Here is a 57671-nt window from a genome sequence, read left to right as displayed (position 1 = left end):
GCCGGAATGGTGCTCTCCTCGGTTTCCAGTTCGACAAAACGGTTATCCAGCTCACCCATGCGCAACAGGCGGCGTAGTTTGTCTCGGGTCGAACTGCTGCTGTCGTCTTCGCTGTCGAGGTTTTTGCGCTCCCCGGGCAGCAGCAGGTCAAGCAGCTTCTCTTCAGCGCGCTCTTCTGCTTTGAGACGGACCTTCTTGGCTTCCTGTTCGCGTACCATGATAATAGCCAGTTCCACCAGGTCGCGCACCATGCTTTCGACATCGCGGCCAACATAGCCGACTTCGGTAAATTTGCTGGCTTCGACTTTGATAAATGGTGCCTGGGCCAGTTTGGCCAGTCGCCGGGCAATTTCGGTTTTACCGACGCCGGTGGCACCGATCATAATGATATTCTTCGGCGAGATCTCGTCGCGCAACTCCGCTGGGACCTGTTGACGTCGCCAGCGGTTGCGCAGGGCGACAGCCACGGCACGCTTGGCGCCGCGCTGGCCGATGATGTAACGATCCAGCTCCGAGACAATCTCCCGCGGGGTAAAATTGGTCATGACAATGTTTCCATACTGATGTTGTCGTTGGTGTAAATGCAAATCTCTGCCGCAATGGTCAGTGCCTGCTCGGCAATTTGCTCCGGCACCATGTCGGTGTTGCGCAACAAGGCGCGTGCTGCCGCCTGGGCATATGGACCACCGGAGCCGATGGCAGCAACGCCATCGTCGCTTTCAATAACGTCGCCAACGCCGGAGATAACCAGAGTCTGGTCGCGATCGGCGACGAGTAACAGAGCTTCAAGGCGGCGTAATACACGGTCATTGCGCCAGTCTTTGGCCAGGGCTACGGCTGCGCGGGCCAGTTGGCCGCGAAACTCCTGCAGTTTGGCCTCGAACTTTTCAAACAGAGTGAACGCATCTGCTGTACTGCCGGCAAAGCCAGCGATAATCTGATCGTTGTGCATGCGCCTAATTTTACAGGCACCGTGTTTCATGACGGTATGTCCCAGCGTCACCTGACCGTCTCCGGCCAAGGTTACTTGGTCATCCCGGCGAACACAGACGATGGTGGTTCCTCGAAACATGTTGTTGTCCTATCTGCATCCGTTGACCTCCGAAGGGCAAACGGCGTGCTAACCGCCCAAAGTCAGGCGTTTTCAGGGAAAGATTCCACTTATACCATTTGCCCCCATGGTGAGGCAAAAAGAAAAAACAGCCGCCGCTGCAGGGAGGGAGGCTGTTTAAAAACGTTCTGTTGCGGCGCCCTTCGCAGGATATTGAAAAAATCCTGTTGGCGATGGATCACATCCTGTCAGGCTAAGGGCGGGGTGAAGACCACCAATAATTCCACCGGTTGGTCGCCGATGTTTTTTAAACCGCGCATGGTGTGCGGTTCGATCACCAGACAGGTGCCGGTACCGAGTTCGAATTTTTCGTCGTCCAGAGTACACTCCACGTCTCCCGAGAGAATGTACATGGTTTCGGTATGCTCCTGTCGGTGCGGAGTGATCTCCCCGCCGGGTTCAATCCGGCCGCGGTGCAGTGACAGGTGCGGGGTGTGCTCTTTCGTCACCACGTCACGAACGAAGAACAACGGATGATCGGCAAGATCGTACTCGTCCTGTTCTGCAGTACGGATGATGGTTGACGCCATGTCTTACTCCATGATGTAGGTTTTTGCAAAAAGCTGTCTCTGCTTTTTGAAAACACGCTTTTGAAAAGTGTCATTTCCAAAAGCTCACAAAATCATCGGACTAACAGGGATACTCGTTAGCGAAACCGATTATTTTGGTCGCCCATCCATGGGCTCCACGAGCCTTTTTTGCAAAAGGCTCGCGCGCTAAAGGGCTTCGCCGACAATACCGGCAGCGGCTTCCAGAGCGTTGTTGAGTTGCTCAGGCTGTGACCCGCCGGCCTGAGCCAAATCGGGACGTCCGCCACCGCGGCCACCGACCATCTCGGCCAGCGGTTTGATCAGGTTGCCTGCCTTGAGGGTATTAGTGAGATCCTTGGTGACACTGACCAGCAGAGCCACCTTGCCGTCGTTGACGCCACCGAGAACAATCACTCCGGATTGCAGTTGATCACGCAGTTTGTCTGCCTGTTCGCGCAGTTGTTTGCCGTCGAGGTTGTCGATACGCACGGCGAGCAATTTGACGTTGTCGATTGTTTGTACCTGATCCATTAGGTTGCCGGCACGATCAGCGCTGAGGCGGTCTTCAAGGGTGGACACCTGACGTTCCAGTTCTTTTTGATGTTCCATCAGTTTTTTCAGGCGCGTGGCGAGTTGGCTGGGATCGCTCTTAACCAACGCGGCGAGATCACCGATCATCTGTTCCTGTTCGCGCACGGTGCTCAGAGCACCTGAGCCAGTGACGGCTTCAATACGGCGGACACCGGCAGCAATACCCGCTTCCTGAACGATTTTAAACAGGCCGATGTTGCCGGTGGCACTGACGTGGGTACCGCCGCACAGTTCCATGCTGAAGTCACCCATGCGCACAACACGCACACTGTCACCGTATTTTTCGCCGAACAGGGCGGTGGCCCCGGCTTTAACCGCGTCATCGGTATTCATCACGTCGGTCATGACACCGGCGTTTTCTCGGATGCGCTGGTTGACCTTCTCCTCGACCTGCTGAATCTCCTCAGGTGTCAGGGCCGAGAAGTGGATAAAGTCGAAACGCAACCGATCCGGAGTGACTTGGGAACCGGCCTGCTTAACGTGGTCGCCAAGCACTTCGCACAACACCGCCTGAAGGATATGGGTGGCGCTGTGGTTGAGGGCACAGGCGGTGCGTTGCTCCACATCGACATGCAGTTCAGCGGCCTGACCGACACTCAGGGTGCCTTCATCAATGGTGGCAACATGCACGTGCAGATTCGGCAACGGTTTGAGTGTTTCGCTGATGGTGGCTTTGACCCCTTCAGCGGTCAGGGTGCCGCCGTCGCCGCTCTGACCACCGGATTCGCCGTAAAACGGGGTGATCGAAGTGATGATCTCAACGGTTTCACCGGCTGAAACCGATTCCACCTGCTGGCCGTCTTTGAGCAACGCCAGCACCGTACCGAAATCGTCACACTTGTCATAGCCGGTAAACTCACAACTCATGCCCTGTTCAGCCAGTTGTTTGTACACCGCACCGATTCCCTCTTCGCCGGAACCCTTCCAGTTTTCGCGAGCTTTCTGACGCTGCTGTTCCATGCAGGTTTCAAAACCGGCTTCGTCGAGGGTGAAGTTCTGACCTTCAACGATGTCGGCGGTCAGGTCGACCGGGAAGCCGAAGGTGTCGTAAAGCCGGAACACGGTGTCACCGGGAATAACGGTTTGCCCTTTGGATTTGAGAGTGTCGATCTCCTCGTTGAGGATCCGCAGGCCGTTGCCGAGGGTCTGGATGAAGCGTTCCTCTTCGTTCTTGACCACTTTGGCGACATAGTCAAGACGCTCTTCCAGTTCGGGGTAAGCGTCTTTCATCGATTCCATGACGAACGTGGCGGTTTTGAACAACACCGGTTCGTCGAAACCGAGCATCTTAGCGTGACGTGCAGCGCGACGCATGATGCGGCGCAACACATAGCCGCGGCCTTCGTTGCTGGGTAGCACGCCGTCAGCGATTAAGAAGGCGGTGGCGCGACTGTGGTCGGCGATGACACGCATGGAGACATCAGCGTCCTCGTTGTCACCATAGGTTTTTCCGGCCAGTTGCTCAATGTGGGCAATGATGGCGCGCAGTGAGTCGGTGTCGTAGTTGCTTTTGACGCCCTGGACCACGGCGGTGATCCGCTCCAAACCCATGCCGGTGTCGATGGATGGCTTGGGCAGTGGGCTCAAGGTGCCGTCGGCGCTGCGCTCGTATTGCATGAATACCAGGTTCCACAGTTCGAGAAAACGGTCACAGTCGCACACGCCGAGGGCACAGTCGGGTCCGCAGGTCATCTCCTCGCCCTGGTCGATATGGATTTCGCTACAGGGGCCGCAGGGGCCGGTGTCGCCCATGGCCCAGAAGTTGTCTTTTTCACCCAGGCGCAGGATCCGTTCTTCACGCACGCCGATTTCATCGCGCCAGATGTTGAAGGCTTCATCGTCATCTTCGAACACCGACACCCACAAATCCTCGACGGGCAGTTTCATCTCTTTGGTGAGAAATTCCCAGCCAAAGCGGATGGCGTCCTGTTTGAAATAATCGCCAAACGAGAAATTGCCGAGCATCTCAAAGAAGGTGTGGTGACGGGCTGTGCGACCGACATTTTCCAGATCGTTATGTTTGCCGCCGGCGCGGACACATTTTTGCGCCGAGGTAGCGCGTTTGTAGTCGCGGGTTTCCGCGCCGAGGAACAGGTCCTTGAACTGGTTCATCCCGGCATTGGTAAACAGCAGGGTCGGGTCGTTGTGAGGAATCAGAGAGGACGAGGGGACGGCACGGTGCCCGTGCTTTTCAAAATACTGGATGAAGCGGGCGCGAATTTCGTTGGCGGTTAGCATGTCAGTCGATCTGCCTTTCTTTCTCTTTGAGATGGTCCAATATCATGGCAAGGGGAAACCCCCGGCGTTGCAAATAATTGATGATACGTCGTTTGTCGCGGTCTTCCAGCGCGGTGAAATCGAGCTTGGCGTAGCGCCGTTCCACCAGATCCGCCAGCAAGTCCATTTGGTCGTAGTGCTCATGGCAGTGCTGGACGGCTTCTGTTGCCAGAGTTTCCGGCAGCCCCTCTTTTTTCAGCTCCATCAGCAGTCGTGGACCGACGGCACGCCCCTGACGCATCAGTTGTGAGGCGCGTTCCACAGCAAATCGGGGATCGTCAATATAGCCGAGTTCGCGGCAGCGTTGCAATGCCTGTTCAATATCGTTATCCACACAGCCACGTTGTTGCAGGCGGCGGCGCAGGTCTGCTTCGCAGCGGGCGCGGCGGGTCAGCCAGCGCAGGCACAGAGCATAGGCGTCGGGCGCGGTCACGAGTCGTTGTTTTCTCCTTCGTCCCCGTCATTGTCGCCACTGAACTGATCCCAGGACAGGTCGGACGATGAGGAGATCCCGGAGACTTTGAGTTTGAAATCGTCCGGGTTGGAGCTTTGCCGTAATGCTTCATCAAAGGAGATGAGCTTTTTATGCATCAGGCTCATCAGCGACTGGTCAAAGGTCTGCATGCCGTAGGAATCAAACCCTTGCTGAATGGTATCACGCAGCAGCTTGGTTTTCTCCTTGTCGTCGATCAGCTCCCGTACCCGGGCCGTCGATACCATGACCTCGACGGCCGGGACCCGGCCTTTGCCGTCGGCGCGAGGAACCAGGCGCTGGGAAACCACGCCTTTAAGAATCGCCGACAGTTGCAGGCGAATCTGGCGTTGTTGATACGGTGGAAAGGCACCGACAATCCGGTTGATACTCTCCTGGGCGTCAACCGTATGCAGGGTGGAGAGAACCAGGTGGCCGGTTTCAGCGGCGGTCAGTGCGGTTTCAATGGTTTCATAGTCACGCATCTCACCGACGAGGATGACGTCGGGGTCCTGACGCAGGGCGGCTTTGAGGGCGTTGGCAAAGGTGTCGGTATCCACACCGATCTCGCGTTGATTGATGATACTTTTTTTATCGCGATGGAGGAACTCGATCGGGTCCTCAATGGTGATAATGTGGGCGGTGTGGTTGGCGTTGATGGCGTCGATCATGCTGGCCAGAGTGGTCGATTTACCGGAACCTGTGGTGCCGGTGACCAGAATCAGACCGCGGGTTTCATTGGTCAGTTTTTTGATGACGGCCGGTAACATCAGCTCTTCAATGGTCTGAACATTGAACGGGATGGTCCGCAGTACCATGGAGATGGAGCCACGCTGGGTAAACATGTTGACACGGAAGCGGCCCATGCCCTTCACGCCGTAGGACAAGTCCACTTCGTGGCTGTCCTCAAACTTTTTGCGCTGGAGCTCGCTCATCATGGCATAGGCCATTTTGCGGATGTCTTCCGGTGACAACCTCGGTGCCTTGGGGAGCGGGCGTAACTGGCCGTCAATCCGGTAGACCGGTGGCAGGCCGGCTTTGATATGAACGTCCGAGGCGTTGGCTTTAATCGCCATGCCGAGAATGTCGTTCAGCTCCATAGATTATTCCTCCGCAGCGGGTTCGTCGATGCTGGACAGGCCGTATAGTTCAAGGATCTGTTGCTCAATCTCGCTGGCCACTTCGGCATTATCCTTGAGGTACTGTTTGGAATTCTCGCGGCCCTGACCGATCCGTTCGTCACCGTAGGAGAACCAGGCACCGCTCTTGTTGACGATATCATTTGCTACGCCCAAATCAACCAGTTCACCCACTTTTGAGATCCCTTCACCGTACATGATGTCAAATTCGGCTTCTTTAAACGGGGGGGCGGTTTTGTTTTTCACCACTTTGACGCGGGTACGGCTGCCGATCACATCCTGCCCTTGCTTGAGGGTGGCGATCTTGCGGATATCCATGCGCACCGAGGAGTAGAATTTCAGCGCGTTGCCGCCGGTGGTGGTTTCGGGGTTGCCGAACATGACGCCTATCTTCATGCGGATCTGATTGATGAAGATCACACAGCAGTTGGATTTACTGATGGTGGCGGTCAGTTTGCGCAACGCTTGTGACATGAGGCGTGCCTGCAGGCCCATGTGGGAGTCGCCCATTTCACCTTCGATCTCGGCGCGGGGGACCAGGGCGGCAACCGAGTCAACAACCAGTACGTCAATGGCACCGCTACGGACCAGCACTTCGACGATCTCCAGGGCCTGTTCGCCGGTATCGGGCTGCGACACCAGCAGGTCGTCGGCATTAACGCCGAGCTTGCGGGCGTAGGTGATGTCCAAGGCGTGCTCGGCATCGACAAATGCGGCAATGCCGCCTTTTTTCTGGGCTTCGGCGACAATGTGCAGGGCCAAAGTGGTTTTACCGGAAGATTCCGGGCCGTAGACCTCAATGATTCGGCCGCGGGGCACGCCACCGATACCCAGCGCGATATCCAGACCGATGGACCCTGTTGAGATGGTGGAGATATCGCGCATGACATTATCTTCACCCAATCGCATGATACTGCCTTTGCCGAACTGTTTCTCGATCTGGCCCATGGCCAGATCAATGGCCTGCTTACGGTTGTCAGTTGCCATGATAATGCGTTCTCCTGTGGAAAGTGTCGGGAAACGGTCTGCCCTGTTTGAAAACCGGGGAAAACCGGAAGGTTTTACGAACAATTCTGAATTGTTACGGATAGCATAGAAAAGGCTCAATTTTCAACCGTTTCTTGGGGTGGTTCTGCCACATTTATTGCTGACGGCTGCTGGTGTTTATGTCGGGCTGAGGGTGCGGCGCAGCCAGTCCAGAGCCGTGTACGCTGTTTTGACGCGCACCTGGTTGCGGTCACCGCTGAAATGGCATTCGCGCACTTCCGTGTGTTGCGGTGTTGCCAGCCCGATAAATACCGTGCCGCAGGGCTTTTCCGCTGTGCCACCACCGGGGCCGGCAATACCGGTGACGGCGATGGCGTAATCCGTGCGGGCGCGTTGGCGAATCCCGGTGACCATGCCGCGGGCGCATTCGGTGCTGACCGCACCTTTTTCCAGCAGCAATTCGTTGGAGATCCCCAGCCAATCGTGTTTGGCGGAATTGGCGTAAGTGACGGCGCCCCGTTCCAGGTAGGCTGAGCTGCCGGGCAAATCGGTAAGCAGTTTGGCGATCAGGCCGCCGGTGCAAGATTCGGCAAGTGACAGCGTGACCTCTGCATGACACAACAGGTGGTGGACCACTTCGGGCAGGGTCTGATCACCACTGGCGACCACATGATGTTTGAGCCGGTTGCGGACAATGTGTTCCGCCTCGTCCAAATCGCTCTCCTGTTTGCCGCTGGTGTTGAGTTTGATCAGGACCAGCGGGTATTCAAGGCGGAATGTCAAGGCGACCGATTGCGGGAACAGACTTGCCGGCAGCTGGCGTTCTATATCGTTTTCTGGCAGGCCGAAGACCTTTAAGACCCGCTCGCCGCAGAACAGGGTCGGAGTGACCAGACGTCGTAACGCCGGAATCACCTGCTGCTGAAGCATGGCTATCATTTCATGCGGTACGCCGGGCATGAAAAACGCCGGGCAGTTGTTGTGGGTGATGATAAAGCCCGGTGCCGTGCCGCAACAGTTTTCCATCACTTGTGCTTTGTGGGGGATCAGCGCTTGCTTTTCGTTGCCGGGAGGAAACGCGCGACCCGATTTTTTGAAAAAAGCTTCAATTTGACGCAGGGCCAGGTCGTTAAGGGCCAGAGTGAGATGAAACGCCTGGGCCGCCGCGCGGGCTGTGACATCATCGCGGGTCGGTCCGAGGCCACCGCTGACTAGGGCGATCACTTTCTGTTTGTTGAGTTGTTGTAAAGTGGCGGCGATCAATTGCGGTTGATCGGACAGGGTGACCGCCTGATCAATTTCATAGCCTTCACAGCGCAGGGCGCGGGCGATTTCAGCCGTGTTGGTGTCTACCACCTCGCCGTTGAGCAGTTCATCTCCAATGGTCACCACTGCAATTTTCATTATTTGATCCCATCAATGGCGTTAAAAGAAATCGGGGAAAAAGCTCATCAGGGCATAGAGGCTCAGCCAGGCGTAGATCCCGGCCACCACATCATCAAGGACCACACCGACACCATTTTTGACGTTGCTGTCAAACCAGTTGGCCGGCCACAGTTTGACAATGTCAAACAGGCGGAACAGTAAAAATGCGACGATGGCGGACGGCCAGCTGAACGGGACAAAGGCAATGGCCGTTAAGTAGCCGATCAACTCGTCGATGACAATACGTCCATCATCGACCACACCATAAATTTCTCCAGCGCGATGGGCGCTCCAGAACGAAAGCAACAAAATAAACACCCAGGCCAGAACAAATTCCTGTTGTTCCAGGCGTGCCAGCAACCAGTACAGAGGGATACCCATCAGGGTGCCGAAAGTGCCCGAGGCCACCGGCGCATAACCGAGACCGGCATTGGAAGAGAAAAATAAAATCACATGTTTCATAAGGGTTCAATGTCCTAGTTGTGAGAGGGGTCTGATTGGCTGGGGTGTTCGGCACCGAAAAGATACAGGCTCTCAATGGCTTCAGCAATGTGCGCCATATCGTGGTGTTCATTGAGCAGCAGTTCGCAGCGTACCAGGCGCGGGTCTGCCAGTTGCAGGCCCTCCGGCGACCGATGCTCAAAAGCCAGATTGTCGGCAAACTGACGCACCACCGTAATCGGACCATCTTCACACGGCGTCAAGCGTAATTGCAACATCTGCTTGAGGGCCGCACGTGCCGGGAGGTGCAGGGTGCAGCGGCGCGGATTGACGTTTTCACAATAGAAGGAAGCCGCCAGTTCGCCACCGATGAGTACATGATCTTCCAGGTGTTGCTCGCGGATCAGCAACGGCAGGCTGTCGAGTTTCCACGGAGCGCTCAGGTTGCAGCGATCCACCTCCAGCTTTGGACGCAGGCGGCTGGTATAGGCGGTTTCCCACAGTTGGCGCAACGCCGTCAGATCGCTGATCACGAATTTTTTATTCCCTGGATCAATGAGCAGGTTTTTCGCTTTGAGCTCATTGATCACCGGGCCGACAGCGCCCAGGGCGACACTCGCCCGTTCTGCGATAATGCGATAAGACTGCTGGCACAATTGTGGGTCGCGCAGCAGTTGAAAGAGAATTTTGGCGCCGGTGCTCTGTTGGCTGCGGTTGGGCGGAAGCTTGGGGCTTTTTTTGCGTCGACCGCTCACTTCATAAAACAGCGGTGGTGCGCAGATCGAGCCGTTGCCGATGGTATCAAGAAAATCAATATGGTGGTGCTGTAACTGACTCGACAGGCTTTCCGGAATATAGTCAGCCAGCAGGAGCGGTTGATGTTGTTTCAGCGTTTCGAGCTGAAAGGTCAGCAGTTGCCCCTGCTGCGGCGTGATGCGCCAGGCCAGACGTACCGGGCGCGTGATGCTGCCCCAGTCGCCGAATAGACGCAGTGAACCGCTGAACGGTGGCGGAGCATCGTCCGCAATAAACTCGGCATCCATTCCGGGGCGTTTGTGGAGAATGTCAATGACCGCCTGAATCAGTTTTTTTTCACGCGAAGTCGGTTGGCTCATAATAAAAAGGCTCACAGGTGAAAATAGGGCGTTGCCATGATATTTGCCCGTGAGTGTAAACTCTCCATGAGATCGTGTACAGATATAAAAAGTGAACATAGCTGGAGTTCAAAGGAACTCTCAGCAGTCACATTTTTGTCGGCCCAGGGCGCTAAAATCACTAATTTATGGCAATGCGGCGGCGAATTTCTCCCGAATAGCCTCAATACGCTTGCGATTCACGCCCAGATCGCTGTGCCCCAACCGCGACGCCGAGCGCACATCAATCCGTCCTGGTGCGGAAAAATAAAACTCCACATCATCGACAAAGCCCATCACCGCACTGGAGAATTCACAGCGGATGTAATCGTCACGTTGTTCGATCAGGGTCGCGCGCGGCCATTCTTTCAGAATGGAAAGTAGCGTATTACATGCCTGGGGTTGTGAATCTGTGTATCCCAGCGGGGCAATGGCATGCTTTTCGTCCGCCTCCGGACTCTGGCTGTTGACACAGTTGGGCGAGGAAGGGCAGGAGCGAAGTTGACCATTGTGAATGCCCAGATCGTCCGGCGGGGTTCCGGCACAGCCCCATACCATGCCGGTGAGGGTGAGCAGGGCAAGGGTGGATTTATGTTTCATGAGGTTCCTCCGAGAAAGTGGTTTCTTACAGCTTACCATACGTTTTTCTAGTTTCTGACTGCACTTTTGGATGGCTAGAGTGGGTGCTTTCTCTCTTGATGTTCTTTCAAATTAAGGTGTTGATTATTGATTCCTCTTTAAGTAGCTTGAAATTTGTTGTTTTGTAAATGATTTGAACCCTTGTCATTATACTGGCTTTTGTAGCGGTGAGAGGGTTACGATCCTGCTACCATATTTATCTATTAACGTTCTTTATGGGTGAACTCCACTTTATTGGGCGAGGCTCTCGGGCTTACTTCCTCATGCTGCCGAGAGCTTCATTGCCAGCAAAGATCTCGTCAGATATACCAATCTAAGCTTAAATATTTTTTTCAAAAGGACCTTTCGTGAATAAACAACAACTCGCCGCCAAAATTTGGGAATCCGCCAATCAGATGCGGTCAAAAATTGAGGCGAACGAATATAAAGACTACATCCTCGGCTTTATCTTTTATAAATACCTCTCAGACAAGCTGGAACAGTTCGCAAAAAGTCAGGACTTCAGTGCAGAGGACATTCGTGCACTCTCAGAAGACGACACAGAAACGGTCGATTTTATCAAACGCAACTTGGGGTACTTTATCGCCCACGAGCATCTGTTTTCGACCTGGATTGAGCAGGGTGGCGACTTCGAGGTTGCCCATGTGCGTGATGCTCTGTCTGCGTTCAGTCGCCTCATTCATACTGACCATAAAGACCTGTTTGAGGGCATCTTTAAGACTCTGGAAACCGGCCTAAGCAAACTTGGCGACACGGCGGCCAAACAGACCAAGGCCATCAGTGAACTTATTCAGCTGATTAAAGATATCCCGATGGATGGCCGCCAGGGATACGATGTCCTCGGCTTTATCTACGAGTATCTGATCAGCATGTTTGCCGCCAATGCGGGCAAAAAGGCCGGTGAGTTTTACACGCCGCACGAGGTTTCCGTGCTCATGTCTGAGATCATTGCCGATCACGTTAAGGGCAAAGAGAAAATCGATATTTACGACTCCACCAGCGGCTCCGGCTCGTTGCTGCTCAATATCGGTAAATCCATTGCCAAGCACATGGGCAATCAAGGCACGATCAAATACTTTGCTCAGGAATTGAAAGAAAACACCTACAACCTTACGCGCATGAATCTTGTAATGCGCGGTATCCTGCCGACGAATATCGTCACGCGCAACGGCGATACATTGGAGGATGACTGGCCTTTTTTTGACGACAACGATCCCGTCAACTCTTACGAACCACTCTATCTTGATGCCGTGGTATCAAATCCACCGTACTCGCAACAATGGGACCCTGACCACAAGGACAGCGACCCGCGTTACTCCCGTTTTGGCCTTGCGCCCAAATCCAAAGCCGACTATGCCTTTTTGCTGCATGATCTTTACCACCTGAAGCCTGATGGTATCATGGCCATTGTTTTGCCTCACGGTGTGCTGTTTCGCGGCGGGGAAGAAGGAGAAATCCGTAAGAACCTGATTGAGGACAATCATCTCGATACCATTATTGGTTTGCCGGCCAATATTTTCTTTGGCACCGGTATCCCCACCATCATTCTGGTACTCAAGCAAAAACGCCAAAAAAATGATGTGCTTATTGTTGATGCTTCCAAGGGCTTTGCCAAAGAGGGCAAAAACAACAAACTGCGCGCCTGCGACATCAAAAAAATCTGCGATACCGTCATTAAGCGGCAAAGCGTCCCGTGCTACAGCCGTCTAGTCAGCAAAAAAGAGATTCGGGAAAACGATTACAACCTCAATATTCCCCGCTATGTGGATTCCTCCGAACCTGCGGAAAGGTGGGATCTCTATGCCTCCATGTTCGGTGGCATTCCACAAAGCGAGCTAGACGTTTTAAACGACTATTGGCAGGCCTTTCCCGGCTTGCGTGACGTACTCTTTAGTGATGATGGCACGCCTTATGTGGCCCTCAAGGTGGATGATCTTGCTCAGGGTATTCGCGAACATGTCGAAGTGCAGAACTTTGAAGCACGGTTTGCCGAAGTTTTTGCCGATTTTCCCGGCTATTTGCGGGGTGAGCTGATCGACAGCATGTTGACGCTCCACGTCCCACGCCAGGAATCTCGCATGGGAGAGGAAATTTTCACCCGTCTTGAGCCGTTACCGCTGATTGACAAATACCAGGCGTACCAGTTGCTGGACGATCACTGGCAACAAATCGCCATCGACCTTGAAATTCTCCAGACCGAAGGTTTTGAAGCCTCTCGTGTGGTGGAGCCGAACCTGGTGATTAAAAAGAAAAACGGTAAGGACGTTGAAGTGCAAGAGGGCTGGAAAGGCCGTATTATGCCTTTTGAGCTGGTGCAAACGACTTACCTGAAACCGCAGCTGGATGCGCTGCGCGATAAAGAAAACCGACTGAGTGAAATCAGTGCATCCTTTGAGGAAACCTTGGAGAGTTTCAGCGAAGAGGAAAAGGAAAGCGCCATTGCGCAGGAATTCGTGCATGAATCCGGCGAGAAGTTTGTCAATTCCGCTGTCACCAAAGAGGCAAAACAGCTGAGAGCCGAGTCAAAAAAGTCCGGGGGATTTAATGCAGACACGTTCGAAGGCAAAATTATTCAAGTTGCCAACTGGATTGCTGAAGAGAAAACCCTTAAAGCCGCTGTCAAAAAAGACGCCGATGCTCTGCATCTGCTGACCAAGAAGACCATTGAAAGTTTAAGTGATGCACAGGTGAACGAACTGCTGGAACACAAGTGGATTACGCCACTCAATATCGTTCTTCACCAGTTACCCGGTCAGCAGGTTGATACCTTAACGACCAGACTGCAAGCGCTGGTAGAAAAGTACCAAATCACTTACTCAGACAATGCCCGTGAGATTCAGCAGACGGAAGAAGAACTCGCCGACATGATCGACGAGCTGGATGGCAATGAGTTTGATCTGAAAGGTCTCGCTGAACTGAAAATTCTTCTGAGGGGCGGATACGATGGCGAATAAAAAGGATAGTAATGTGCCAGAGATTCGGTTTCTTGGCTATGTGAATGGGTGGACCGAGAATCCTTTAGGTGAAATTTATACAAAAATAAGAAATGCATTCGTAGGTACAGCAACACCTTATTACACGAAAAATGGTTATTTTTATCTTCAATCAAATAATGTGAAAAATGGGAAAATAAATAGAAAAACAGAAATTTTTATTGATGAAGAATTTTATTTTAAACAAGAAAAAAACTGGCTAAGAACAAATGATATTGTAATGGTTCAATCTGGACATGTTGGGCACACTGCAGTCATTCCGAATGAACTTAACAACTCCGCAGCGCACGCTCTAATAATTATATCCAAACCATTAAAAAAAAGCTGCCCTTATTATTTGAATTTTTATTTTCAGACATATAGGGCTAAACAAGATATTGGAAATATAACTACTGGCAATACAATCAAACATATTCTTGCCACTGATATTAAACGATTTAACGTTTTTTTTCCTCCTTATGAAGAACAAACAAAAATTGGCACCTATTTCAAAAAGCTTGATCGAATAATTGAGCTGCATCAGCGCAAGCACGACAAATTGGTCACGCTGAAACAGGCGATGCTGCAAAAGATGTTTCCGCAAGATGGTGCTTCTACCCCAGAAATTCGCTTTAATGGTTTTGAGGGGGATTGGGAAAAGAAAAAGCTGCGTGATGTTTGTAATTCATTCGACTACGGGCTGAACGCTGCAGCAAAAAAATATGATGGTAGAAATAAATATATTCGCATTACAGATATTGATGAATTTTCTCGCTGTTTCTCCCAAACAGATCTCACTTCACCAGAGGCGGACCTCCCAAGTTCTCAGAACTATTTATTGTGCGAAGGAGATATTTTGTTCGCTCGAACTGGTGCTTCCGTAGGAAAGACCTATCTCTACAGAGAAATTGACGGGAGGGTCTTCTTTGCAGGTTTTTTAATTCGTGCCAGAGTGTCAAATACTGAATCCACTGATTTCATTTTTTATACAACATTGTCTAGCAACTATGAAAACTTTGTGACGATTACCTCTCAGAGGTCTGGACAACCCGGAATTAATGCGAAAGAGTATTCAGAATATACTTTTCTAGTGCCATCGGTTACCGAACAAAAAAAAATTGGTACTTATTTCCGCAAATTCGACGCGCTGATCTCACAACACGCCACCCAGCTGAAAAAACTAAAACAGATCAAATCAGCCTGTCTGGGGAAGATGTTTGTATAAATTGCACGCCATGAAATTAAACCAAGGACTGAACGCATGACCACGTTTTCCAAAGAGGCCGACTTTGAGCAGGCCGTTATCCATGAGTTGTCCCAGCGCGGCTGGGAGTCGCAGGTGATTAAGAATCCAAGCGAAAAAGAGCTGCTGGAAAACTGGGCTACCATCCTGTTTGAGAATAATCGCGGGGTGGACCGGCTCAATGATGTCCCACTGACGGAGAGCGAAATGCAGCAGATCATGGAGCAGGTGATTGAGCTGCGCACTCCACTGAAGTTGAACGGCTTTATCAATGGCAAGACCGTTGCCATTACCCGCGACAACCCGGATGACACCTTGCACTTCGGTAAGGAAGTCAGCCTGAAAATTTACGATCGCCACGAGATCGCTGCGGGGCAGAGTCGCTACCAGATTGTCCAACAGCCGCGTTTTGCTCGTGGTTCCAAGATTCTCAACGACCGCCGTGGTGATCTGCTGTTGTTGATCAATGGCATGCCGGTGATTCACATCGAGCTGAAAAAAAGCGGTGTGCCGGTGAGTCAGGCCTATAACCAGATTCAGAAGTATTCCCGTGAGGGGATTTTTACTGGTCTGTTTTCCCTGGTGCAGCTGTTTGTTGCCATGGAACCACAAGAGGCACTTTATTTTGCCAATCCTGGGCCGGACGGTGTTTTTAATAAAGATTACGCTTTTCACTGGGCGGACTTTAACAACGAGCCGATTAACGACTGGAAGGCGTTTACCTCCGGCTTGCTCTCCATCCCTATGGCGCACCAGTTGATTGGTTTTTACACCGTGGCGGATGAGTCCGACGGTGTGCTGAAAGTGATGCGCAGCTATCAGTATTATGCCGCCCATGCCATTTCCGATCAGGTGGCGAAGACGGACTGGAAAAATCCCAACCGCCTTGGTGGCTACATCTGGCACACCACCGGCTCGGGTAAAACCATGACCAGCTTCAAGTCCGCTCAGTTGATCGCCAACTCCAAGGATGCGGATAAGGTGGTTTTTTTGCTGGATCGCGTCGAGCTGGGCACACAGACTTTTGAAGCCTATCGGGACTTTGCCGGTGATGGCAATACGGTGCAGGCGACCGAACATACCGGCATTCTGGTGACGAAACTCAAAAGCACCGACCCGGCCGATACCCTGATTGTGACCTCCATCCAGAAAATGAGCCGACTTAAGGATGAAGAGGGTGGTTTGAACGCGCACGATCTGGAAAAAATCCGTGCTCAGCGCATTGTGTTTATCATCGATGAGTGTCACCGTTCGACCTTTGGCGACATGCTGATCGATATTAAACACAGCTTCAAAGGCGCGGTGTTCTTTGGCTTTAGCGGTACGCCCATTCACAAGGAAAATACTCGCAAAGACAACACCACCACCGATGTGTTCGGCAATGAGTTGCACCGTTACAGCATTGCCGATGGCATCCGCGATAAGAACGTGTTGGGCTTTGATCCTTACCAAGTCGCCACCTACCGCGACCGGGATGTGCGTCAGGCCGTCGCCCTGGAAAGAGCCAAAGCCGTTACACCGCAAGAAGCCTTTGCTGATCCGAAGAAAAAGAAGATCTTTAATCGCTATATGAATGATGTGCCGATGGCGGGCTACCGGGATGGTTTAGGCGTTTACCAAAAAGGAATTGAAGATTATCTGCTTAATAGCCAATACCGCCGTGATGAACATCGCGAAGCGGTGGTTCAGGATATTGCCGACAATTGGCCTACTCTGAGTCAGGGCGGAAAATTCCACGCAATTTTTGCCACCAGCAGCATTCAAGAGGCGATTGAATATTACCGACGGTTCAAAGCGAGATTCCCAGACTTAAAAATTACCGCGCTGTTTGATCCGCATATCAGTGATGAAGATGGTGGCTGTGATCCTGTTTTTAAAACTGACGGGCTTGTAGAGCTGCTGAAGGATTATAATCAGGCGTATGGGCAAAATTTTGATTTGGGCAGCCACGGGAAGTTTAAAAAAGATATCGCCAACAGGCTTGCTCACAAAGAATCCTATAAGCGTATTGCCAATGAGCCGAACAAACAGCTTAATCTGCTGATTGTCGTGGACCAGATGCTTACTGGTTTTGATTCAAAATGGGTGAACACCCTTTATCTGGATAAGGTGCTGAAATATGAGAATATCATTCAGGCCTTTTCCCGAACAAATCGTTTGTTTGGGCCGGATAAGCCGTTTGGCACCGTCCGCTATTACCGTAGACCGCACACCATGAAACGCAATGTCGATGCTGCGGTAAAACTCTATTCCGGTGATAAACCTATAGGTCTTTTTGCAAACCGTTTGCCGATAAATCTCGAACGGATGAATGGGGTTTTTGCCGAGATTGCGGCAATTTTCACTGATGCAGGTATCGATGATTTCAAAAAACTGCCGGATGATCAGAGTGAACGGGCTGCTTTTGCCAAATGTTTTCAGGAATTCAGCGCTATTCTCGAGGCGGCGAAAATACAGGGCTTTACCTGGGAGAAAACCATCTATGAATTTGAAGGTGGTCTGACGATAACGCTAGATATCTCTCACCAGCAATATCTGACGCTGCTGCAACGTTATAAAGAGCTGGCCAACGGCGGTGGTGGCGCTGGTGATGACGTTCCTTTCGATATCGACAGTCACATTACCGAGATCGACACCGGTAAGATCGATGCCGATTACATGAACTCGCGTTTCGAGAAATACCTCAAAGTCTTGCAGAATGGTGGTGACGCTGAGGCACTGGAGGCAACGCTGATTGAGTTGCAACGCTCGTTTTCTTCGCTCTCGCAGGAACAGCAAAAGATTGCCGCAATCTTTCTGCATGATATCCAGCGTGGCGACGTTGAGATCGATCCGCAGCGTAGCTTCCGCGATTACCTGACCGACTACCAAGCCAAGGCAAAGAACAGGGAAGTTGAAGCCCTTGTTGAATCTTTGGGTGTTGATGCCGACCAACTCACCACGTTGATGAACACCAACACCACAGAAGCCAATCTGAATGAATACGGCCGCTTTGATAACCTTGTGGCAACGATCGACAGACAAAAAGCCAAAGACTATTTTGAAGAGCTTGAAGGCCAAGCCCTTCCGGCATTTAAAGTGAATATCAAAGCCGCCAATTTGCTGCATGATTTTGTCCTTCAAGGTGGCTTTGAGCTTGATGCCGCCAGTGGTTTGCAGAACGATATTGGTGAAAATAATCCTCTAGAGATCGGGTAAGTAGCTGTTGAGCAGGTGTTTTACTCGTCACGCCCCTTTTCCTCTGTTGCCAACGTATGCAACTTCGTTGCAGGTGTTTTTTTGTCCAGCGGCGGCCATTGTTTTTGGCAATCTGTGGCGGTATACTCCATCACCTCGTCGTCGTTGTCTCGACACGGCAGCACGCGATGCAGGGATTTTTGTGCGGCTTTTTTCACATCGCGATCAAGGGGTTTAAGATCTGTAGGGCTCCGGCACATAATTGTCTTTAAGGGCATGAGTGAAGCAAGGAGGGTAATTCTCTCAACGGTGTTGAGACTTTTGGTGCGGCCACGTTGAAAATAGAAATTTAGCAATCTCCATCTCATCAATCCATCCGATCCCGTGCTTTTCTCATCCCCTCAAAGAGAGACGCTGCAATCTCCTCGGGAAAGCCTTGGGGCAGCATGTTCTCCACCTGCTCAATCGCACCATCCAATCTTTCGAGCGTTTCATCCATGATGCGGTTCATCTCTTCCGCGGGGAATTTACACCGTTTGGCCGTGGCCAGCCAATGGCGACGAAACATCCGCTCCCAGTGATAATGGCTGTTTTTTCCCTGGAGCGACATGGCCATGGTCAGCCGTTTTTGATTGAGCTGTTTTTGGACGATCAGGGGATAGGCGGAAATGACATCATAGGCCGGGGTGAGTTGAAAAGATCCTCCAGGTCCCAAGGCAATGCTGAAGTTTTTGCCGTGGCCGTCAATGGCGCCGAGTAGCCAGAACAGGAACACCTGGGTCATAAAGGTGCGGCGGTCTTCCAGGCTGCGCGCTGAGCCCAGCAGCAAGGTCATGATCGCTTCAATGCCGGGGCCGCCATCGGATTCGTATTTCAGGGCCGGCGGTACGTTGAGAGCCTGACACATATCTTCCTGCGGCAGGCGGATTAGCCAGGAGTTGTCCGTGGACCAGCGGCGGTCAAAGCGTTCGACAACCAGGGTTTTCGTGCCTGCAAAATTCATAATTTTACTGTGCGCAGTAGGTAGGCCGTAGGCCGTGAGGATAGCCAGGCACAGCCATTCATTTTCAACGCTGTCGCTTAAGTCCATGCCGCTGTGGTCAATACGGCCAATGGGCAGTTTGAACAGGTGACTGGTCGGTGTTGCTCCTAGTGGACGGTGCCATTGGCCATGGTGGTTAAGCAGTGCGGTTTTTTCCTGAGCTCCGGCGATGGAAATGCGGAAGTCTTTGTCTTGCTGCATGCCCAGCGGCATGGTGGCGTAGTTTTTCAGAGTTTGGGCAATGTCATCGTCCGTGAGAGGTTCCGCTTCGATGTGGTGTACATCCGGCGCGCGGTCTTCCGGGAGGAGTTGAATGGCGCCGACACAATCGCGGCCGATGTGCCACAACAGATCAAAGCCGCGATTGGATTGGGCAGCAAAACGTTTCTGGATACGGTCACGGATCGGTTGACTGTCGGGAAGCAGGTTGTCGAAGTAATTTTCGACGACCTGGCCGGAGTAGACCTGGTCGGTCAGTGGCATGGACAAGGAGAGTCCGCGTCCCGCGCTACTGTTCAGCCAGGAGTCGGCATAGCGGCATTCCAGTCTGCCGCCGGCAGTGCGGGTGAGCTGGCCCACTTTTTCGCCGTTCATAAAAATGAACAGCTCTGATCCGTGTCGTTTGCGGCCCATTTACCAGCGATCTCCCTCGGTTGCTGAGGAGGTTTCGCGTGGCTTGATGATCAGTTCCATATCCAACGCAGCCAAGAGACGAAACAGCGTGTCGAGACGGGCATTGGATTCGCCGCGTTCAATTTTGGATAAAGTGGGCTGATCGATACCGACGGATTTTCCGGCTTTTGTTTGGCTGAGGCCTTTGCGTTTGCGCGCCGCACGCAAAATGAGACCAAGGCTTTGCGGGGATGTTGTTTTGGTTCTCATGGCCACCTCCTTTGGTTTTGGATGTTTTATAGTTATTAAGCTATAAAATAAAAATATAGTCAATACGTTATAAAATGAAAATATAGCTTATTGGCTATATGCGGAGTTTTTTGAACCTTTAACTTTAAGAATTCAAAATGGGCTTGGCCGCTAGATGAAACATTGCTGCCTCTTGGATTTACTCGTCCGTGTCGAAAAGGGGCGTTGCGCGGAGGTCATCGGAGGCTTTGACCGTCTGGTTTCTTCCCGCACGTTTGGCGGCATACAGCGCTTCGTCAACACTTTGCAATAATTGGGGCAGCGATTGTTGTGTTTGTGGCTCCGCGACGCCAAAACTCGCAGTAAGGGAGTATTCATGTTTGCGGGCATAGCTGGCAATTTCCGTTCTGAGCTTTTCTGCAAGATGGAAGGCACCGTTACTGTCAGCGTCGCGGCAGATGATCATAAACTCTTCGCCGCCCCAACGCCCGACAACATCCGCAGATCGCGAAGATTCTTTGAGCAGGGTGGCAATACTCTGCAACACGGTATCGCCGACCTGATGGCCATAGCGGTCGTTGATGGCTTTGAAATAATCCAGATCGGTCATGATTAAAGCAAATGTCCGGTTGTAGTTCTGAAACAGGCTGAACGCGGTTTCGAGTTCTTCATCGAGCTTGAAGCGATTGTAAAGCCGGGTGAGAGGATCTGTGATGGAGCGCTTGGATTGATCAAGGTAGAGCTGGTGGACCTGCTGGTATTCGCGGTTTTTCTGCTTCAAGGCCTGGATGTAGGCATAAATAATCGGCAGGATCGCCAAGGTGAAAATGACAAAGCTCAAAATCGTTTTCAGCGTATTGTTGCGCAACCTAGCGGTAACATAGGAGATATCCAGGTCGGCACCGACAACGTAAGTGTGTCCGGAGGGGGTGCGTATCGGGACAAAGATGGAGCGATAGGTGCCCCAACGGTCACTGAACACCGGCACGTACAACGCGTGATATGGTTCGTTGCGGCGGCTGAAATTGATATGGGATTCTTCAAAGCTCTGTTTCAGCGTGACACTGACATCGGGATAGGCGGTGTAGTAGCGTACTTCGTCGCCGTGTTCCAGCTCATCTTTGGGGGCACTTGAGCTGGTCAAACGGTAGTCTCCGTTGTGGTCACGTATAACGGTGTAGAGAAATTTTATGCCGAGACGGTCATTGAGCTTGGAAAGATTATCGATGTTGCGGTTATCCTCTGCAGAGCTGATGCTGTGTTCACCGACGGCGCGATCATGAAAGTCGTCTTCGAGAACGAAAGGAACAGCCACCGCTGCGGCATAGAGCTTTTCATCGATTTGCGCCAACAGCCGAGTTCGTTCGTGGATATACCCCCAAATGCAATAAATCGCCAAGACGAAGACAGCGAAACTAACGGCTGTCAGCAATTTGATTCTTTCACGTGTCTTCATAGGGGACAGGTGCTTTCAGGATAAGATTCGGTGCAAGCAACAGTTCAGGTGCGTCTATTGAAAAGTCTATAGTAATAATTATTATGTTTATTGTCTATTTTGACAACGTAAATTCTTTTTTGGTTTCTCTGGGGCGAAAAATAGCCCCTTGAGCTGATTAAAGGGGGAGTATGTTGAAAACGTTCCATCCGGTTTCTTTCAGCCTGTAGATCTGGTCTGACATCAGCGGATCTCTGCCACCAGCGGCAAGTGGTCCGACGCATAGCGGACGCTGGTGTGGCGATACACATCCTTTTTTACAAGACATTTCTGTGGCTCAGTTAGTATGTGATCAAGCTGTAGCAGGGGCCAGCGTGATGGGAATGTGGCTGGCGAGTGGATTGGGCCAAAGTGCTGTTTCAGCCTTCGTAGTGGGCGGCCCCAGATGAACCACTCGTTAAAATCGCCCATCAAAACCAGAGGGGTGCGTTCCTTGGCCGTCAGGTGAGTGCAAAGGCGACGGACCTGGTCACGACGTTCTCTCGGCCTTAAGCCGAGATGGGTTACGGCAACGTGGAGTGGACTGTGTTGCCATTCGAGTTCAACGATCAGCAGACCGCGTGGTTCTCTGTTTTTGAAGCTCAGGTCGTAGCGTTCAACGTTGTTGACTGGCAAGCTGGTGAGAAGGGCATTGCCATAGTCGCCACGGGAGCGTTTCATGGTTGGTCCGGCGATGATTTGTTGCCCTGTCTGTGTTGCAAGTCTGTGCAGATCGTCTTGGTCGTTGTCGATCTGATTGTCCACTTCCTGCAATCCAATGACATCGGCGCGGAGTTGTCGGATCACTTTTATGATCCGCGACAGATCGCGTTGGCCATCGCTGCCAACGGCCATGTGAATATTCCAGGTTGCCAGGCGTAAGGAGGTGTCAGTCATTGTCGTGCTCACTTTTCTTCAGTAGGAGTTTTTTGCCTACCAGGAGTACCAGTACGCCTGCCAGCAGAGCCGCAAACGCCAGCAACAGAGTTTGCCAGTCCGGATTACGCAGCGCGCGCTCCAGCCCTTCTTCAAAGATAATGATGGCAAGGATGCCTGGACACATGCCGACTGCAGTGCCGATGATGAAAGAGCGTGCAGAAATATGGCTGGCTCCGGCGGCCATGTTGACAATGGCGTAAGGCGCAATCGGAACAACGCGGATCAGCGAAACAGTCAGCCAGCCGCGACGCGCCAATTTGCGACTGAGCTGGTTGATCTTTTTACCGGCCAGTTTTTGTACGGCGTCTCGCCCCAGCCACCGTCCCAGAAAATAACTGCCTAGCCCACCAATAAGACTACCACTCAGAGCAAGAAAAAAACCGGTCACCGAGTCAAAACTCAGTGCTGTTGCCAAAATCAACAGGTTGATTGGAAACATCAGGAAACTTGCAACCAGATAAATCGTCAGAACAATCGGGACACTGAAAGGACTTTGCCGCACATAATCGGCAGCCGTTGATAAGTGTTCTACGCTCAGCCACTGGTTAAGCGGTGACCAGCGCCACAACCCGCCGAGAAAAAGGGCCATAAGTAGCGTTATTAAAAAGAATAACGCTTTGCGACGATAGCTATGTTTTTCCCCTTCGTCCGACTCAACCGCAATACCGCAATAATCGAGCAGTTGCTCCAAGCCGATTGGCTTTTCAGGATCAGCAATCAATTTCCCCGGCAGAGCACGCCATTCGAGAGGGGTCTCCTCAAGGGGTAATTTTTTCAAGCAGCGTTCATCGTTGCTCAACTCTGAGATGGTTGCCAGCAAAGAGCCATTTTCCGAGAGTATTTTATTTATTTTTTGCGTTTCGCAGCCTAAATGTTCTGCCAGTAAGCGATGTAGCAGACCGCGGATAATGGCAGCACGGTTATTGTCGCCGTCGGCTGCCAGGGCAAAGTTGCACTCGCTGTCAAAGCTCATGGAGCGATTGCTCAAGTTTGCTGAACCAATGGTCAGCAGTTGATCGTCAGCAATCAGAACTTTGCTGTGAACAATGATGAAATCCTCGTTGAGACCAGCTCGGTCGGGATAGCAGATCAACAGTCGGTGATGGGTGTCTGCGTCAAGAAGCCGCTGATGCAGGCGCATGCGTAATATGCCCATGGTCTCTTCTTCCAGCCATCCGGGGCAGTGGCGTGGAAGAACAATAACCAGTTCAGGCCCCTGTGTTTGGCGTAGCGAGTTTTCTAGAGCCATGGCGATTCGGTGTGAGGTTAAATACTGGTTTTCCAGGTAGAGATACTGTTCCGTCTGTTCAATGGCCTGCACATAAAATTCCTCAATTTCACGAACTTCGCTTTGCGCATCGTATGCCGGCAGCGTGCGTAGAATTGCGACCTGCTGTTGGGAAAAGTCCACATCGGCACTGACCGGCCAGAAGTCGTTGGCCTCAGTGTTGGTTGCAGGGGGTGTTTCTCCCGTGGCCCGTTGCCAGCGCCAGCGGGCGATGTCCGCCAGCTTTTGTGCCGCCTCACCTGTCACGAGTACCTGAATATCATGGACAGGGCCATACTTCTGATCATTGTCGCGACGCTGTGGCTGTTGGGCAAGGTGCTCCGATGTGTCCCAGCGAAAACTGGCCAGGTCAAAACCACCGACAAACGCCAGTTGGTCATCGACGACAACAATTTTCTGATGCTGGGATCCTCCGGCCGGATGGGCATCGTCGAGTTCGAAATGAACCCGTTCGTGGGTCATCCAGCCAAAGCTGAGCTGTGACCAGAATTCCCTTTCAAGGGAATAAAAGACAGCGAAGTCCCATTCCAGAACATAGATCTGCAGCTGCGGATGGGTCGTGGCCAGTCGATTTAGTAATTGGCCAAACGTCTCTTCGTTATTTGTGTCGCGACGCAGGCGCACACGACTGTCAACATCCCAGCCGACGATGTAAATGGAATGGCGTGCCTGCTCAAACGCTTCAGCAACGGCTCGATAATACGCTTCGCCATCAATCAGGAAGGCTCCGCGTTGCGCGTTTGTCAGTTGCCAGCAATTCTCTCCCGGGTTGAAAAATGAGTGTTGCTGCTTTTGTTGACCCATTTGGCGCAATCCTTTGCTGGTGGCAGATCCTATTCAGAGGGACACTGCGCATGTTGAAAGTCGGTATTGGGCTTGTTAGAGTTAGCAGACGTAAAAATTAACTTTCAATCACTCTTAAGAAAAGGATGTCATGCAAGAACGCGTTGAAAAGAGCCTTTCCTCTGCAGAGGACATGATTTACATCGCAACTGCCGTTGTGCTGATCGTTGCAGCCATTACTCTGCTTGCTTTTTCAGTCTTTAACTTCTTTGAGGGTTTCAACGGCCATATCGGGCAACAGATCTCTCAGCTTCTTGATGGGTTGTTGCTGGTTTTGATGCTGGTTGAAATTCTCCACACCGTCGGTATTTTCTTGAAAAAGCGTAAACTGGTTATCGAACCTTTTCTTGCCGTCGGCATTATTGCGGCCATTCGCCGTGTTTTGATTATCACCGCTGAGCAGGTCAATCCGACCCCGGAGCATGCCGCAGTGTTTCGTATGACCATGCTGGAGCTGGGGCTGTTGGCTGCCATGATTCTCAGCTTCGTTTTTTGTATTTTTCTGCTGCGTCGCCATGGTCGCGACGAGCCTGTCGAGATGGAAGAGTGATCGGGCTATTTTATTGTCGTTTGGTGCCTGTATAAATTTAATCAATTCCCACCCGATTCTCAACAGAGCGGTTTGCTACCCCAAGGAGTAGCAAACCGCTCTGTTGTTTTAAATGCTCAGCTTGTTAAACTTATCAGTGACTTACCGTTGTTAAACGGTTTTCAGGCACGTCGGACATTGTGCTGTTGGCTTGCGTGAGTGAAAGATTTGCAGTGGATTTTGACATTCTCTAAGAAGGAGTTTTTATGACCCTCGTTGTATTTGAAGAGTTTGGGTTCTAAGCGCAATCCTGCTTAGGTGGCACGAGGACAGTGACTTTTTACCATGTTGTGACCCATTTGAACGCAATCGAGAGGATTTGGTTATGGACAAAAAACACGCCTATGAAGAAAAACTTCAAGCCCAGTTGGATGAATTCAATGCCAGAATTGACCTTTTGAAGGCCAAAGCGGCAAAAGCGGAATCGTCAACAAAGATCAGCTACGCCGATACTCTAGAAGCGTTGCGTATGAAGCGGAACCTCGCCGAGGATAAACTTGATGAGCTGAAAGCGGCCAGCGATGATGCATGGGAAGATCTCAAGGAGGGGATCGATAAAGCGTGGAGTGATTTTAACGCAGCGCTCAAATCTGCGACCTCCCACTTTCAATAGTCCTTTTATTGTTGGATTACATGGTTGGCAGCGCGCCACAAAGATGCCATTGACTCTGCGAGTCGCGTTATTGCCGCCTTCTGAAACCGTGAAATCATGTTGAATAGCAATTGAAAGGATCTGTCGAATGGCAAGTGATAGTTATCACGAACCAGTGAGTGAATTGTCGCTAAAAACCAAAGAGTATCACCGGGCACTGCAATCATTGATGGAAGAACTTGAAGCGATCGACTGGTATAACCAGCGGGTGGATGTGTGCACGGATGAGTCCTTGAAGAAAATTCTTATCCACAACCGCGATGAGGAAATTGAGCATGCGGCGATGGTTATCGAGTGGCTGCGTCGTCAGGATGACGTGTTCAATAAAGAATTGAAGGAATACCTGTTTACCGACAAGCCGATCGGTCACTAACAGGCTGTTGAGCCGAAAGGTGATCGCTCAATATTCTGCTGAGCGGTCATCAAGCAAATGTTCACAGACAAAAACGCCGCCGCGCATTACGGTCAGCGCCGCGGCGTTTTTTTATGGGATTAATAAGGTCCGGGCCCGGCATCAAATTCGATGATGTGGGGGAATCTCTGCCCTGCTCCGGGCTCAGCCTGATGGTAGAGCGGGCTGTCTTGATCGATACGTCCGCCCATATTGTAAATGAACGACGTGGCTGGTTGGTGTCGTAACCAATAGCCCTTGTAGCTTGGACCGGCGGCGTTGTAGGTCGAGTGGAAATGAACAAATTCATTTTTCGGAGCGGGCCGTGTTTGCAGCCACTGCTGCGGAGCGTTGCCGAAAAAAACCGGTTCAATACGGGCATTGCGTGGGGGGAGATCACGGACCTGAGGCAACGATCTGAACTGCGCTTCTCCCGTGAACAGCAGGGTGCCTGCTGGTAGCTGATCGGTGTAAAACTGCCGTTCGTTATAGCACCGGAATGTCAACTTTTTCAGATCGTTGCCGTGAACCGGCTTAAAATAATAGCCGACAAAAGGGCCGAAGATAAGTCGTTGTCCGTCAACGCTGATTTCCAGTTTTGCATAATAACCTCGCGGCATTTCAGCCGCGATGGTGACTGTGGGCAACAATAGAAGGCCAACTATCAACGCTCGAAAGATCATGCTTGTCTTCCCCACAGACGACCAATCAAAAGGATGCCGCCACCGAACAGTAGCACCAAAAATCCCAGTGCAACAGCAGGGTGACCGAACCCGTCCGTCAGGGTGATTTGTCCGAGATTGGTCGGCATATACAGTGCCGGAACCAAAAATTCATGTAGGTGGGCAAAAAACGCTGTACCGACCAGACCGCCGAGCAGGGCGAAAATGGCGTCCATGCGGCCTTCGCCGACAGCAGCCCAGCACGTGCCGGGACAATATCCGGCCAGCCCCCAGCCGATGCCGAAAAGAATGCCGCCGAGTCCGGTAGCCACCAGGCTGGTTGGTAATACCCGGGTGGTGCCGACACCTGTAGCCTGAAGCGCAAACAGACCCATGGCGGAAAAGATAACCACCAGCAACATGAACTGGGGAATGTGGCGTTCTTTCATCAGGTGGGCGAGTACCATCTTCTGTGGGTTGGTCGCGCCGACTCGTTGAATGACAAAGCCGAACGCGATCCCGGAAAAAAGTCCGATCCAGACATCAGTCATGCGTTTGCCTCCTGTGCTTGTAAACGATTCGAGTGGTCAACATGGCGACAGAAAAAATGATTGCACCAAAATAAAGGCCGCTGATTCCAAGTTGGGTGGAGCCTGAAAGAAACAGCCCAAGAGTGCAACCACCGGCCAGTCGAGCCCCAAATAGGATCAAGAATCCCCCGACAAAAGTCGCCAGGTAACGTTTGCCCCGGCTTGGTCCGTAGCATTTTTCCCAGGCGTGCGGTACATCGCTGATGGGCTGCTTAAAACTGCGTCCGCCGATAAAGCCGCCGATCGCCATGCCGAGCACGAAAGCCATTAACCAGGATCCTGGGCCCGGCATCATCCGGTAATGGGCTTTGGATGCGACATATTCGGGTGCGATTTCAAGAAACAGTCCCTTGAGCGTGGTGACAAACCCACTTGAAGATGCCGGGGGACCGAAGCTGGCAAAAATAAAAACCATGATGCCCGCCAGGGCAATGGCACTGGGCAGGATCGACCAGTATGGTGTGTTGGATTTATTCATGGTTAACCTCCACAGGAAATGTAGCCTTTTTTCTGGCTACCTGATGCCGGCCCCTGTGATGTTTTGTTCTGAGCTGGGGGCTGTTGTCCTTTTGTATCGGCTTTTGCTGTTTGCTCAACCTGAGGAGGGGCTTGCCCACTCAGCAAATTGACTGTGGTTTCAGCCGGATAGTAACGCTCTTGTCCCCCCCAGCCGAACCAGGAGTTGTCATAGAGCAGAACATCTTTAAAACCGAGTAGACGCAGGACAAAATAACTGAATGAACTGCGGCGTGCCGAGTGACAGTACGCAATGACGCCTGCCGTCGGGTTCAGCCCTTGATACATCTTGGCCAGATCTGCGTAACTTTTCAGGGTCTTGCGTTCTGCATCTGCCCAGTTGTTCTCGTAGTTGATGTTAAATGCCCCCGGGATATGACCGGCTTTGAGCGGATCCCCATTCAGTCCGGTGTTCAGGGTTTGTCCGAGATACTCGCCTGATGAGCGGACGTCGAGAATCTGATAGTAGGGATCACCAAGGCGTGGGAGGATGAATTGCTCGTCAACCTTACGGCGCAGGTTAATCTCGTCAGTTGGAGCCTGGTAGAGCAGCGGCTCACGTTTTTGTGGTTTGTTAACGACCTTGCCACCGGCCGCCAGCCAGCCATCGATACCGCGCTCAAGGATGGCCATCTTTTTATGGCCAAGCATGTCGAGAACCCAGAAAATGTATGACGCGGTAGCGCCACCATCGCTGGCAACCGAATCGTAAAGTACAATCATGTCGTTACGAAACAGGCCGTGCTCACCAAGAATCTGTTGTGCCTGTGCCGGGCCAACAAACAGGCCCTCCATATTTCGAGCAGGGTCTTCACTGCGGAATGCGCTCCATGGCAATCGGATCGCTCCGGGAATCACCTTGCCGTCAAAATCTTCATCGGTGCGCACGTCAACAATCACCAGCGGTTCTTTTTTCTGGCGTTGCATCAATTCGCTGGCAGTCAACAGGTATTGGCCGTTCGGAAAGGCTTTTTGTCCGGTGGCTGCGGAGGCCAACGCCCACCAGACACCGAGAAGCAGCACCAGGGTGATTGTGGCCAAACGAACACGAAAAGGTTTCTGCATAGTTACTCTCCTTGGAAAATAAGCATTGCCGACGGTGTGGCGTGTGTCACGCTGCAGGCGCAGGACGGTTCTGGCTCTCGCCCGCAATCATTCAAAGCCAATAACGCGTGTCGTCGTTACGGTCTGATAACATGATGATTTAAAAGCGTAACAAGTGACGGAAGAGTGACAATGGACAGTTTGCTACTTTTGCCGGGAGCATTTCGCCTCCCTTTTTTATGCAAATCGTCAAGGGCCGGCTGTTGGCATCTCGTTGCCGTTAAGGATGCTTTGTTGCGCTTCGGGCTAGGATGATTTGATGTGTGTCGGAGAGGGTGCTTCGTTGGAAGGCAGATTGATCACGCCGATCTGGATGGCATATTTGGCCATTTCGGCCGTTGTGTTCAGAGATAATTTTTTCTTGACCGCGGCGCGATGCTTAGCAACCGTCTTGGGGCTGATGCAGAGAATTTCGCTGATTTCATGGGTCTGTTTGCCATTGGCCAGCAGACGGAAGACCTGCTTTTCGCGGTCTGTCAGTAGTTGATATTCGGAGAGCTGGTCAGAGGCATTTTCACGGTGGTCAAGGTAGAATTGGATAATGGCCGGGTTTAACTCCGCACTGATGAAGTAGCCACCCTGGTGAACTTCGCGAATTGCGTTTACCAGCTCATCAATTGATGAACTCTTCAGGACATAGCCTCTGGCACCGGCTTTGAGCGATTCGAACACGGCGACTTCATCTGATTGGCTGCTGTATTCGATGACGCCGAGTTGCGGTTTCTCCTCAAGGTAAAGGGTGATCGCTTCGGGGCCACCGAGTTCGACGGAACAGAGGTCATGCACAACAATATCAATGGGCGTTTTTCGTAACTGCTCCAACCCCTCGACGCCGTTGCTCGCGGTTGCGACAACTTCGATATCGGGGTAGTCCCGCAACAGGTAGTCAAGTCCCTCTTCAACGACTGGAAATTCTGCAACAATCAGAACCTGTAACGTCACAATGAAGTACTCCCTGAAATGGACTTTTTCTCTTGAAAAATAGCCAATGTTCCTATTGTAGCATTTTGCCACCTCGAAAAGTGGCAAAAAGCGCATTGAGCAGATGCGGGAAGCTGAGGTTTTGTTTGGGGCTGTCAATTTTTTTGAAAAAAATCCCCAACCATATAAAATGACTGGGGATAGTTGCTTTATTTCAGCTTTTTCTAGAACACTCTCTACTAGAACGGGATCTCGTCGTCCGGGTTGAATACCGGCTCTTCGTAGACTGGTGCCGGACGTTGTTGCTGTGGCCGCTGTTGTTGGGGCTGTTGCGGTTGCTGGGGTTGCGCTGCCGTGTTGTTGTAGGATTGTTGCGGCTGGCCGCCGTATTGTTGGCCGGAAGTGTTGTCGTAGCCACCTTGACCACCACTCTGATAGCCTCCGCCACCATTCTCGTCGGCGCGACCGAGCATCTGCATCTGGTTGGCAACAATTTCCGTGGTGTAGCGATCATTGCCGTCGCGATCCTGCCATTTGCGGGTCTGTAGAGCCCCTTCAATGTAGATCTGCTTGCCTTTGTGCAGGTATTTGCCGCAAATTTCCGCCAGTTGTCGCCAGGCAACAATGTTGTGCCACTCCGTTTTCGTCTGACGGTTACCGTCGCGGTCTTTATAGGTTTCGCTGGTGGCCAGTGAGAAGTTGACTACAGCGGCACCGGAGGGGGTGTAGCGCAGTTCAGGGTCTTTACCGAGATTACCAACCAGGATCACCTTGTTTACCGACATAAGTTCTGTTCCTCCAGCATAAATTGTTTCGTCAAAATCCCCTCTTTGGCAAGGGGTATGGCTTGGTGTTTGGATTGAATAGTGTACACGTTTGGCCAAATGACTTAAAGGCAATTTTGGCGGCGGCGTGACGAGTGATTTTAAAGAGGTGAGGTGTGGCCAGTTCCCTTGTGTGGCAATATTTCGCCACTGTGTATCATTTGTGGTGCGAACTGTATCGGAATAGAGCGTGTGGCTGTTGTCGTTCACCTGCCGTCGTGGTGGTGAAGGTCTGGAAATGCGGGCTGGAGATGCTTTTAACCAAGTAATATTTTTTAATAAAGTTTGGTATCGACTTTGCAATTGCATAGCTCCCATCACTTATCTTTGGGGAGGAACCGTATGCAATTCAAATCAATTCAATTAAAGATCGCCCTGTTGGCGGGAGCGTGTCTGTTGCTGTGCGCCGCCATCTTGGTCGGCTACAGTCTGACGGCAACGCATAATACACAGGCATATGTTGACGAAAAAGTGTCTGGGCTGTTGGATGAAAATGCCCAAGTGCGCTTGGAGGAGTCGGCCAAAGTCGCCGCCTTCAGCATTCAGCAGGAGTTTGATGTCGCGTTGAATGCGGCGCGCACCATGGCGCATAGTTTTGAGATGTCTAAGCAGGTCGATGACGCGGGTGTTCCTTTGTTAACATTGGACCGTAAAGCGGCCAATGCCATCTTGCTCAATGTGCTCAAGCACAACAGGAGCTTCAATGGCACTTACAGTTGTTGGGAACCCAATGCCATTGATGGTAACGATGAGGCTTTTCGGGTTAAGCGGGATGGCAATAACCCGCAAACCGGCCGGTTTACACCGTACTGGACCCGCGATGACCAGGGGCGCGTTGATGTCCAGCATCTGGTCGAGTACGATTCTGATGCTCTGCATCCCAATGGGGTGGCCAAGGGCGGCTGGTATCGTGTGCCGCAGACCACGCATAAGGAGAGTGTTTTAGGGCCGCTGCCTTACATTGTTCAGGGCAAAAAGGTCTGGTTGGCCACATTGTCGGTGCCTATTCTTCATAACGGCACGTTTTACGGTGTAGCCGGAACCGACTATGTGCTTGATTTTGTCCAGAAACTCGCTGTGGCTGCAGATCAGAAATTGTTCGATGGCCAGGGTGAAGTGATCATTGTCAGCAATCAGGGGCTGATTATTGCCCACAGTGAACAGCCGCAGTGGATTGGGCAGAGTTTTAAGGTGTTCGATGACGATGCCGCTGCCGACCTGAAGGTCATTCAGCAGGGGCGTACCCTTGTTGAGCAAAACACTGAAACAGGTGAAATTAAAGCGATCGCCCCAATCCGATTGGGCAACACCGGCAAGCCGTGGGCCGTGATGATTCGTATTCATTCCGATGTGGTGATGGCGGAAGCTCATGCGTTAAATAAGCAACTGACGGAACGTGAAAGTCGGAATATCAACTGGCTGCTGATCATTGGTGGTGGTGTGACCGTCGTATCAATTGCATTGTTGTGGTTTTTTGCCGCGAGCTTGTCCAAGCCGGTGTTGCGTGGGGTTCGCCTGGCTGAGGAGATTGCCCAGGGGCGTTTCGACAGCCGCCTGAAGATGACAAGTCAGGATGAGATTGGTCAGTTGGGCCGAGCTCTGGACAGTATGGCAGACAGCTTGCAAGAAAAAGCACGTCTCGCCGAAGAAATTGCCCATGGTAATCTCGATGTCGATGTTCAACTGGCATCAGAACAGGATCAGCTTGGTCTGGCATTGCAACACATGACCAACAGTTTGAATGATTTGCTAGGTCAGGTGTCCATCAGTGTTGAACAAGTGGCGGCGGGGAGTTATCAGGTGTCTGATTCCAGTCAGACTCTGTCGCAGGGGGCGACAGAGCAGGCCAGTTCGCTGGAACAGGTCACCAGTTCCATGCAACAGGTCGCGTCTCAAACCGATCAGAATACCGAAAATGCCCGTGAGGCCAGCCGCTTGTCGGATGAAGCTAAAAATAGTGCTGAAAGCGGTAATGGTCAGATGAAAGAGATGGTCGCGGCTATGGGCGATATCTATGAGTCGGGTCAGAATATCTCTAAAATTATCAAGGTGATTGACGAAATTGCTTTTCAGACCAACCTGTTAGCCTTAAATGCCGCTGTTGAAGCGGCGCGGGCCGGTCAACACGGCAAAGGATTTGCCGTTGTCGCCGAAGAGGTGCGCAATCTGGCGGCGCGCAGTGCCAAAGCGGCTGGTGAGACAGCTGAGTTGATCGAGGGTTCGGTATCGAAGACGGAAAAAGGGACCGAGATCGCCGAAAAAACCGCTGTGGCTCTTGATGAGATCATGACGGATGTCAATAAAGTCAGTGCCTTAGTTGGTGATATTGCCATTGCTGCTGAAGAGCAGGCGCAAGGGATCGGCCAGATCAACCTGGGGTTGGGACAGATTGATCAGGTGACTCAGCAAAATACAGCGACTGCAGAAGAGAGTGCCTCGGCCTCCGAAGAGCTTTCCGCACAGGCGCAACAGCTCAAACAGATGTTGTCCCATTTCACCCTGCGCACGGAGAACGCTTCTGCTGCAAGGCCATCAGGCAATGGTGTGCTGAAACTCGGCATGGATTGATCCGCGATTATTCCCTGCCACTACAAACAAAAGAGCCTCGACCAGCTGTGTCGAGGCTCTTTTGTTTGTAGCCTGTTCAGCCATGATTAAGCCATTGACTCGTTTTAACGGCTGACCTAAACTGACGAGTCAGGTTGGTTCATGATTTTCCGTGAATAATCAATACCCTATCGTGAGCTCTGTCATGACGGTTGAATCTCTGGCAATGGCAGGGCCGACCTCTATCTCCGGCGAGTGTTGTGACGCAAACCTCTCTTCACAATCCAGATCAACTGACGATGCTGCCTCTGGGGGGCCTCGGCGAAATCGGTCTTAATATGATGGCTCTGGAGTATGCCGGAAAAATTGTGTTGATCGATTGTGGCTTGATGTTTCCAGAAGCGCACATGTTGGGCATTGATCTGGTGTTGCCCGATGTCAGTTGTTTGGAAGAGCGCCGTGAGGATATCTGTGGCCTGGTGATTACCCATGGACATGAAGACCATATCGGGGCGATTCCGTTTCTTTACGAGCAGCTCGGCCGGCCGCCGCTGTTTGCGACGCGGTTGACTCTGGCTCTGTTAAAAAAGAAACTTGAAGAGTTTGAGCTGAACCTTAATCAAAGCATGACGCAGATTGTTCCGCGAGAAACCTTTGATGTGGGGCCCTTTACCATCGAACCGTTTCGGGTTGCGCATTCTGTTCCGGACGGTGTTGGCCTGGCGGTTCGTTGTGGAGCTGGTTTGGTCGTCCACAGTGGCGATTTCAAGTTGGATGCCACGCCTTTGGATGGCCAGTCTACCGATGTCGCCCGCTTGGCCCAATACGGTGAAGAGGGTGTGCTGTTGTTACTGGCGGATTCCACCAATGTGGAAACGCCCGGCTTCGCTGGGTCGGAACGGGATGTGGGACCACGCTTTCGTGACATTATGGAGCAGGCGAATGGTATGGTGTTTGTCGCCACCTTCTCATCCAATATTCACCGGGTTCAACAGGCGGTGGATGCCGCTCTGGCCTGTGGACGTAAAGTGGCTTTGTACGGGCGCAGCATGGTGAGTAACTGCGGGGTTGCTCGTGTCTACGATGCCTTGACCATCCCGGAATCGGAGCTGATTGACGTGCGTCAGCTGGCGGATTATCCGCGCGATCAGGTGGCGGTGATCACCACCGGTAGCCAGGGCGAACCGCGCAGTGCCCTGGCACGCTTGGCTGCAGATGATCATCCTCAGTTTGCCATTGAGGAGAACGATTGCGTTATTCTGTCGTCGCGGTTTATTCCCGGCAATGAAAAAGCGATCACCTCAGTGATTAACCAGTTATACCGGCTCGGTGCCGAGGTGCATTATCAACGTACCAGTGGTGTTCATGTGTCGGGCCATGCCAGTCGCGAAGAGTTGAAACAACTGCTGGCTCTGGTACGACCCCAGAGTTTTATCCCCATCCATGGTGAATTCCGCCATCTGATGCAACATGCGCGTCTGGCGCAGCAGGTGGGGGTAGCACAAGAGCGCAGCCTGGTGGTTGAAAACGGCCAGCCGGTGCTGGTCAGCGCACATGGCATGAAGCTGTTGGAGCCGGTAGAAACCGGAAGGGTGCTGGTTGATGGAAAAGGAGTTGGCGATGTCGGCATGATGGAACTGCGCGATCGCCATCGTCTGGCCCGCCATGGCACGGTGATGGCAGTACTGGCCGTGAGTCGCAGCAAGGGGACGTTGCTCCATGGGCCGGAGCTGGTCAGTCGCGGTTGCCTGCCTGAGCCGAACAGCGATGTTTTGTTGGCCGAGGCGGCCGAGAAGGTGCGCGATATGCTCGGCGAGCATCATCTCTCATCTTTAACGGATTGGGATGATGTGCGGATCGAAATTCGTCAGACACTGACGCGGTTTTTCAAGCGCCGCTTGCAGCGCCGTCCATTGGTGCTGCCGGTTATCATACAACTTTAAGGGCACGCAGTGCACCTGGCGCTCGCATCGATAGTTCACCTCTTGCGAGGGTATTCATTTTAACGAGGTCGTTGGATTCATGAACCTGATTCACGCACTATTGCTTGGCTTGCTGCAAGGCGCCACCGAATTTCTGCCGGTATCCTCTTCGGGCCATCTGGCCATCGCTCAGTATTTCATCAAGGGTTTTGAACAGCCGGGCGTGCTGTTTGACGTGGTGCTGCACTGCGGCACTTTGTGCGCGGTGCTGATCTATTTCTGGAAAGATGTCTGCTCATTACTGACGGCCCCCTGGGCTTCGGGAAACGACGGTGTTGTCCGGCGCCGTTTGCTGTGGTTGATAATTGCCGGATCCGTGCCCACGGCGATTATCGGGTTGACGTTTAAAGATGCTTTGACCTCGGTGTTTCACAATATTCCGCTGGTCTGTGCCATGCTGTTGGTCACTGGAACCATTTTGTTTGCTGCGGAACGCTGGCGCCGTGGAGCCCGTAGTCAGGAGCAACTGACCCTGGCCGATGCTCTGATCACCGGACTGGTCCAGGGCTTTGCTATTTTGCCCGGCATCTCCCGTTCGGGATCGACCATTGCTGCCCTGCTGTTTCGCGGTGTTGACGGAGCGGTGGCGGCACGCTTTTCATTTCTGCTGTCCATGCCGGCTGTTGCCGGGGCGACGTTGATCTCACTCAAGGATCTGGACGGCTTGGCTGCCGGGCAACTGCCCTTGTATCTCGCCGGGGGCGGCATGGCGTTCGTCAGTGGCCTGTTGTCGATCCATCTGTTGATGGCCGTGGTACGCAAGCGTCGCCTGGCGGCATTTGCCCTCTATTGCTGGGGTGCCGGAGCGGTGTTTTTTATGCTATCGTAGGACGTGGATAAAACAGAACGCAAGTCCGTGTTTTTAAAGGCGTTGAAAACACGTTGTCAAACCAGTAACACCGCTGAAACCCGGTCTGGACTAAAAGGATTCAAGCCGCTATGGATGATGATCAACAAAGCAGTCGCCGTGAACATCTGAAAAAAGAGATCTCCGCTCTGTTCTGGGCGGCGCTGGGTGCCTACCTGTGCATCTGCCTGCTCTCGTTTGACAACGGTGATCCGTCTTTCAACAATAATCTCCATCCTGAGGTGATTCAGAATTTCGGTGGGCCCATCGGTGCCCATCTGGCTGACCTGTTCTATCAACTGTTTGGTCTGGCATCGCTGCTGTTGCCGCCCGCATGTTTCTTCTTTGCTTGGCGACTGTTTCGCTTTCGCGATCTGCATCCGCGTTGGTACAAGGTTGGCGCGTTTCTGGCCATGGTGTTTGCCCTCGACGGCCTGATTGCGCTCAAAGTCGGAGAGGTCTCCCTCATGGGCCAGACCATTTCCGAGGCCGGGGGCGCCATTGGCCGCCTGCTGGTCGATATCCTTGCCGGAGCGCTGAATATCGGTGGCGCAGCTCTGGTGCTGGTGGTGTTCTTCCTGGTGTCCACCATGTTACTGACCCGTTTTTCTCTGGTGCTGTTTCTCGAAGGGCTCAGCGCGCGGTTGGCGGCACGACTGGAGCGACGCCGGGAACGGCGTGAACAGAAAAAGGTTTCCTCCGGTAAGAAGAAAGCGGATGGCCCGGTGATTGCTGCACCGACGGCACCGATCACCAAAGCAGCGGCCCCGGCCAAGCCGACCCGTAAGAAAAAAGCCCGTAAAGAGGTGCCCGCCGAGCAGGAATCGTTTGATTTTCTCGAAATCACCGGCAACTACCAACTGCCCTCGTTGTCATTGCTCGATTATGAAGGGGAGCCGACACCTCCGGCGGACCGTGAAGCACTGATGGCCATGGCGCGGATTCTCGAAGCTAAACTCAAGGACTTTAACGTCGATGGCGAGGTGGTCGAAGTGAAGCCCGGTCCGGTGGTGACCATGTTTGAGTTTTCTCCGGCGCCCGGTATCAAGGTCAACAAGATTGCCGGTCTGTCAGACGACCTGTCCATGGCGCTGCGCGCCACGTCGATCCGCATTGTCGCCCCGATCCCCGGTCGTGGTGTGGTGGGAATTGAGATCCCCAACAATAATCGCGAGACCGTGTATCTCAAGGATATTCTCGAATCGGATCAGTTCCGCAAGAGCGGCGGCCGTCTGCCCATGGCGCTGGGCAAAGACATTTTTGGCCAGACCTGCGTCAGCGACCTGGCCAAGATGCCGCATCTGCTAGTGGCCGGTTCCACGGGCAGTGGTAAGTCGGTGTCGATCAACACCATGATCCTGTCGCTGTTGTATCGCGCCAATCCCGAAGATGTGCGGATCATCATGGTCGACCCGAAGATGCTCGAACTGTCCATCTATGAAGGGATTCCCCATCTGCTGTTGCCGGTGGTCACTGATCCGAAAAAAGCTTCGCTGGCTCTGGGCTGGGCGGTGCGTGAGATGGAGCGGCGTTATCGGCTGATGGCTGATAAAGGTGTGCGCAATATCGACGGTTACAACAAGAAGATCGCCAAGGAAGAAAAAGACAAAGAACGGTTGGCACGTCTTGAAGCTGCCGCTGCGGCCAGTGAACTGTCCGGCGAGGAGATGCCGTTTGAAGACGAAGCGCAGGCCCCTCTCGATTTGCCGCCAGCCGCTGAAGAGGAACTGGATCACGGTCATCTGCCCTATATTGTAGTCATTGTCGATGAGCTGGCCGACCTGATGCTGGTGGCCGGGCGTGAGATTGAAGAGCATATTGCCCGTCTCGCCCAGATGGCGCGGGCCGCCGGTATCCACCTGATTCTGGCCACTCAGCGTCCCAGCGTTGATGTTATTACCGGTCTGATTAAAGCGAACTTCCCGACACGCATTTCGTTCAAGGTCTTCTCGCGCATCGATTCCCGTACTATCCTCGACACCAGTGGCGCGGAAAACCTGCTCGGCATGGGTGATATGTTGTTCTTGCCACCGGGGACCAGTACATTGCAACGCGTTCATGGTGCGTTTGTTTCCGAGCTGGAAGTGCAAAAAGTGGTCGACTTCCTCACTAAGCAAGGCAGTCCTGATTACGATACCACCATCCTGACACCGCCGCCTTCTTCTGGTGGAGACAGTGATGAGGACCTCGAATACGATGAGCGTTGGGACGAAGCCGTGGCCCTGGTGGCCCAGGCGCAGCAGGCGTCGATCTCCATGGTTCAGCGACGTTTGCGCATCGGCTACAACCGTGCGGCGCGGATCATTGAGAAGATGGAGCAGGAAGGGATTGTTGGTCCGTCGGACGGGACGAGTAAGGGGCGTGAAGTGTTGATTCAGTCCCATGATAATGATTGATTCCGATGGTGAGCGTTTAAGTCTTTTGGGCGTCTGAAGTGAGTTCCAGCAGCTTTAGCATTCATTTTAGGTGGTTCGCAGAATGGATCAGATTGCCCTGGCGAACCTTATCCGTCTGCATTGATGGTACCCCTTCCGCGCCTGCCGTCGGGTCCCTTTTGTGTTGACAAAAGAGACGGAAAAACGACCCCTGACCATTGTGCCCTTTAGGTTCCCTCTCTCTGTTCACTTACCCCACGATGTCGGCAAAACTCGCCCAGTCGGCATCAGTCCTCAAACAGTTTGCCGACATCCATCGCGGTGACGTTCACTCCGTTCGGCGCTGCTGAACGGGGGAGCTTGGTTGCAAAATCAGAAACAGTGGCGAGGGAGATGCCACGGAAGAGATAGAGAACGGCACAGGTTTGTTCTCAACGTTTTATGCCAGAGTTGATGCGTAGCAGGATTCGTCGTTCTAACAGGCTGTTGAAAAACAGCCTATGGAGCCCATGGACGGGCGACCAAAATCAAGGACATGTTTTCAAGTGCTTGATTTTGTAAGCAAGACGGAAATCGCATTTTCGGCTTGCGTCGTTGAAAAGGCCCCGGATGGGACTTTTTCAACACCCTGCTAAAGGGCGGTGAGCCGAATTCGTCATGTAAATGGGAAGTCAACTCAGTGTCAGTGGGTTTGCGACTCCTCGGAGCGCCGGGTCTAAAAGTCGGTTTTGATTTTGGTCTTGGGCTGGAGATTTAACCGATCCTTCATTTTTTGCAGACATGGTTGTGCTGTACTTGACCAATCGCAAGTGCTATGAATATTCTTTCATATTTGAAATTGTCACGATCCGCTGGCCGATGCCATTTCAGGCGGATGAATCCTCTTTTCCGTAAGAAAGGAGCAACACCATGGAAAGCTTGTTAACCCCGTGGCTGCTGTGGTTTGTCGCCGGAGTCGCTCTGGCTTTGTTTGAGCTGGCCGTGCCGGGTTTTATCCTGATCTTTTTTGGTGTCGGCTGTATTGTGGTGTCCGGCGTGTTGCTGGTGGTGGATCTCACCGTTACGGAACAGGTGTGGTTGTTTGTTGCTGCTACCATTGTCAGTCTTCTGGCATTGCGCCGCTATGCCATGCGGGTATTTTCCGGTTCGCAGGATGTGAATCCGGAAGATCAGCTGATTGAGCAACCGCAAGGGACTGGCAAGGTGGTCGATCGCATCACTCCGCAAGCGCCGGGCCGCGTGGCCTATCGTGGCTCGTTCTGGGATGCCGTGTCCACGGCGACTTTGGAGCCGGAGACCATGGTCAAGGTGAACGGCTATGCGCAAAATTCCCGCACGGTTCTCAATGTGGAGCCTTTGGATTCTGCAGAATAATTGAACCCTGCCAACATCCTTACCGTCAATCTATTTGTGTTAACACAAGGAGCACTCTATGAATCCGTCATTGGTTGCCGTCATTATCTTTGCTGTTTTGGTCATTGTCGTCCTGGTCAAAACAGCGGTTATTGTTCCGCAGAAACACGAATACATCATCGAACGGTTGGGGAAATACAGCCGTACCCTTGGTGCCGGTTTTCATATTCTGTTGCCGTTTATCGACAAAGTCGCATACCGCTTCATGCTTAAGGAAGAGGTGGTCAATATTGCCAGCCAGACCTGTATCACCAAAGACAACGTCACTGTTGAAGTTGATGGTCTGATCTATCTGCAGGTACAGGACAGCAAACTCGCGGCCTACGGTATCAACGATTACCGCATTGCCTCCGCGCAACTGGCTCAGACCACTCTGCGTTCCTGCATTGGTCGCATCGATCTCGATAAAACCTTTGAAGAGCGTGAAAATATCAATGCTCAGGTGGTTCAAGCCATTGATGAAGCGGCCCAGAGTTGGGGGATCAAGTTGCTGCGTTACGAGGTGAGCGACATCGTGCCGCCGCAGTCGGTCAAGCAGGCCATGGAGGCGCAAATGACCGCTGAGCGGGCCAAGCGCGCCGAGATCGCCAAGTCCGAAGGGGAGCGCCAGTCGACCATTAACCGTGCTGAAGGGGAGCGTCAGGATGCTATCCTCAAGTCAGAGGGTGAAAAGCAGCGCATGATCAACGAAGCCGAAGGTCGTGCGGCGCAGATTCGTGCCGTGGCCGAAGCGACGGCCCAGGGGTTGCATATGATCGCCGAGCAGCTGAAAAGCCCTGGTGGTTTGGATGCCGCTAATCTGCGGGTTGCCGAGCAGTATGTGGCGGAATTCGGCAAGCTTGCCAAAGAGTCCAATACGTTGATCGTGCCAAGTTCGGCCAGCGATGTGTCCTCCATGGTCAGCCATGCTATGGCCACCCTCAATACGTTAAAAAAATCGTAAGGAAATCGCGTGATCTCGACTGAAACTCTGTGGCGGGATATCGAAGCCATCCGAGAACAGGCACCGCTGGTGCACAATATCACCAACTTTGTTGTCATGAACACCACGGCCAATGCGTTGCTGTCTCTGGGCGCGTCGCCGGTGATGGCCCATGCCGCTGACGAGGTGGAGGAGATGGTTGGGCTGGCGTCAGCGCTGGTGGTCAATATTGGAACTTTGAGCCAGATGTGGGTCGACAGTATGGCCAAGGCGATTCCGGCGGCAGCGGCGCGCACCATCCCCATTGTGTTTGATCCGGTGGGGGCCGGTGCCACCCGTTTTCGTACCGAGAGTTGTTTGCGGTTGATGGGGCTGGCGCAGCCAACGGTGATTCGCGGCAATGCCTCAGAGATCATGGCCCTGGCCGGAGCCCAGGTGCAAACGCGTGGCGTGGACAGCGGTGCCGCTGTTGATGATGCCCAAGGGGCGGCCCGTCAATTGGCCCACCAGTGGCAGTGTGTGGTTGTGGTTAGTGGTGCCAGTGACCTGATCACCGACGGTGAAGCCCTGTGGTGGGTGGATAACGGCCATGCCATGATGCCGCGGGTGACCGGGCTTGGCTGCACCGCTTCGGCGTTGGTTGGGGCGTTTTGTGCGGTTAATGATCAGCCGCTGACGGCAGCTGCGCATGCCATGAGTACGTTGGGAATATGTGGAGAGCTGGCTGCGGAAAGTAGTGTCGGACCGGGTTCGCTGCAGGTGGCGGTGATTGATGCGTTGTATGGATTGACGCGTGAAGAGGTTGAAAGGCGGTTGCGGGTGAGAGGGTAAGAAGACTCTGGTGGCACGCGGGTTTTTGTGGTTCGTGGGGTGGTCAGGTTGCTTTGGCGAACTTCATCCGTTCTCGTGGCCTGGTCCCCACGTGACGTGGGCTTCCGCGCCCGCACTTCGGGGCACTTTTGCGTCGACAAAAGTACCGCAAAATCGACTCCCGTCATTGCGCCCTTACGGGTTCCCTCTCTGCGTTCACTTACACCACGATGTCGGCAAAACTCGCTACCGCTCAAACAGGTTGCCGACGACCATCGCGCTGACCGTTCTCTTCGTTCGGCGCTGCTGAACAGGAGGGCTGGGCTGCTTAATAACACACGACTGCAGGGCGGGCACCGTCCCGCCCGTTTGATTGGTGCCACACCAGAGATAGGGCGCGACTTAAGGTTATTATCAACGTTTTACGCCAAAGATGATGCGTTGCACGATTCGTCGTCCTAAAGGGCGGCGAGCCGAATCCGTGACGCATAACGGAAACAAACTCATTGTCGGTGAATCCAGGTTCAGGAGGTGTTTAGCCGGTTTTTGCATCCTTTTGAGCGGCCAGTCAAAAGGATGTCGCCTGCCGGGGCGAGACCCGGCGACCTTGACTTTGATCTTGAGCTTCAGTGGTTCGTAATACGCAACGAATCGCTCTGGCGAACTTCATCCGTTCGCGAAGGTGGTACCCACGTGACGCGGGCTTCCGCGCCCGCACTTCGGGGCACTTTTGCGTCGACAAAAGTACCGCAAAATCGACTCCCGTCATTGCGCCCTTACGGGTTCCCTCTCTGCGTTCACTTACACCACGATGTCGGCAAAACTCGCTGACGCTCAGACAGGTTGCCGACGACCATCGCGGTGACCGTTCTCTTCGTTCGGCGCTGCTGAACGGGAGAGCTTGGCTGCTCAATAATACACTACTGCAGGGCGGGCACCGTCCCGCCCGTTTGATCGATGCCACACCAGAGATAGAGCACGACTGAAGATTGTTGTCAACATTTTACCCCAAAGATGATGAGTTGCACGATTCGTCGACCTAAAGGGCGGCCAGCCAAAAGTATGTCGGCTGCCGGGACGAAACCCGGCGGTTTTGATCTTGGTTTTAAGGTGTAGGAATAAAAAGAAACAGCCCCTTGCGTTTTCAACTGGCAAGGGGCTGTTTCTTTTTATCTTGTTGTGTGTCAATCAGGCTTCGCGTCCCAACGCCTTAAGCATGGCCTGCCCCATACCGGTCGGACTGGTCGAAACCGTCACGCCGCATTCAGTCAGCGCGGCAATCTTGTCTTCCGCGCGTCCCTTGCCGCCGCTGATGATCGCTCCGGCATGCCCCATCCGTTTGCCCGGAGGCGCTGTCTGCCCGGCAATAAACGCCGCCACCGGCTTGGTCATATGCTCCTGCACCCATTGCGCGGCATCCTCTTCGGCGCTGCCGCCGATCTCGCCGATCATCAACACCCCTTCGGTCTCGGGATCGTTGTTGAACATTTCCAGTACATCGATGAATTTTAGACCGATGATCGGGTCACCGCCGATGCCGACACAGGTGGATTGGCCGAGACCAACATCGGTGAGTTGCTTAACGGCTTCGTAAGTCAGGGTGCCGCTGCGTGACACCACACCGATCTTGCCCGGCTTGTGAATGTAGCCCGGCATAATGCCGATTTTGCATGCTCCGGGGGTGATCAGGCCGGGGCAGTTGGGGCCGACCAGCTTGGTGGGGCTGTCCTCCACGACCTGGCGGGCCATCACCATATCGCGTACCGGAACCCCTTCGGTAATGCACACGACCAGATCCACTCCGGCTTCGCAGGCTTCAAGGATCGCATCAGCCGCGCCCGGCGGTGGTACAAAAATCATCGACACGTTACCGCCAGTGATACGGACGGCTTCTTCCATGGTGTCGAATACCGGAATCCCTTCGACATGGATGCCGCCTTTGCCCGGCGTTACCCCGGCAACAATGTTAGTGCCGTAATCGCGGCACTCACGGGTATGGAACATGCCGGTCTTGCCGGTCATGCCCTGGACAATTACTTTGGTGTCTTTATTGATCAATATGGACATGGTTATTTTTTCTCCGTTGTCAGAGTCGCTGTTATTTCGTTATTCAGCCAACTTCCGAGAAGAACGGTTACGGTTCTTCCTGCTTCATCATTGCGACGATCATCTTGGCCCCTTCGCCGAGAAAATCGGCGCACTGTACATTCAGGGGTGACTCCTTGAGCAGGGCTTTGCCTTCCTCGACCTGTGAGCCATCCATGCGCACCACGATGGGCAACTGGCACGCCATTTCGCCAGCGGCTTCGATAATGCCGTGGGCAATAACATCGCAACGCATGATGCCGCCGAAGATATTGACGAACACCGCTTCCACATCCTTGTCCTGTAAAATAATTTTAAACGCCTCGGCGACTTTCTCGCGGGTGGCTCCGCCACCAACATCGAGGAAGTTTGCCGGGTCGCCGCCGTTTTCCTTCAATACATCGAGGGTGGCCATGGCCAGTCCGGCACCGTTGACCATGCAGCCAATATTGCCGTCAAGCTTGATGTAGGACAGGTCAAATTTTCCGGCGCTGATCTCCAGCGGGTCCATTTGTGAATAGTCCTGCATTTCGTGATATTCCCAATGGCGGAACACGGCATTGTCGTCAAAGTTGATTTTGGCATCCAGCGCCAACAGCCAACCGGCCTTGGTGACTACCAGCGGATTGATCTCAACCAGCGAGCAGTCCTTGTCGAGACAGCAGCGGTACATGTCAAGAATCAACCGCACGCAATCTTCAGCAACCCCACCGGTCATGCCGATTTTGTGGACAATCTGGCGTGCCTGGTAGGAGCGCAGCCCGGTGTAGGGATCAATGGTCAGGGTGTGGATCTTTTCCGGTGCGTTTGCTGCCACTTCTTCGATGTTGACACCGCCTTCTGCCGAGGCGATCAGGCAGTAGCGGGAGGTTTGGCGATCCAGGGTGATGGACAGATAAAATTCCTGGCCAACTTCAACGGTCTCCTCCACCAGGATGCGACGGACTTTCAGTCCTTCGGGGCCGGTCTGATGGGTGACTAGGCGTTTGCCAAACAGTTCCTTGGCGATTTCATGGGCTTGCTCTGGATGATGTGCCACTTGCACGCCGCCGGCCTTGCCGCGACCACCGGCATAAATCTGGGCTTTAACCACACAGCGGCCGCCCATCATTTTCGCTGCCCGTTCGACCTGGTCAGCGGTCACTGCCACACGCCCGCGTGGTACGGGAATGTCGAAAGAGCCAAGGATCTCTTTGGCCTGATACTCGTGAATTTTCATGAACCCCCCATTGTCAGAAACATTCTCTCCAGCATGGCTGTTTATCCGGGTAGTGGTTCCACCGAAGCCGTGCCGCTCTCTCCATGAACCAATCAAAACAGTCTTTACTATAACGCTTGACCCGGCACATGCCAACCATCGCCGGCGAATCAGGTCAATGTTCTCGCCTCGTTAACAACGGTGTGAAAAAAACGCCGCTAATCCACACTTTTACATTGCAAAAAACTGCCCTGATCGGCGATACTGAAAAATTCGCGCTCGCTGATGGGCGCGGTTAACCATGAAAGCAACACAAACGTATGACTGCATCTGACTTTTCCGCCCTAGGTATTGCCTCCCCCTTGCTCCAGGCTCTGACTGATCTCGGCTATCAACAGCCGTCACCCATTCAGGAGCAAAGTATTCCAATTCTCAATGAGGGGCATAATCTCCTCGGTACAGCGCAAACCGGTACCGGGAAAACCGCCGCCTTTGGTCTGCCGCTGCTGGGAAAAATTGATCCCAGTAAAAAGTATCCTCAAATGCTGGTGCTTGCCCCGACCCGTGAGTTGGCCATTCAGGTTTCTGAGGCGTTGCAAAGTTTTGCCAAATATCTGCCCAAAGTAAAAGTGTTGGCCGTCTATGGCGGACAACCCATGTATCAGCAACTTAAAGCTCTGCACGATGGGGTTCAGGTGGTGGTCGGCACACCGGGCCGGATCATGGACCACATGGAGCGCAAGAGCCTGCGTCTTGAACAGATCAGTGCTGTGGTGCTTGACGAGGCCGATGAGATGTTGCGGATGGGCTTTATTGAGGATGTTGAAACCATTCTCGGGGCCACGCCGCCACGTTGCCAGTGTGCGCTGTTTTCAGCGACCATGCCGCCGGCCATACGCCGTGTTGCCGAACGCTATCTCGGTGATGCCCAGGAAGTGCAGATCGCCTCACGGACGTCCACTGTTGATCAGATTGAGCAACGCTATCTGATGTTGCGCGCCAATCAGAAGTTTGATGTGTTGACGCGTCTGATTGAGGCTCAGGAGATTGACGGCACCATCGTGTTTGTCCGTACCAAAACCGCGACCACCGAGCTGGCCGAACGGCTTGAAGCGCGCGGTTACAATGCTGCGCCCCTCAACGGCGACCTCAGTCAGCAGGTGCGTGAGCGCACGATTGGTCGGTTGAAAAACGGCAGTTTGGATATTGTCATTGCCACTGATGTGGCTGCCCGCGGTCTTGATGTTGAGCGGATCAGCCACGTGTTTAACTACGATATCCCCTTTGATACCGAAGCGTATATCCACCGCATTGGCCGCACCGGACGCGCGGGACGTACCGGCACGGCGATTCTGTTTGTTACACCACAGGAACGCCGTCTGCTTAAGAGTATTGAGCGCGCCACCAAACGTGATATTAAGCCGATTGACGTGCCTACCAGTGATCAGATCGGTGCACGGCGGATTGCCACCTTCAAGAAGCAGATTCATGACACCCTCGACCAGTACAGTCTGGCCGATTTGCGTGAGTTGTTGACAACCATGGTGGAAGAGGACGGGCTGGAGTTGCTTGATGTGGCAGCGGCCCTGGCCTATCGTCAGCAGATGCAGAAGACGCTGTTCCCCAAACTGTCAAACATTCAACTGCCGTCATTGGATGATCGCAAGTCACGCTCGGCCAGCGAACGCAAATCCCGTGATCGTGGCAATGCTCCGCCGATGTACCGTTACCGGATCAGCGTTGGGCGACGCCACAACATAACGCCGCGCGATATTGTCGGAGCGTTCAGCAACGAGGGTCGGGTGCAGATTGGTTTTATCGGTCGCATCAGTCTCTACAACGAGCACAGCACCGTCGAGTTGGCGCAAAGCCTGCCGGCAAAAGTGATTGAAAAACTCAACAAGATTCAACTGCGTCATCATGAGATCAAATTGCACAAGCTTGATGACCATACCGCAAGTGATGAGAGGAAACCGGCCAAGAAGAAAGGTCCAGCCCGGCCGGAGCGGGGACGAGCTGCCAAAACTGTACCGCACAAACCGAAAAAAAGTGCTAAAAAATTTGTGCCGAAGAAGAAAAAATAATCAGAATAGGCGCACTTAAGACGAAGGGCTGTTCTCATGGAGAACAGCCCTTTTTGCGTTTATAACCGTTTCTTCTGTTAATTGACCAAGGGCTGGGCCGGACAGACAAAGGAGATCCCCTGGCCGGAGCGGGCGCCGATCATGACACTTTCCACCAGAGGGGCGTTGATGGCTTTTTTCGCTTGCCAGCGAACAATGAAATTGGCACCGAAACCGCCTTGCTGGTTGTTCTCCTCAATGAATACATGGTGGGAGGCAAGTGGGCCCAGAGTGATGGGGACGCTCATGTAATGGTGAACAAGGTGGCCGTCATTGTTGTAAAAATCCAGAGTGGTCACTGTGAGTGACTGGCGAGGATCGGTATTGCGAATGCTGAGCATCACCGCCAATTGAAAGGGTTGTCCATTCGGTCCGCTGTAAACGTGGGAGTAAACCGGAACATAGAGGGTCTGTCCGCTCGACAGCTTTGCTGGATGCTCAGCAAGAGACGATGACACCGTCAACAATACAATGACCAGAACGAGACTGAATTTTTTAATCTGTTTTCGCAACATCATCCCCTCCACCATTTGAATGTTGTTCTTATCATAGCGGTTTCTTGCTGGATGAAAACCGCAAAACAAAATTCTACGCGCAGTCAGACCAGAAAAAAGTGGTGTCGGTGGATTAACGACAGAAAGGGTTTTTGCGCCCCTCGTTGCGGGCTGTTTCGAGCTGTTCCAGCTCTTCCAGAGTGTTCAGATAGAGCTGGTAGCGTTGTTCACTGAACGTTCCCTGAGTAACGGCCTGCTTGATGCGGCAGCCGGGTTCCTGGCGATGGCGGCAGTTACGGAATCGGCACGGTTGCTCTTCAAGAATGCTCATTACGCCGGGAAACCAGTGGGCAAGGGCTTCACTGCTGACATCCACGGGAGAAAAATCGCGAAATCCGGGGGTATCAACCAGCTCGCCGCCGTTAGGGAGTGCCAGCAGCGTGGAGACGCTGGTGGTATGGCAGCCGTGATCCTCTTCGTTGAGATCGCCGGTTTCCAGGTCAATGCCGGGGCACAAGGCATTGAGCAGCGAGCTTTTTCCGCTGCCGGAGACGCCGACCAGGGCACTGCGACCAGCTTCGGCGAGTTCATGGCGGAGTAGTTCCAGCCCGTCGCCCTGTTTAGCGCTGACTGCGAGGCGCGGCATGGCCGGAAAGTCGCGCTGCAGTTGGTCTTCAAACGCGGTAGTGCCGGGCAGGTCCTGTTTGTTGACGATGAGCAGCGGCGCAATGTCGGCGGCGCGGGCAGCGACCACGACACGTTCGATAAAGCCGGAAGGTGTTTGTGGGCGAACAGCAACGACAATGCCGAGCAGGTCAAGGTTAGCGGCCAAAGTGCGCACCTTGCCGAACGGGTCGCGGCGGCGCAGGGCATTCCGACGTTCCAGCGAGGTGACCCGTTCATCGACCACCATCACTCGGTCGCCGACCACATGGTCGGAGTTGCGTTTTACTTTGACCGGATGCTCCTCACCATTATCAAAGCGGACCAAAACCGCCACGCCGTAATGACTGATGATCAGTCCCGGTTTTCCATTGTTGTGTTGGGGCTTTTGTTGCCGTCGCATTGTTGGTTTTTTCTGTGCCATGGCCGTGCGTTATCCCTGTTCTTGTTGATATTCGCTGCGTGCTTCGAGCTGTTGAATGCGCCACAGGTGCGCGTAGCGACCGTCAGCAGCCAATAATTGTTTGTGAGTGCCCTGTTCGCAGACCTGCCCCTGATGCAGGACGACAATGTGGTCAGCCTCGGCGGCCAGGCGCAGATGATGGACGATCATTAGCGTAGTTCGGCCTCCGGCCACGGTGCGCATTCCGGCATAAACCAGTTCTTCGCTGTCGCCGTCAAGGTGGCTGGTGGCTTCGTCAAGAATGATCACCGGTGGGTTAAGGATCTGGGCCCGTGCCAGACACAACAGTTGCCGCTCGCCGCTGGACAAATTTTTACCGTGCTCAACCAGAGTTCCCCCCAGTCCACCGAGGCGTTCGACCACCTGTCCGGCGCCGGTCGCTTCAATCGCATCAAGCAGGGCGCTGTCGTCCAGTTCATTTTGTGGGTCGAGGTTATCACGCACGTTGCCGGAAAACAGGAACGGTTCCTGAGACACCCAGCCGACCATGCGCCGCAACACGGCTTTGTCCATGGTGGTGACATCGTGTCCGTTGAGACGGACCTGGCCCTGATCGGCCGCATAAAATCCCAGCAAAAGCTGGGTCAGCGTACTTTTTCCACTGCCGGTCTCGCCGACTAGAGCTACGCGTTGTCCTGCGTCCAGCGTGAAGCTGACCTGTTGCAGGACCGGTTCGTCGGTCTGGTAGGCAAAGCTGACCCTGTCAAATTCCACCCGGCCGTTGCCGGGAGCCTCGTTGATTGCGCCTTGAGGTTCATCCTTCTGATCGAGCAGGTCGAAAATCCGCTCCAGCGAGGCATTGCTGGTTTGGAGAATGGAAAATTTGGAGGCAAGATCGGTCAGTGGCATAAAAAATTTACGTGAATATTCGATAAACGCCACCAAGGTGCCGAAGGTGGCCGCCCCTTGAATGACTTCGCCGCCTCCTTTCCACAGGATAGCGGCGACAGCCAGACTGCCGAAGATATGGACGCTGGCATAAAACAGCGCTTCCAGAGTCACCCAGTTGAGGGCGCTGTGGCGGTAACTGTCCTGCAGGGTGTCGAATTCGTCATCACAGCGTTGTTGCTGGCTGAAGATCTGCACTTCGGCAATGCCGCTGGTGCGTTCGGAGATGAAGGCATTGAGGGTGGCCTGGCGGGCGCGTAATTGGCGCATCACCCGGCGCATGGGCCGGCGCAGGCTCACGATCACCGCGATCATCAGTGGCACCACAGCAAACGCCACTAACGACAGCGGCACGTTGATGGTTAGCATAATGATGAAGATCATCACCAGGGTCGCCACATCGCCGATGGCTGAGACAATGCCGGAGCCGAACAGGTCTCCGACGTGTTCAATGTCGCTGGTCAAACGGGTGAGAATCCGGCCCGATGGTTGCCAGTCGTACCAGGAGCGCGGCAGGCGCATCAGCTTGGCAAAGCTGATGCGGCGCAGATCGGCCATGATGTATTGTCCCACCACCTGCACACACCACGATTGGCCAAACACCAGCAGGCCTTCAACACACAGGATGGCGATCAGTAGACCGGCAATGGGCAGCAGACCGGTCAGGTCGCCGGGCAGGATATTTTCGTCAATCGCCTTTTTGATCAGCAAGGGTGGCACGATACGCACCAGTGAGATGAACGGCAACAGCACCAGACTGGTCACTGCCAGACGGCGATAGGGTCGAACAAACGGCAGAAAGCGCTTGAGAATGCGGCTGTCAAGATGACGGCCTTTAATTTCATCACCGACAATCGGTCTCATAGCCCCTCCATCTCACGGTGCAACTGTTCGCGTTCCACCAGACGCGCGTATTCACCGCGTTGTGCCATGAGCGCCGCATGGTCGCCCTGTTCGCGGATACGGCCCTGATCAAGCACAATGATGTGGTCAGCATTTTGAAGAATCGATACCCGGCTGGAGGCGAACAGAACGGTGCGGCCTTTGAGGGCGTCGCGCACTTCCTCCCACACTTTGCGTGCGGTGACGGTATCGAGGTGACTGAACGGATCGTCAAGCAACCACAGACCGCGATTGCGCGCCAGGGCACGCGCCACGCCGACCCGCTGGCGCTGGCCGCCGGACAGGGTCAAGCCGCCTTCGCCGATCAGAGTGTCAAAGCCGTTAGTGAACTGGTTGATCTCCTTTTCCAGAGAAACCTGGCGGGCTACCTTATGCAGGGTTTCATCGTCCAGATCCGGGGCGGCAAAACGGAAGTTGTCCGCCAGGGTGCCGCTGAACAGCTTGCCCTCTTGAAGCACGGCGCACAGCCGTTGACTGTGGCGTTGCATGTCCATATCGCTTAAGTCCTGGCCATCCATCCACACCTGGCTCTGTTTTACCGGGTAGCGGCCGGTCAGTACATGCAACAGCGTGCTTTTGCCGCTGGCCACGCTTCCGGTAATACCAATGGTTGCGCCGGCCGGGATCTCCAGGGTCACATCGTGCAACACAGGTTTGTCCGCATGGTAACCGAAAGTCAGATTGTTCAGGTAAACCTGCGGGGGCTGATTTGCTTCGACGGGAATCTCTTGCGGTTCCGGCAGACCGAGCGGCGGTGCGGTTAGATCGAGCAGCAGGCTGATGCGCTCCATGCCGACGGCGGCGCGTTGAATCAGGGTGAGAATCCAACCGAGCAGCATGGTCGGCATCGTGAGCTGAACCAGGTAGGCATTGAACGCCACCATGTCCCCCAACTGTAGCGTGCCGGCGATCACCTGGCGACCGCCGAAGTAGAGCACCATAAGAATGCCCAGCGGCGTGACCACACTCATCACTGGTCCCATCAGTGAACGCATGCGCGCCATGCCAACGGCGGCTTCAAGATAATGATCGTTGAGATCGTCAAATTGACGGCAACGGACCTGCTGGAAGCCGCTGCTGCGCAAACTGAGTTGACCGCGCACCGATTCTTCCACCATGTCGCTGATGTCACCAAGGCGTTCCTGGACTTGGCCGGAATAAAGCAGTAACCGGCGGCTGATCTTTTTTACTGCCAGCAACATCAGAGGAAACGGGGCCAGCGCAGCAATGGTCAGGCTGGGCGACATCCACACCATCAGACTGATGGCAATGGTATAGATGACAATGGCGTTGATCAGGGAGACCAGGCCGAAACCGGCGACCATGCGCACATTGGTTAAGTCGTTGGTAAAACGGGAGATCAGATCGCCGATGCGGTGGTCGTTGAAAAACGGTCCCGGCTGATAGAGCAGACGGTGGAACATAGCTTGGCGCAGGTCAACCTCGACCTTGCGTCCGGTATGGAGAAAATGGAGTCGCGAGATCACCCGGATGCCACCGCCGAGCAGGGTGGCGACGATCATGGTGGCCGCGTAAAACTGCACATCGGCCCAATTGCCCTGTTCAATGGCGGCAATACCCCAACGCAGCAGTTGCGGAGTCATCAGAATCAGCCCATTGGTGATGATAACCCAGAACAGACCGATCAGCAGGGTGGTGCGATATGGGCGCAACCAGGGCCACAGGCGCTGCAGGGATTTCATGGCCGTACCTTGGCTGTACGGAGTTGGGGGAAGGTCGAAAAATGCATCCGCCTATCTCACCCTATTTGGTCGCATTCTGTCCAGTATTAAAATCGTCGGGGAATTATCGTTGTAGCAACCGCTCGCGCACCGTTGCCGGCTGTTGACGTTTTTCCACCACCAGCAGGTAGGGTGCGTTGTGACAAAGGAACGGGCGCATGGTGATGATGTGCCAATGGCGTGGATGCAGGTCGGCAAGATGGGTGGTGATGGCCTGTGATTCCTCCTGGGCACCCTCATGGCCAGTGTAGACGACCAAAATGAGTCGGCCACCGGATAAGAGCTCCGTTAATGCCTCTTTGATCGTTTTCAGTGTGCTGTCGGCCCGGGTGGTAATGGCGTGGTCGCCGCCAGGAAGGTAGCCAAGGTTCGCCATGATCACTTTCGCCTGGCGAGGGCTGAACAGGGAAAGTTGCTCGTGACTTGTCTGAATTAGAAAAACGCCCGGCCCTGTTACCTGTTGCGGACGGCTGATTGTTGCGACCGTCATCCGCTGTTCGGTCAGAAGGGATGTGGTGCTGTGAATCGCCTCGTGCTGGATATCGAATGCCAGTACTGTGCCGTGACTGTTGCTGTCAACACAGCGTGCCAGGTGGAGGCAGTCCTTACCGCGGCCGGCGGTCAGATCAATAGCAAGGTCTCCCGCTTCGAGCACCTCTGCCGCAAAGGTATGCGACCAGTGGGCCATGTCGGTGAGTGGTTGTTGGGTCTTCATTACGGTGTCGTCCGGCTTTCTGGGGGAAAAGTGCTCAATGATAGCGTATTTCCAGTTTCGAGACAATGTTGGCAGGTTTTTTCTCCTTTCTTAAAGGGGCAGTTGCCACTCTTGGTTTGAGTTGTTGGCTCGTAAAAAAAATTAGTGTTTATTACTGTTTTTCTTATTTTTTATTTGTTTTTAATAGAGCATTGAATTTCTTGTTGAGATTGTTCTAAACTGGCTAAGTTATTTGGTATTCTAGGTCTCTTTTGTGAAAAACCGGGGATGGCTTTTTACAAGAGTTTCATCGGTGTTGATATCGGCAGAAAGAACCGTTGGAAGGGAGAAAGCATGAGATCTTTAAAAATGGCCTGTCCGACACTGTGCGTCATGTTGCTCACGCTGTGTTGGTCGGGACTAGCCGCAGCGTATGATCCGATTATCCATAGCGAGTTTTATTATGGTCCGGACAGTGAGGTTCATGTCGTGGGCGATATGCTCAGCGTACCTGAGTTCAGTTTGACGGGGGAGGGCATTGATGTTGTTTTCTCCGGTCTTGAAGAGGGTGGGGGCGTGGAGAAATACGCAGTGTTGCTGGAGTATGATTCGGGTAGCGCTGATCTTCGCGATGCCACCGTCTCTTTGACTGACGCGACATTCTTTTTTGATACAAGCGGTGGGAATGAAGATTTCAATTTTGCTGTTGGTATGAAGGGCTTTGACGAATCCCTCATCTCCCTGGCGGAAGGTTCTTCGCTCTCTGTTGATATCGCCTCTTACATCGGTTACGGGATTGAGGTGCTGAGGTCCTCCGCGACGATCAACCTGGACGGTGGCAGCACGATTGATGTTTCAGGGAGCGTTGAGGATCCTGTGACCTTTCCCGATTCTGCGCCATCGAGATTTGGCTATGGCATCAATGCCGGGACCCCGGGTGGGTATGTCAATCTGAGCCTCGATCATGGCTCCGCCATTAACGTGGAGACGAGTGCTTATGCCGCTGGAGATACGGGTACTTCCTCTGCCAGTAGCGCTGGCGCAAGGTTGGAGGGGGATGTTGTCACTGTTGCATTGGATAATGAATCCACTATCCGCACGGTGGCGACACGAAATATTGCCAGCGACGGCGTTACCGTTGCGAACGCACGTAATTTGCGGCTTGGCTCGATAAGCAACAGCACGATTGCGGTTGCGGGAAATTCGCTGATCAGTGCGCAAGCTTTCGCCGAGGAGGGTGCTGCCTATGCGTATGTTTTACAGACCTATGGAAGCGGTGCTTCAGAGTTCCTGCTGAGTGATTCGACCTTTTCCGCCACTGCAACGGCCGACGGTTATGCTGATGCATTGGGAGCATATTTTTCTCAGCCTGAGGTTCGCGCAACGTTAACCCGCAGTACGATTGATGTTGATGCCATCAGCTCCAGCTACGGAGCCCGTGCTTCGGGCTTTGTCGGCCAGTCCAATTCGGATGTTCGTCTGGAGATGGAGGGGGCGACCATTGATGTTTTGGCGCAGACGCAAGGTGATTTTGCCAATGCCACTGGTGTCATGATCATCGGTGCCACAAACCTGGATATCGATATTGCGGATTCTACTGTGGATACTTTTGCTCAAGCAGCCGGGGGAGAAGCCGAGGCCGTCGGTTTTAGTTTGGTTGGCTCAACCACGATCAGCAGTTTGGTATTGAATCGTTCATATATTTTGAGCTCCGCAGTCGCCACCGATAGCGATGCGTCAGTTGGCGAGGCCTATGCTGCCGGTTTGATTATTGGTGTGGATACGGTCGCGGAGAATATTTCGTTGGTTGGTTCGCATCTCATGTCGAGTGCTCATGCTCAAACGGGCGAGGCGGTTTCTTATGGTGTCTTTGTCGAAGATTATTATGGCGGGACGCCGGAAGTGACCCTGAACCTTGATGCCCACTCCGGTATCCTTGCCGATTGGGCGGTGTACACCGCTGATGGTGTGGTTCACCTGAACAACAGCGGAACCCTTGCTGGCCGTTTGCTGGTCAGTGACCTGACCAACAATGTCGGGGGCCGTTTTATGCTTTTACTGGATAGTGATGACCTGCTGATCGGTGAGGACGGCGTCGGCTACTTTGAAGACGAGGATTTCTATTTCAGCGTAGCAGACCGTGCCGAGCTTGCTGACGGGACGACCTTTCTGGTTTATCCCTCTGATAATCTCGGTATTGTCTCTGAAGGAGATTCGACCTCCATCGCGTTGCTGTCTGCCGGTGAAGGAGACTGGACGTTGGAGAACCTGTCTCTGGAAACTCCCTTTGATACGCCGATGATCGGACTGGAATTAACTGAAAACGCCGCAGGAAATCAGCTGATAGCCACGGCAACCTTTTTGACCCCGGAGCAGGCCGGGCTTAGCGCCAACGCGACTGCGGCCTATGAAGCCGCTGTTGATGGCGGACTGTTTACCCCCACCAGTAGTCCGGAAGAATGGAGCCCGAACGTCAGCGGTGCCTTTGTTGTCGGCATGGCCCATACCCTGATGGTGTCCAACATGAACATTGGCAACCGTCTTGGCATGCTCAGCGGTATGAACAGCGGTGATGAAATCGCCGCTAGTAACGGCATGTGGTTCAGCGCACGCTTTACCGATGCCGAGCAGGATCGCCGTGACGGTATTGAAGGCTTTGATGCCGACACCGACGCCTTGAGCTTCGGTTTTGACCGTGAGTTCGGCAATGTGGTTCTCGGTGTTGCCTATACCCGCGGCAATAGCGATGCCAAAGCCAATGACGCCAGTGCCGACTTTGAGATGAGCGACAACCTGTTCAGCCTCTACGGCAGTTACGACGGCGGTACATGGTACAGCGAAGCCGTTGTCAGTGTTGGTTTCGGCAGCGTCGACAGTTTGCGTAGCGTTGGTTCTGACGACTACGCGGGAGATTACGACAGCACGAGTTACAGTACTCTGGTTGAATCCGGCTGCAAAATCAGTGCGGCCGGTTGGGAGATTTATCCCTATCTGACCCTGGAATACTCCAGCAAAGACTACGACAGTTACACTGAAACCGGAGGGAGCCTGGCATTACATGTCCGCTCGAAAGACTATGAGGTGTTCACAGCTGGAGTCGGAGCCCGACTGCAGAAAGATTTCCAGCGCAGTTGGGGCATTGTCACTCCCGAAGTCTCCGGCCAACTTGCCTACGATGTGGAAAACGATCGCATCGTCAGTACGGCCAACTTTGTTGGCGGAACAACCTCCTTTGTTGCCAAGGGGATCGAACCCTCAGAGACAAGCTGGGATCTTGGTGCGGCGCTGACCGTTGCCAGCCTCGGAGAGCAAAACGTGAGCCTGCGTCTTGGTTACGACTATGCCGGACGCCAGGATTTCGCTGCCCACAGCTTTACCGGTAAGGTTCGTTTCGAATTCTAGTATTAGATGTTAAATTGTCTGACAGAAGCCCCGTTTTCCATCTCTGGTTACGGGGCTTCGTTTTTATATCTTGTTCAAATTGTAAAGCAGCAGTGAAGGGGTCGATTTAACGATGGGTAAACGACATGGAAAAGTGTTCCGGCTTTGCGTTGTTATTTTGGCGGTGTTGATGTCCGCTTGTGTATCACAGCCGCGTCAAATGACACGAGCAACACTCCATGATCTCGTTGTTCGACATGGTTATCAGGATAGAGCGTTGGAGGCTGAAGGGCTGCCCATGATAAGCGTTGTGCCGACAGATATTCATCGCCCGGTCAATGTCTTAAGAGTCTATCTCGAAGGAGATGGCCTGGCCTGGCGCTCGCGCCGACAGGTTTCTGATAATCCCACCCCAGTGACCCCTGTGGCTTTGCAATTGATGCTGGCTGACCCGAATAAGGATCTTGCCTACTTAGGGCGGCCTTGCCAGTTTGTTCACAATGACGCCTGTCGATATTCTCTCTGGGCCTCGGCGAGATTTTCCCAGCCGGTTGTATCTTCACTGTCTTCTGCTTTAAGCCAACTGAAGCAACAGCTTTCAGTCACGTCATTTCAGCTTGTCGGCTATTCCGGAGGGGGAGCGCTCGCCCTTTTGCTGGCGGTTGAAAGAGATGATGTTGATTCCGTTATTACGGTTGCCGGAAATCTGGAGACACGCAGATTTGCCGAATACCATCATGTGAGTCCATTGACGGAATCGCTAAATCCCGCTGATTATGTTGATGTTCTGTCGAATATTCCTCAAGTCCATTTTGTCGGTTCTGAAGATGAAATTATTACCGATGAAATTTCGAATGCTTATGTCGAGCTTTTTGATGATGATTCTGTTCGTATGATTAACGTGGCGGATGTTGGTCATCTTCGTGGATGGGTGGAACTCTGGCCTCAATTGTTGACACAGATAACATCGGCTGAGTTGAAGTAGTTTGAGGGCGGGCACCTGTCCGTCTCGGGAGAAAGAACAGGCACTGGCCAGCCGATTCCGCGCGACCAGCAATGCTGCTTTGGCGGCGGTTAGTTGCCCTGTTGAATAACAACCTGTTCAGTAGCTATCATGCTCTGATAGGCCGACGGCGATGTGGTCAGCGGTGGATGGGTGGCATATTGCATGGTGGCCAGTTGTGCGGTGGTCCGTCTGGCCAGGATTGCCACGGCGAGGATGTTGACAATCTCTGCCGTGGCGTCGGTGTCGCGAATGTGGCCAACGATCAGGGAGCCATCCTCTTTGCGAAAATGGAGAATGGCTTT

47 protein-coding genes (2 of these 47 running past the window's edge) are annotated in these 57671 nt (G+C 53.2%); 16 read left to right on the top strand and 31 right to left on the bottom strand.

The window, feature by feature from the left end:
- From hslU to DACE_RS02085, 11 genes are all read right to left on the bottom strand, one after another.
- Window positions 1-545: the beginning of an ATP-dependent protease ATPase subunit HslU gene (gene hslU, locus DACE_RS02135; RefSeq protein WP_005997963.1), read on the bottom strand. Its footprint begins 784 nt before the window's first position; 545 of the gene's 1329 nt are visible here — the first part of the coding sequence; its start codon is at window positions 543-545; its stop codon lies beyond the left edge, outside the window.
- Complete coding sequence (hslV, locus tag DACE_RS02130; RefSeq protein ID WP_005997962.1) at window positions 542-1072, bottom strand: ATP-dependent protease subunit HslV; 531 nt, start codon at window positions 1070-1072, stop codon at window positions 542-544. The genes hslU and hslV overlap by 4 nt, the downstream gene beginning before the upstream one ends.
- A 227-nt stretch (window positions 1073-1299) precedes the next feature.
- On the bottom strand, window positions 1300-1641 hold the full coding sequence (locus tag DACE_RS02125) for a cupin domain-containing protein (RefSeq protein ID WP_005997961.1): 342 nt from the start codon (window positions 1639-1641) through the stop codon (window positions 1300-1302).
- Window positions 1642-1827: 186 nt separating this feature from the next.
- Window positions 1828-4470 carry an alanine--tRNA ligase gene (gene alaS, locus DACE_RS02120; protein ID WP_005997960.1) on the bottom strand — a complete coding sequence of 881 codons (2643 nt, stop codon included), beginning with the start codon at window positions 4468-4470 and terminating at the stop codon, window positions 1828-1830.
- A 1-nt stretch (window position 4471) separates the two neighbouring features.
- Complete coding sequence (locus tag DACE_RS02115; protein WP_005997959.1) at window positions 4472-4942, bottom strand: regulatory protein RecX; 471 nt, start codon at window positions 4940-4942, stop codon at window positions 4472-4474.
- Window positions 4939-6081, bottom strand: a complete 1143-nt coding sequence (locus tag DACE_RS02110; protein WP_005997957.1) for a type IV pilus twitching motility protein PilT — start codon at window positions 6079-6081, stop codon at window positions 4939-4941. The genes DACE_RS02115 and DACE_RS02110 overlap by 4 nt, the downstream gene beginning before the upstream one ends.
- Window positions 6082-6084: 3 nt before the next feature.
- A complete protein-coding gene (recA, locus tag DACE_RS02105) occupies window positions 6085-7107 on the bottom strand; it encodes a recombinase RecA (RefSeq protein WP_005997956.1) in 1023 nt (340 codons plus the stop codon).
- A gap of 177 nt (window positions 7108-7284) precedes the next feature.
- Window positions 7285-8511 carry a CinA family nicotinamide mononucleotide deamidase-related protein gene (locus DACE_RS02100; RefSeq protein ID WP_005997954.1) on the bottom strand — a complete coding sequence of 409 codons (1227 nt, stop codon included), beginning with the start codon at window positions 8509-8511 and terminating at the stop codon, window positions 7285-7287.
- Window positions 8512-8532: 21 nt separating this feature from the next.
- Window positions 8533-8994 (bottom strand): phosphatidylglycerophosphatase A family protein, encoded by a 462-nt coding sequence (locus DACE_RS02095; protein ID WP_005997952.1) that lies wholly within the window; start codon window positions 8992-8994, stop codon window positions 8533-8535.
- Window positions 8995-9008: 14 nt separating this feature from the next.
- A complete protein-coding gene (locus DACE_RS02090) occupies window positions 9009-10088 on the bottom strand; it encodes a type IV toxin-antitoxin system AbiEi family antitoxin (RefSeq protein WP_005997950.1) in 1080 nt (359 codons plus the stop codon).
- 165 nt (window positions 10089-10253) lie between these two features.
- A complete protein-coding gene (locus DACE_RS02085; protein WP_005997948.1) occupies window positions 10254-10706 on the bottom strand; it encodes a DUF1499 domain-containing protein in 453 nt (150 codons plus the stop codon).
- Between the two features lie 386 nt (window positions 10707-11092).
- Here DACE_RS02085 and DACE_RS02080 point away from each other — a divergent pair, with 386 nt between their 5' ends.
- Genes DACE_RS02080 through DACE_RS02070 form a run of 3 tightly spaced genes read left to right on the top strand, consistent with a single transcriptional unit; the run spans window position 11093 to window position 18158 of the window.
- Window positions 11093-13699: a type I restriction-modification system subunit M gene (locus DACE_RS02080; protein ID WP_005997945.1), complete on the top strand. Its 2607-nt coding sequence runs from the start codon at window positions 11093-11095 to the stop codon at window positions 13697-13699.
- Window positions 13689-14942 (top strand): restriction endonuclease subunit S, encoded by a 1254-nt coding sequence (locus DACE_RS18400; protein ID WP_005997942.1) that lies wholly within the window; start codon window positions 13689-13691, stop codon window positions 14940-14942. The genes DACE_RS02080 and DACE_RS18400 overlap by 11 nt, the downstream gene beginning before the upstream one ends.
- A gap of 36 nt (window positions 14943-14978) precedes the next feature.
- Complete coding sequence (locus DACE_RS02070) at window positions 14979-18158, top strand: type I restriction endonuclease subunit R (protein ID WP_005997940.1); 3180 nt, start codon at window positions 14979-14981, stop codon at window positions 18156-18158.
- Window positions 18159-18178: 20 nt separating this feature from the next.
- Here DACE_RS02070 and DACE_RS02065 read toward each other — a convergent pair whose 3' ends face one another.
- The 6 genes from DACE_RS02065 to DACE_RS02040 form a co-directional block, all read right to left on the bottom strand.
- Window positions 18179-18355, bottom strand: a complete 177-nt coding sequence (locus tag DACE_RS02065; RefSeq protein ID WP_162013578.1) for a hypothetical protein — start codon at window positions 18353-18355, stop codon at window positions 18179-18181.
- A gap of 149 nt (window positions 18356-18504) precedes the next feature.
- On the bottom strand, window positions 18505-19812 hold the full coding sequence (locus DACE_RS02060; RefSeq protein ID WP_005997936.1) for a type II toxin-antitoxin system HipA family toxin: 1308 nt from the start codon (window positions 19810-19812) through the stop codon (window positions 18505-18507).
- Window positions 19813-20061 (bottom strand): helix-turn-helix domain-containing protein, encoded by a 249-nt coding sequence (locus tag DACE_RS02055; protein ID WP_005997933.1) that lies wholly within the window; start codon window positions 20059-20061, stop codon window positions 19813-19815.
- A 178-nt stretch (window positions 20062-20239) separates the two neighbouring features.
- Window positions 20240-21391, bottom strand: a complete 1152-nt coding sequence (locus DACE_RS17755) for a GGDEF domain-containing protein (protein ID WP_198912507.1) — start codon at window positions 21389-21391, stop codon at window positions 20240-20242.
- 327 nt (window positions 21392-21718) lie between these two features.
- Window positions 21719-22411 carry an endonuclease/exonuclease/phosphatase family protein gene (locus DACE_RS02045; protein WP_005997928.1) on the bottom strand — a complete coding sequence of 231 codons (693 nt, stop codon included), beginning with the start codon at window positions 22409-22411 and terminating at the stop codon, window positions 21719-21721.
- Complete coding sequence (locus DACE_RS02040; RefSeq protein WP_005997926.1) at window positions 22404-24545, bottom strand: VTT domain-containing protein; 2142 nt, start codon at window positions 24543-24545, stop codon at window positions 22404-22406. Before DACE_RS02040 ends, DACE_RS02045 begins: the two co-directional genes overlap by 8 nt.
- Window positions 24546-24675: 130 nt before the next feature.
- Between DACE_RS02040 and DACE_RS02035 the strand changes: the two genes are divergently transcribed.
- The 3 genes from DACE_RS02035 to DACE_RS02025 all read left to right on the top strand — a co-directional run bounded on the left by DACE_RS02035 (window position 24676) and on the right by DACE_RS02025 (window position 26198).
- The gene (locus DACE_RS02035; RefSeq protein ID WP_005997924.1) at window positions 24676-25134 is read left to right on the top strand and encodes a phosphate-starvation-inducible PsiE family protein; all 459 of its coding nucleotides are present in this window, start codon (window positions 24676-24678) and stop codon (window positions 25132-25134) included.
- A 364-nt stretch (window positions 25135-25498) separates the two neighbouring features.
- Window positions 25499-25786 (top strand): sll1863 family stress response protein, encoded by a 288-nt coding sequence (locus tag DACE_RS02030; RefSeq protein WP_005997922.1) that lies wholly within the window; start codon window positions 25499-25501, stop codon window positions 25784-25786.
- Between the two features lie 127 nt (window positions 25787-25913).
- Complete coding sequence (locus DACE_RS02025) at window positions 25914-26198, top strand: encapsulin-associated ferritin-like protein (protein ID WP_005997920.1); 285 nt, start codon at window positions 25914-25916, stop codon at window positions 26196-26198.
- 119 nt (window positions 26199-26317) lie between these two features.
- Here DACE_RS02025 and DACE_RS02020 read toward each other — a convergent pair whose 3' ends face one another.
- The 6 genes from DACE_RS02020 to DACE_RS01995 all read right to left on the bottom strand — a co-directional run bounded on the left by DACE_RS02020 (window position 26318) and on the right by DACE_RS01995 (window position 30794).
- Window positions 26318-26899 (bottom strand): hypothetical protein, encoded by a 582-nt coding sequence (locus tag DACE_RS02020; protein WP_005997919.1) that lies wholly within the window; start codon window positions 26897-26899, stop codon window positions 26318-26320.
- Window positions 26896-27429 carry a DUF6691 family protein gene (locus tag DACE_RS02015; protein ID WP_005997918.1) on the bottom strand — a complete coding sequence of 178 codons (534 nt, stop codon included), beginning with the start codon at window positions 27427-27429 and terminating at the stop codon, window positions 26896-26898. The genes DACE_RS02020 and DACE_RS02015 overlap by 4 nt, the downstream gene beginning before the upstream one ends.
- Entirely contained in the window at window positions 27422-27946 is a 525-nt protein-coding gene (locus DACE_RS02010; protein ID WP_005997917.1) for a YeeE/YedE thiosulfate transporter family protein, read from the bottom strand. The genes DACE_RS02015 and DACE_RS02010 overlap by 8 nt, the downstream gene beginning before the upstream one ends.
- A 2-nt stretch (window positions 27947-27948) precedes the next feature.
- Window positions 27949-29049, bottom strand: a complete 1101-nt coding sequence (locus tag DACE_RS02005) for a sulfurtransferase (RefSeq protein ID WP_005997916.1) — start codon at window positions 29047-29049, stop codon at window positions 27949-27951.
- Between the two features lie 285 nt (window positions 29050-29334).
- On the bottom strand, window positions 29335-30030 hold the full coding sequence (locus DACE_RS02000; RefSeq protein WP_040365901.1) for a LuxR C-terminal-related transcriptional regulator: 696 nt from the start codon (window positions 30028-30030) through the stop codon (window positions 29335-29337).
- Between the two features lie 218 nt (window positions 30031-30248).
- Window positions 30249-30794, bottom strand: a complete 546-nt coding sequence (locus tag DACE_RS01995) for a single-stranded DNA-binding protein (protein ID WP_005997914.1) — start codon at window positions 30792-30794, stop codon at window positions 30249-30251.
- Between the two features lie 381 nt (window positions 30795-31175).
- Here DACE_RS01995 and DACE_RS01990 point away from each other — a divergent pair, with 381 nt between their 5' ends.
- From DACE_RS01990 to thiM, 7 genes are all read left to right on the top strand, one after another.
- Window positions 31176-33401, top strand: coding sequence for a methyl-accepting chemotaxis protein (locus DACE_RS01990; RefSeq protein WP_005997912.1), 2226 nt, complete (start codon window positions 31176-31178; stop codon window positions 33399-33401).
- Window positions 33402-33679: 278 nt separating this feature from the next.
- Window positions 33680-35323 (top strand): ribonuclease J, encoded by a 1644-nt coding sequence (locus DACE_RS01985; RefSeq protein ID WP_005997911.1) that lies wholly within the window; start codon window positions 33680-33682, stop codon window positions 35321-35323.
- Between the two features lie 79 nt (window positions 35324-35402).
- The gene (locus DACE_RS01980) at window positions 35403-36191 is read left to right on the top strand and encodes an undecaprenyl-diphosphate phosphatase (RefSeq protein ID WP_005997910.1); all 789 of its coding nucleotides are present in this window, start codon (window positions 35403-35405) and stop codon (window positions 36189-36191) included.
- 110 nt (window positions 36192-36301) lie between these two features.
- Window positions 36302-38605 (top strand): DNA translocase FtsK, encoded by a 2304-nt coding sequence (locus DACE_RS01975; RefSeq protein WP_005997909.1) that lies wholly within the window; start codon window positions 36302-36304, stop codon window positions 38603-38605.
- 888 nt (window positions 38606-39493) lie between these two features.
- Complete coding sequence (locus DACE_RS01970) at window positions 39494-39958, top strand: NfeD family protein (protein ID WP_005997908.1); 465 nt, start codon at window positions 39494-39496, stop codon at window positions 39956-39958.
- 58 nt (window positions 39959-40016) lie between these two features.
- A complete protein-coding gene (locus DACE_RS01965) occupies window positions 40017-40940 on the top strand; it encodes an SPFH domain-containing protein (protein ID WP_005997907.1) in 924 nt (307 codons plus the stop codon).
- 9 nt (window positions 40941-40949) lie between these two features.
- Entirely contained in the window at window positions 40950-41750 is an 801-nt protein-coding gene (gene thiM / locus DACE_RS01960) for a hydroxyethylthiazole kinase (protein WP_005997906.1), read from the top strand.
- A gap of 1167 nt (window positions 41751-42917) precedes the next feature.
- Here the strand turns inward: thiM and sucD are convergent.
- Window positions 42918-43796: a succinate--CoA ligase subunit alpha gene (gene sucD, locus DACE_RS01955; protein ID WP_005997905.1), complete on the bottom strand. Its 879-nt coding sequence runs from the start codon at window positions 43794-43796 to the stop codon at window positions 42918-42920.
- Window positions 43797-43863: 67 nt separating this feature from the next.
- The gene (gene sucC / locus DACE_RS01950; RefSeq protein WP_005997904.1) at window positions 43864-45033 is read right to left on the bottom strand and encodes an ADP-forming succinate--CoA ligase subunit beta; all 1170 of its coding nucleotides are present in this window, start codon (window positions 45031-45033) and stop codon (window positions 43864-43866) included.
- 299 nt (window positions 45034-45332) lie between these two features.
- Here sucC and DACE_RS01945 point away from each other — a divergent pair, with 299 nt between their 5' ends.
- Window positions 45333-47096, top strand: a complete 1764-nt coding sequence (locus DACE_RS01945) for a DEAD/DEAH box helicase (protein ID WP_005997901.1) — start codon at window positions 45333-45335, stop codon at window positions 47094-47096.
- 77 nt (window positions 47097-47173) lie between these two features.
- On the opposite strand, the gene DACE_RS01940 is transcribed toward DACE_RS01945, so the two are convergent.
- From DACE_RS01940 to mnmM, 5 genes are all read right to left on the bottom strand, one after another.
- Window positions 47174-47650: a DUF3124 domain-containing protein gene (locus tag DACE_RS01940; protein WP_005997900.1), complete on the bottom strand. Its 477-nt coding sequence runs from the start codon at window positions 47648-47650 to the stop codon at window positions 47174-47176.
- Between the two features lie 112 nt (window positions 47651-47762).
- Window positions 47763-48716 (bottom strand): ribosome small subunit-dependent GTPase A, encoded by a 954-nt coding sequence (gene rsgA / locus DACE_RS01935; RefSeq protein WP_005997899.1) that lies wholly within the window; start codon window positions 48714-48716, stop codon window positions 47763-47765.
- Window positions 48717-48725: 9 nt separating this feature from the next.
- Window positions 48726-50507: an ABC transporter ATP-binding protein gene (locus tag DACE_RS01930; RefSeq protein WP_005997898.1), complete on the bottom strand. Its 1782-nt coding sequence runs from the start codon at window positions 50505-50507 to the stop codon at window positions 48726-48728.
- Window positions 50504-52249: an ABC transporter ATP-binding protein gene (locus DACE_RS01925; protein WP_005997897.1), complete on the bottom strand. Its 1746-nt coding sequence runs from the start codon at window positions 52247-52249 to the stop codon at window positions 50504-50506. Before DACE_RS01925 ends, DACE_RS01930 begins: the two co-directional genes overlap by 4 nt.
- Window positions 52250-52352: 103 nt before the next feature.
- A complete protein-coding gene (gene mnmM / locus DACE_RS01920; RefSeq protein WP_005997896.1) occupies window positions 52353-53003 on the bottom strand; it encodes a tRNA 5-(aminomethyl)-2-thiouridylate-methyltransferase MnmM in 651 nt (216 codons plus the stop codon).
- A 333-nt stretch (window positions 53004-53336) separates the two neighbouring features.
- Between mnmM and DACE_RS01915 the strand changes: the two genes are divergently transcribed.
- Both DACE_RS01915 and DACE_RS01910 read left to right on the top strand, forming a co-directional pair.
- The gene (locus DACE_RS01915) at window positions 53337-56384 is read left to right on the top strand and encodes an autotransporter family protein (protein ID WP_005997894.1); all 3048 of its coding nucleotides are present in this window, start codon (window positions 53337-53339) and stop codon (window positions 56382-56384) included.
- Window positions 56385-56496: 112 nt separating this feature from the next.
- Window positions 56497-57348 carry a hypothetical protein gene (locus DACE_RS01910; RefSeq protein WP_005997892.1) on the top strand — a complete coding sequence of 284 codons (852 nt, stop codon included), beginning with the start codon at window positions 56497-56499 and terminating at the stop codon, window positions 57346-57348.
- Between the two features lie 89 nt (window positions 57349-57437).
- Here the strand turns inward: DACE_RS01910 and DACE_RS01905 are convergent, their stop codons facing one another.
- On the bottom strand, window positions 57438-57671 hold the 3' portion of the coding sequence (locus DACE_RS01905) for an RNA-binding protein (RefSeq protein ID WP_005997890.1). It continues 3 nt past the right edge of the window; only the last 234 of its 237 coding nucleotides appear in the window; its start codon lies off the right edge, out of view — the gene reads right to left on this strand; the stop codon is at window positions 57438-57440.

Source organism: Desulfuromonas acetoxidans DSM 684, assembly GCF_000167355.1.
GTDB lineage: Bacteria > Desulfobacterota > Desulfuromonadia > Desulfuromonadales > Desulfuromonadaceae > Desulfuromonas > Desulfuromonas acetoxidans.
This window is presented reverse-complemented; position numbering and strand designations above follow the sequence as displayed.

Bases quoted from the DNA above. Each gene is read 5' to 3' on its own strand.
- DACE_RS02020 (WP_005997919.1), bottom strand. From the start codon at position 26,899: ATGATCTTTCGAGCGTTGATAGTTGGCCTTCTATTGTTGCCCACAGTC.
- DACE_RS02090 (WP_005997950.1), bottom strand. From the start codon at position 10,088: ATGAGCCAACCGACTTCGCGTGAAAAAAAACTGATTCAGGCGGTCATT.
- DACE_RS02025 (WP_005997920.1), top strand. From the start codon at position 25,914: ATGGCAAGTGATAGTTATCACGAACCAGTGAGTGAATTGTCGCTAAAA.
- hslV (WP_005997962.1), bottom strand. From the start codon at position 1,072: ATGTTTCGAGGAACCACCATCGTCTGTGTTCGCCGGGATGACCAAGTA.
- DACE_RS02085 (WP_005997948.1), bottom strand. From the start codon at position 10,706: ATGAAACATAAATCCACCCTTGCCCTGCTCACCCTCACCGGCATGGTA.
- DACE_RS02030 (WP_005997922.1), top strand. From the start codon at position 25,499: ATGGACAAAAAACACGCCTATGAAGAAAAACTTCAAGCCCAGTTGGAT.
- DACE_RS01915 (WP_005997894.1), top strand. From the start codon at position 53,337: ATGAGATCTTTAAAAATGGCCTGTCCGACACTGTGCGTCATGTTGCTC.
- recA (WP_005997956.1), bottom strand. From the start codon at position 7,107: ATGGCAACTGACAACCGTAAGCAGGCCATTGATCTGGCCATGGGCCAG.
- DACE_RS02045 (WP_005997928.1), bottom strand. From the start codon at position 22,411: ATGACTGACACCTCCTTACGCCTGGCAACCTGGAATATTCACATGGCC.
- DACE_RS01945 (WP_005997901.1), top strand. From the start codon at position 45,333: ATGACTGCATCTGACTTTTCCGCCCTAGGTATTGCCTCCCCCTTGCTC.
- DACE_RS02110 (WP_005997957.1), bottom strand. From the start codon at position 6,081: ATGGAGCTGAACGACATTCTCGGCATGGCGATTAAAGCCAACGCCTCG.
- DACE_RS02010 (WP_005997917.1), bottom strand. From the start codon at position 27,946: ATGAATAAATCCAACACACCATACTGGTCGATCCTGCCCAGTGCCATT.
- DACE_RS01975 (WP_005997909.1), top strand. From the start codon at position 36,302: ATGGATGATGATCAACAAAGCAGTCGCCGTGAACATCTGAAAAAAGAG.
- DACE_RS02070 (WP_005997940.1), top strand. From the start codon at position 14,979: ATGACCACGTTTTCCAAAGAGGCCGACTTTGAGCAGGCCGTTATCCAT.
- DACE_RS02035 (WP_005997924.1), top strand. From the start codon at position 24,676: ATGCAAGAACGCGTTGAAAAGAGCCTTTCCTCTGCAGAGGACATGATT.
- DACE_RS01925 (WP_005997897.1), bottom strand. From the start codon at position 52,249: ATGAAATCCCTGCAGCGCCTGTGGCCCTGGTTGCGCCCATATCGCACC.
- DACE_RS01980 (WP_005997910.1), top strand. From the start codon at position 35,403: ATGAACCTGATTCACGCACTATTGCTTGGCTTGCTGCAAGGCGCCACC.
- DACE_RS01910 (WP_005997892.1), top strand. From the start codon at position 56,497: ATGGGTAAACGACATGGAAAAGTGTTCCGGCTTTGCGTTGTTATTTTG.
- DACE_RS02060 (WP_005997936.1), bottom strand. From the start codon at position 19,812: ATGGGCCGCAAACGACACGGATCAGAGCTGTTCATTTTTATGAACGGC.
- sucC (WP_005997904.1), bottom strand. From the start codon at position 45,033: ATGAAAATTCACGAGTATCAGGCCAAAGAGATCCTTGGCTCTTTCGAC.
- DACE_RS02100 (WP_005997954.1), bottom strand. From the start codon at position 8,511: ATGAAAATTGCAGTGGTGACCATTGGAGATGAACTGCTCAACGGCGAG.
- DACE_RS02095 (WP_005997952.1), bottom strand. From the start codon at position 8,994: ATGAAACATGTGATTTTATTTTTCTCTTCCAATGCCGGTCTCGGTTAT.
- DACE_RS01940 (WP_005997900.1), bottom strand. From the start codon at position 47,650: ATGTTGCGAAAACAGATTAAAAAATTCAGTCTCGTTCTGGTCATTGTA.
- DACE_RS01965 (WP_005997907.1), top strand. From the start codon at position 40,017: ATGAATCCGTCATTGGTTGCCGTCATTATCTTTGCTGTTTTGGTCATT.
- rsgA (WP_005997899.1), bottom strand. From the start codon at position 48,716: ATGGCACAGAAAAAACCAACAATGCGACGGCAACAAAAGCCCCAACAC.
- DACE_RS02055 (WP_005997933.1), bottom strand. From the start codon at position 20,061: ATGAGAACCAAAACAACATCCCCGCAAAGCCTTGGTCTCATTTTGCGT.
- DACE_RS02015 (WP_005997918.1), bottom strand. From the start codon at position 27,429: ATGACTGATGTCTGGATCGGACTTTTTTCCGGGATCGCGTTCGGCTTT.
- sucD (WP_005997905.1), bottom strand. From the start codon at position 43,796: ATGTCCATATTGATCAATAAAGACACCAAAGTAATTGTCCAGGGCATG.
- DACE_RS18400 (WP_005997942.1), top strand. From the start codon at position 13,689: ATGGCGAATAAAAAGGATAGTAATGTGCCAGAGATTCGGTTTCTTGGC.
- DACE_RS01985 (WP_005997911.1), top strand. From the start codon at position 33,680: ATGCTGCCTCTGGGGGGCCTCGGCGAAATCGGTCTTAATATGATGGCT.
- DACE_RS01970 (WP_005997908.1), top strand. From the start codon at position 39,494: ATGGAAAGCTTGTTAACCCCGTGGCTGCTGTGGTTTGTCGCCGGAGTC.
- DACE_RS01995 (WP_005997914.1), bottom strand. From the start codon at position 30,794: ATGTCGGTAAACAAGGTGATCCTGGTTGGTAATCTCGGTAAAGACCCT.
- DACE_RS02040 (WP_005997926.1), bottom strand. From the start codon at position 24,545: ATGGGTCAACAAAAGCAGCAACACTCATTTTTCAACCCGGGAGAGAAT.
- mnmM (WP_005997896.1), bottom strand. From the start codon at position 53,003: ATGAAGACCCAACAACCACTCACCGACATGGCCCACTGGTCGCATACC.
- DACE_RS02125 (WP_005997961.1), bottom strand. From the start codon at position 1,641: ATGGCGTCAACCATCATCCGTACTGCAGAACAGGACGAGTACGATCTT.
- DACE_RS02005 (WP_005997916.1), bottom strand. From the start codon at position 29,049: ATGCAGAAACCTTTTCGTGTTCGTTTGGCCACAATCACCCTGGTGCTG.
- DACE_RS01930 (WP_005997898.1), bottom strand. From the start codon at position 50,507: ATGAGACCGATTGTCGGTGATGAAATTAAAGGCCGTCATCTTGACAGC.
- DACE_RS01990 (WP_005997912.1), top strand. From the start codon at position 31,176: ATGCAATTCAAATCAATTCAATTAAAGATCGCCCTGTTGGCGGGAGCG.
- alaS (WP_005997960.1), bottom strand. From the start codon at position 4,470: ATGCTAACCGCCAACGAAATTCGCGCCCGCTTCATCCAGTATTTTGAA.